Source organism: Ruminiclostridium cellobioparum DSM 1351 = ATCC 15832, from assembly GCF_000621505.1.
GTDB classification, from domain to species: domain Bacteria; phylum Bacillota; class Clostridia; order Acetivibrionales; family DSM-1351; genus Ruminiclostridium; species Ruminiclostridium cellobioparum.
In genome coordinates this window covers 1-47,926 of sequence record NZ_KK211291.1, presented here as the reverse complement: position 1 = coordinate 47,926, position 47,926 = coordinate 1, and the positions used below count along the sequence as shown (strand labels likewise).

General features: G+C 42.9%; 49 protein-coding genes and 1 pseudogene. 19 read left to right on the top strand and 31 right to left on the bottom strand.

The window, feature by feature from the left end:
* The first annotated feature begins 462 nt into the window (after nt 1-462).
* The 10 genes and pseudogenes from T344_RS0122100 to T344_RS0122060 all read left to right on the top strand — a co-directional run bounded on the left by T344_RS0122100 (nt 463) and on the right by T344_RS0122060 (nt 9,061).
* Nucleotides 463-768 (top strand): PadR family transcriptional regulator, encoded by a 306-nt coding sequence (locus T344_RS0122100; protein ID WP_084331317.1) that lies wholly within the window; start codon nt 463-465, stop codon nt 766-768.
* Nucleotides 768-1,115, top strand: coding sequence for a DUF1048 domain-containing protein (locus T344_RS0122095; RefSeq protein ID WP_027630506.1), 348 nt, complete (start codon nt 768-770; stop codon nt 1,113-1,115). Before T344_RS0122100 ends, T344_RS0122095 begins: the two co-directional genes overlap by 1 nt.
* A gap of 9 nt (nt 1,116-1,124) precedes the next feature.
* A complete protein-coding gene (locus T344_RS0122090; RefSeq protein WP_027630505.1) occupies nt 1,125-1,475 on the top strand; it encodes a DUF1048 domain-containing protein in 351 nt (116 codons plus the stop codon).
* 15 nt (nt 1,476-1,490) lie between these two features.
* Nucleotides 1,491-2,249 carry an ABC transporter ATP-binding protein gene (locus T344_RS0122085; RefSeq protein ID WP_027630504.1) on the top strand — a complete coding sequence of 253 codons (759 nt, stop codon included), beginning with the start codon at nt 1,491-1,493 and terminating at the stop codon, nt 2,247-2,249.
* The gene (locus T344_RS0122080) at nt 2,250-3,020 is read left to right on the top strand and encodes an ABC transporter permease (RefSeq protein ID WP_027630503.1); all 771 of its coding nucleotides are present in this window, start codon (nt 2,250-2,252) and stop codon (nt 3,018-3,020) included.
* Nucleotides 3,021-3,079: 59 nt separating this feature from the next.
* Nucleotides 3,080-3,268, top strand: a complete 189-nt coding sequence (locus T344_RS30590) for a cysteine-rich KTR domain-containing protein (protein WP_084331316.1) — start codon at nt 3,080-3,082, stop codon at nt 3,266-3,268.
* Between the two features lie 269 nt (nt 3,269-3,537).
* Nucleotides 3,538-4,155, top strand: coding sequence for a TetR/AcrR family transcriptional regulator (locus T344_RS0122075; RefSeq protein ID WP_027630502.1), 618 nt, complete (start codon nt 3,538-3,540; stop codon nt 4,153-4,155).
* Between the two features lie 52 nt (nt 4,156-4,207).
* Nucleotides 4,208-6,831, top strand: a pseudogene (ppsA, locus tag T344_RS29040) (phosphoenolpyruvate synthase).
* 213 nt (nt 6,832-7,044) lie between these two features.
* Nucleotides 7,045-7,308, top strand: a complete 264-nt coding sequence (locus T344_RS0122065; protein WP_034862790.1) for a DUF6870 family protein — start codon at nt 7,045-7,047, stop codon at nt 7,306-7,308.
* 73 nt (nt 7,309-7,381) lie between these two features.
* On the top strand, nt 7,382-9,061 hold the full coding sequence (locus T344_RS0122060; protein WP_027630500.1) for a recombinase family protein: 1,680 nt from the start codon (nt 7,382-7,384) through the stop codon (nt 9,059-9,061).
* Here T344_RS0122060 and T344_RS30840 read toward each other — a convergent pair.
* The 11 genes from T344_RS30840 to T344_RS0122005 form a co-directional block, all read right to left on the bottom strand.
* Nucleotides 9,036-9,668 (bottom strand): NTTRR-F1 domain, encoded by a 633-nt coding sequence (locus tag T344_RS30840; protein ID WP_117407536.1) that lies wholly within the window; start codon nt 9,666-9,668, stop codon nt 9,036-9,038. The genes T344_RS0122060 and T344_RS30840 overlap by 26 nt on opposite strands.
* A 288-nt stretch (nt 9,669-9,956) precedes the next feature.
* Nucleotides 9,957-10,328: an iron chaperone gene (locus T344_RS0122050; protein WP_027630499.1), complete on the bottom strand. Its 372-nt coding sequence runs from the start codon at nt 10,326-10,328 to the stop codon at nt 9,957-9,959.
* Nucleotides 10,329-10,394: 66 nt separating this feature from the next.
* On the bottom strand, nt 10,395-10,805 hold the full coding sequence (locus tag T344_RS0122045; RefSeq protein ID WP_027630498.1) for a DUF1801 domain-containing protein: 411 nt from the start codon (nt 10,803-10,805) through the stop codon (nt 10,395-10,397).
* A 164-nt stretch (nt 10,806-10,969) separates the two neighbouring features.
* Nucleotides 10,970-12,289: a hypothetical protein gene (locus T344_RS0122040; protein WP_027630497.1), complete on the bottom strand. Its 1,320-nt coding sequence runs from the start codon at nt 12,287-12,289 to the stop codon at nt 10,970-10,972.
* Between the two features lie 32 nt (nt 12,290-12,321).
* Nucleotides 12,322-12,729, bottom strand: a complete 408-nt coding sequence (locus T344_RS0122035) for a VOC family protein (RefSeq protein ID WP_027630496.1) — start codon at nt 12,727-12,729, stop codon at nt 12,322-12,324.
* 13 nt (nt 12,730-12,742) lie between these two features.
* Entirely contained in the window at nt 12,743-13,573 is an 831-nt protein-coding gene (locus T344_RS0122030) for a carbohydrate ABC transporter permease (protein WP_027630495.1), read from the bottom strand.
* A 14-nt stretch (nt 13,574-13,587) separates the two neighbouring features.
* Nucleotides 13,588-14,478 carry a carbohydrate ABC transporter permease gene (locus T344_RS0122025; protein ID WP_242842124.1) on the bottom strand — a complete coding sequence of 297 codons (891 nt, stop codon included), beginning with the start codon at nt 14,476-14,478 and terminating at the stop codon, nt 13,588-13,590.
* Between the two features lie 73 nt (nt 14,479-14,551).
* Nucleotides 14,552-15,922 carry an ABC transporter substrate-binding protein gene (locus T344_RS0122020; RefSeq protein WP_027630493.1) on the bottom strand — a complete coding sequence of 457 codons (1,371 nt, stop codon included), beginning with the start codon at nt 15,920-15,922 and terminating at the stop codon, nt 14,552-14,554.
* 189 nt (nt 15,923-16,111) lie between these two features.
* Nucleotides 16,112-17,725 (bottom strand): response regulator, encoded by a 1,614-nt coding sequence (locus T344_RS0122015; RefSeq protein ID WP_027630492.1) that lies wholly within the window; start codon nt 17,723-17,725, stop codon nt 16,112-16,114.
* A 41-nt stretch (nt 17,726-17,766) separates the two neighbouring features.
* Nucleotides 17,767-19,554 (bottom strand): cache domain-containing sensor histidine kinase, encoded by a 1,788-nt coding sequence (locus tag T344_RS0122010; protein WP_027630491.1) that lies wholly within the window; start codon nt 19,552-19,554, stop codon nt 17,767-17,769.
* A gap of 284 nt (nt 19,555-19,838) precedes the next feature.
* The gene (locus tag T344_RS0122005) at nt 19,839-20,168 is read right to left on the bottom strand and encodes a hypothetical protein (RefSeq protein WP_027630490.1); all 330 of its coding nucleotides are present in this window, start codon (nt 20,166-20,168) and stop codon (nt 19,839-19,841) included.
* Between the two features lie 176 nt (nt 20,169-20,344).
* Between T344_RS0122005 and T344_RS0122000 the strand changes: the two genes are divergently transcribed.
* The gene (locus T344_RS0122000) at nt 20,345-21,232 is read left to right on the top strand and encodes a fructose bisphosphate aldolase (RefSeq protein ID WP_027630489.1); all 888 of its coding nucleotides are present in this window, start codon (nt 20,345-20,347) and stop codon (nt 21,230-21,232) included.
* A 52-nt stretch (nt 21,233-21,284) separates the two neighbouring features.
* Here T344_RS0122000 and T344_RS0121995 read toward each other — a convergent pair whose 3' ends face one another.
* The gene (locus T344_RS0121995) at nt 21,285-22,199 is read right to left on the bottom strand and encodes a metal ABC transporter substrate-binding protein (protein WP_027630488.1); all 915 of its coding nucleotides are present in this window, start codon (nt 22,197-22,199) and stop codon (nt 21,285-21,287) included.
* A gap of 147 nt (nt 22,200-22,346) precedes the next feature.
* On the opposite strand from T344_RS0121995, the gene T344_RS0121990 reads away from it, so the two are divergent.
* The 3 genes from T344_RS0121990 to T344_RS0121980 all read left to right on the top strand — a co-directional run bounded on the left by T344_RS0121990 (nt 22,347) and on the right by T344_RS0121980 (nt 24,427).
* Entirely contained in the window at nt 22,347-23,024 is a 678-nt protein-coding gene (locus T344_RS0121990) for a metal ABC transporter ATP-binding protein (RefSeq protein ID WP_027630487.1), read from the top strand.
* Nucleotides 23,017-23,832, top strand: a complete 816-nt coding sequence (locus T344_RS0121985; protein WP_027630486.1) for a metal ABC transporter permease — start codon at nt 23,017-23,019, stop codon at nt 23,830-23,832. The genes T344_RS0121990 and T344_RS0121985 overlap by 8 nt, the downstream gene beginning before the upstream one ends.
* 178 nt (nt 23,833-24,010) lie before the next feature.
* Nucleotides 24,011-24,427 (top strand): Fur family transcriptional regulator, encoded by a 417-nt coding sequence (locus T344_RS0121980; RefSeq protein ID WP_004625032.1) that lies wholly within the window; start codon nt 24,011-24,013, stop codon nt 24,425-24,427.
* 133 nt (nt 24,428-24,560) lie between these two features.
* On the opposite strand, the gene T344_RS0121975 is transcribed toward T344_RS0121980, so the two are convergent.
* A complete protein-coding gene (locus T344_RS0121975) occupies nt 24,561-24,740 on the bottom strand; it encodes a hypothetical protein (RefSeq protein ID WP_004625039.1) in 180 nt (59 codons plus the stop codon).
* A 194-nt stretch (nt 24,741-24,934) separates the two neighbouring features.
* Here T344_RS0121975 and T344_RS0121970 point away from each other — a divergent pair, with 194 nt between their 5' ends.
* Nucleotides 24,935-25,456: a nitroreductase family protein gene (locus T344_RS0121970; protein WP_027630485.1), complete on the top strand. Its 522-nt coding sequence runs from the start codon at nt 24,935-24,937 to the stop codon at nt 25,454-25,456.
* 3 nt (nt 25,457-25,459) lie between these two features.
* Here T344_RS0121970 and T344_RS0121965 read toward each other — a convergent pair whose 3' ends face one another.
* From T344_RS0121965 to T344_RS0121935, 6 genes are all read right to left on the bottom strand, one after another.
* The gene (locus T344_RS0121965; RefSeq protein ID WP_027630484.1) at nt 25,460-25,714 is read right to left on the bottom strand and encodes a hypothetical protein; all 255 of its coding nucleotides are present in this window, start codon (nt 25,712-25,714) and stop codon (nt 25,460-25,462) included.
* Between the two features lie 15 nt (nt 25,715-25,729).
* Nucleotides 25,730-26,170 (bottom strand): hypothetical protein, encoded by a 441-nt coding sequence (locus tag T344_RS0121960; RefSeq protein WP_207641868.1) that lies wholly within the window; start codon nt 26,168-26,170, stop codon nt 25,730-25,732.
* A 119-nt stretch (nt 26,171-26,289) separates the two neighbouring features.
* Nucleotides 26,290-27,075, bottom strand: a complete 786-nt coding sequence (locus T344_RS0121950) for an ABC transporter ATP-binding protein (RefSeq protein ID WP_027630482.1) — start codon at nt 27,073-27,075, stop codon at nt 26,290-26,292.
* Nucleotides 27,065-28,129, bottom strand: coding sequence for an ABC transporter permease (locus T344_RS0121945; protein WP_034862785.1), 1,065 nt, complete (start codon nt 28,127-28,129; stop codon nt 27,065-27,067). Before T344_RS0121945 ends, T344_RS0121950 begins: the two co-directional genes overlap by 11 nt.
* 12 nt (nt 28,130-28,141) lie before the next feature.
* Nucleotides 28,142-29,215 carry an ABC transporter substrate-binding protein gene (locus T344_RS0121940; protein WP_027630480.1) on the bottom strand — a complete coding sequence of 358 codons (1,074 nt, stop codon included), beginning with the start codon at nt 29,213-29,215 and terminating at the stop codon, nt 28,142-28,144.
* Nucleotides 29,216-29,667: 452 nt separating this feature from the next.
* Nucleotides 29,668-30,936, bottom strand: coding sequence for a phosphoglycerate kinase (locus tag T344_RS0121935; protein ID WP_027630479.1), 1,269 nt, complete (start codon nt 30,934-30,936; stop codon nt 29,668-29,670).
* Between the two features lie 374 nt (nt 30,937-31,310).
* Here T344_RS0121935 and T344_RS0121925 point away from each other — a divergent pair, with 374 nt between their 5' ends.
* The 4 genes from T344_RS0121925 to T344_RS0121910 are packed head-to-tail and all read left to right on the top strand — an operon-like array spanning nt 31,311 to nt 35,204.
* The gene (locus tag T344_RS0121925; RefSeq protein ID WP_027630478.1) at nt 31,311-32,378 is read left to right on the top strand and encodes an ABC transporter substrate-binding protein; all 1,068 of its coding nucleotides are present in this window, start codon (nt 31,311-31,313) and stop codon (nt 32,376-32,378) included.
* On the top strand, nt 32,375-33,373 hold the full coding sequence (locus T344_RS0121920) for a FecCD family ABC transporter permease (RefSeq protein WP_027630477.1): 999 nt from the start codon (nt 32,375-32,377) through the stop codon (nt 33,371-33,373). The genes T344_RS0121925 and T344_RS0121920 overlap by 4 nt, the downstream gene beginning before the upstream one ends.
* Nucleotides 33,370-34,404: a FecCD family ABC transporter permease gene (locus T344_RS0121915; RefSeq protein ID WP_027630476.1), complete on the top strand. Its 1,035-nt coding sequence runs from the start codon at nt 33,370-33,372 to the stop codon at nt 34,402-34,404. The genes T344_RS0121920 and T344_RS0121915 overlap by 4 nt, the downstream gene beginning before the upstream one ends.
* The gene (locus T344_RS0121910) at nt 34,401-35,204 is read left to right on the top strand and encodes an ABC transporter ATP-binding protein (protein WP_027630475.1); all 804 of its coding nucleotides are present in this window, start codon (nt 34,401-34,403) and stop codon (nt 35,202-35,204) included. The genes T344_RS0121915 and T344_RS0121910 overlap by 4 nt, the downstream gene beginning before the upstream one ends.
* 88 nt (nt 35,205-35,292) lie before the next feature.
* Here T344_RS0121910 and T344_RS29030 read toward each other — a convergent pair whose 3' ends face one another.
* From T344_RS29030 to T344_RS0121845, 12 genes are all read right to left on the bottom strand, one after another.
* Nucleotides 35,293-35,766 (bottom strand): pyridoxamine 5'-phosphate oxidase family protein, encoded by a 474-nt coding sequence (locus T344_RS29030; RefSeq protein ID WP_051572169.1) that lies wholly within the window; start codon nt 35,764-35,766, stop codon nt 35,293-35,295.
* Between the two features lie 15 nt (nt 35,767-35,781).
* The gene (locus T344_RS0121900) at nt 35,782-36,216 is read right to left on the bottom strand and encodes a MarR family winged helix-turn-helix transcriptional regulator (RefSeq protein WP_242842123.1); all 435 of its coding nucleotides are present in this window, start codon (nt 36,214-36,216) and stop codon (nt 35,782-35,784) included.
* Between the two features lie 56 nt (nt 36,217-36,272).
* The gene (locus T344_RS0121895) at nt 36,273-37,019 is read right to left on the bottom strand and encodes a hypothetical protein (RefSeq protein WP_027630473.1); all 747 of its coding nucleotides are present in this window, start codon (nt 37,017-37,019) and stop codon (nt 36,273-36,275) included.
* A gap of 5 nt (nt 37,020-37,024) precedes the next feature.
* A complete protein-coding gene (locus T344_RS0121890) occupies nt 37,025-37,372 on the bottom strand; it encodes a hypothetical protein (protein ID WP_154669467.1) in 348 nt (115 codons plus the stop codon).
* Nucleotides 37,351-37,881 (bottom strand): PAS domain-containing protein, encoded by a 531-nt coding sequence (locus T344_RS0121885; RefSeq protein ID WP_027630471.1) that lies wholly within the window; start codon nt 37,879-37,881, stop codon nt 37,351-37,353. Before T344_RS0121885 ends, T344_RS0121890 begins: the two co-directional genes overlap by 22 nt.
* Before the next feature lie 172 nt (nt 37,882-38,053).
* Nucleotides 38,054-39,340 carry an FAD-dependent oxidoreductase gene (locus T344_RS0121880; RefSeq protein ID WP_034862783.1) on the bottom strand — a complete coding sequence of 429 codons (1,287 nt, stop codon included), beginning with the start codon at nt 39,338-39,340 and terminating at the stop codon, nt 38,054-38,056.
* Between the two features lie 75 nt (nt 39,341-39,415).
* Complete coding sequence (locus tag T344_RS29025; RefSeq protein WP_051572167.1) at nt 39,416-40,939, bottom strand: extracellular solute-binding protein; 1,524 nt, start codon at nt 40,937-40,939, stop codon at nt 39,416-39,418.
* Nucleotides 40,940-41,002: 63 nt separating this feature from the next.
* Entirely contained in the window at nt 41,003-41,878 is an 876-nt protein-coding gene (locus tag T344_RS0121865) for a carbohydrate ABC transporter permease (RefSeq protein ID WP_207641867.1), read from the bottom strand.
* A gap of 128 nt (nt 41,879-42,006) precedes the next feature.
* Complete coding sequence (locus T344_RS0121860) at nt 42,007-42,975, bottom strand: ABC transporter permease (protein WP_051572165.1); 969 nt, start codon at nt 42,973-42,975, stop codon at nt 42,007-42,009.
* Between the two features lie 133 nt (nt 42,976-43,108).
* A complete protein-coding gene (locus tag T344_RS30050) occupies nt 43,109-44,935 on the bottom strand; it encodes a sensor histidine kinase (protein WP_051572163.1) in 1,827 nt (608 codons plus the stop codon).
* An 89-nt stretch (nt 44,936-45,024) separates the two neighbouring features.
* Nucleotides 45,025-46,608: a response regulator transcription factor gene (locus tag T344_RS0121850; RefSeq protein WP_027630467.1), complete on the bottom strand. Its 1,584-nt coding sequence runs from the start codon at nt 46,606-46,608 to the stop codon at nt 45,025-45,027.
* Nucleotides 46,609-46,884: 276 nt separating this feature from the next.
* The gene (locus T344_RS0121845) at nt 46,885-47,565 is read right to left on the bottom strand and encodes a DUF6273 domain-containing protein (protein WP_027630466.1); all 681 of its coding nucleotides are present in this window, start codon (nt 47,563-47,565) and stop codon (nt 46,885-46,887) included.
* Nucleotides 47,566-47,926 lie beyond the last annotated feature (361 nt).

Sequence of the window (47,926 nt, the reverse complement as noted above, 5' to 3'; positions counted from 1 at the left end):
CCTGTCGCTCCGGTAACTCCTGCACCCGTTGGACCTGCCGGTCCGGTTGCTCCGGTAGCTCCCGTGGGACCAGTTGGGCCTGTCGCTCCGGTGGAGCCGTTTATATTAGGAAACTACAAAATAGCCCTGGTATAAGGGCGAAAAATAAAATATGAGCTATCCTATTGCACAAATACACCGCCTTAGTGAGACTATGGGCGGTTTATTTGTATTGTAGCGGTCACTTCGATCCAATATATCCCAAAATCATTTTGCTTGGTTTATTGGATAATAGTCAGTGTGTAAATTGGAATTTGTACAGTCTTTAATTTTCTGTCGTTGCGTTTTAGATGAAACTCATTATCAGAAGAACCGCTATTGACAAACCAACTATTGAGTGTTACTATATAGCAGTAATAAGTAATACTGAATACCAGTCATACAGAATAGTGAGGAGTGATTATACTGGAAAACCTAACGGAAATGCTCAAAGGCGTGCTCGAGGGTTGCGTCCTTGAAATTATAAGCCGCAAAGAAACCTACGGCTACGAAATCACGCGGCGACTGAACACCCTCGGCTTCACGGACATTGTCGATGGAACGGTCTACACCATCTTGGTGCGACTTGAGAAAAATAAGCTCGTGGACATAGAAAAAAAACCGTCAGATATGGGGCCGCCGCGTAAGTTTTACACGCTCAACAACGCGGGACGCGAAGAGCTAAGCCGATTCTGGGCAAAATGGGAGTTCGTATCATCAAAAATTAACGAGTTAAAGGAGAAAAAATAATGGATTTTTGGGAGAAAGTTACGGGCAGCGATATGACTAAAAAATTGAGATCTTTTGAAGCGCGGACCAAAAAGCTGCCGGCTGATTATCAAGCAGCATGGGAAAAAATTACTGCCAACCTTTGGCAGTACTCAGATTTTACCGGCCGCAACCTTATGCCAATTCTTGACGGTGTGCTTGGCCTGCTGGAAGAAACAGCGGCGGACGGTCAGAGTGTCCAAGAGGTTTTGGGTGACGATATCAAAGGCTTCTGTTCAGCTCTGGTGGGCGAAGAAGGGGCAAAGTCTTTTCGCGACAAGTGGCGCAAGCAACTCAACAATAATATCGCTAAAAAATTAGGTAAATAGGAGGATAAAATGAGAATACAAAATATCATCGAAGGCAAAAAAGAGTGGCGAGCGCACATGGCGCGTGTCAAAGCGCTCCCGCAAGATTATCGGATTGTTTATAAGGAGATTCAAAAATATTTCTTTAAGGTCGGCCCTGTTGAGCTAACCGAAGGGACGGGTTTGCTCTCGGGGATTATCGATCTTTTTGAAGAGGGCGCAGCCTTGGGGAAAGGCGTGCTCGAAGTCACGGGCAGTGACGTAGCGGCTTTCTGCGACGATCTAATAAAAGATTCAAAAACTTACGCTGACATCTATCAAGAATCTGTTAACCAGGAAGTTAATAAGGCCATAAAAAAGGTTACGGATAAAAAAAAGTAAGAGGAGGATATCTGCATGGAAAAAGCAATTCAAGTGAAAGGGCTGCAAAAGTCCTACAAGAAACTTCATGTTCTAAAGGGCGTGGATTTCGAGGTGGAAAAAGGCAGTATCTTCGCCCTGCTCGGCTCCAACGGCACAGGCAAGACGACAATTGTTAAAATTCTCACTACGTTGCTGAAACAGGACGGCGGAACCGCCGCCGTAAACGGCTTCGACGTTGCAGCAAAGCCCGGCAATGTGCGGCAGTCGATCAGCCTGACAGGGCAGTTTGCCGCTGTGGACGAGATTTTGACCGGACGGGAAAATATCATCATGATCGCCAGGCTGCGGCACCTTGCCAATCCCCATCAAGCGGCTGACGATTTACTGAAACGCTTCAGCTTGACTGAGGCCGCCGACCGCAGGGTTTCCACCTATTCGGGCGGAATGCGCCGAAGGCTCGACATTGCTATGAGCCTTGTGGGAAAGCCACAGCTTATTTTTCTCGACGAACCGACCACCGGGCTTGACCCCGAAGGACGCATCGAGGTTTGGAAGGTTGTTAAAGAACTTGCCGGAGGCGGCACAACGATTTTTCTGACCACGCAGTATTTGGAAGAAGCCGAACAGCTTGCGAATCAAATCGCCATTCTGCATGAAGGGAAAATTATCACGAACGGCACCCTTGATGAACTGAAAAAGCTGTTCCCGCCCGTGAAGGCGGAGTATGTGGAAAAACAGCCGACATTGGAGGAAATATTCCTCACAATCATAGGCAAGAAGGAGGAAAAGTAAATGGAAGCGACAAAAAGACACTTTTTCAGCGATATGGGCGTTATGCTTGGACGTTCCATGCGCCATATTTTCCGCAGCATGGATACCATTATCACGGTCTGCATCACTCCGATTGCGATGATGCTGCTGTTTGTATATGTGTTGGGCGGCGCAATTCAAACCGGCACGGATAACTATGTGAATTACCTGTTACCCGGTATCCTGCTGATTGCCATAGCAAGCGGTATATCTTATACGGCTTACCGTCTGTTTATGGATATGAAAAGCGGAATCTTCGAACGGTTCCACACCATGCCGATTGCGCGTTCAGCCGCGCTGTGGGGGCATGTGCTGACCTCACTGATATCCAATGCGATTTCGGTTGTCATAATCATTCTCGTGGCGCTGATCATGGGCTTCCGTTCGTCGGCAGGAGTATTGTCATGGCTGGCCGTGGCCGGTATACTCGCGCTGTTTACGCTGGCCCTGACATGGATCGCGGCAATTGCCGGACTGTCCGCAAAATCGGTGGACGGCGCAGGCGCCTTTTCCTATCCGCTCATCTTCCTTCCGTTTATCAGCTCGGCGTTTGTGCCGACCGATTCAATGCCGCCGGTCGTCCATGCCTTTGCCGAAAACCAGCCGGTTACTTCGATAGTGGACGCCATCCGTGCACTCCTGTCGGGACAGCCCGTCGGAAATGATATTTGGGTTGCGCTCGCGTGGTGCTCAGGTATACTGATCGTCGCATATCTATTTGCGATGCGCGCGTACAAACGGAAAGCAGCTTAATGTTTGCAGGCATTAAAATTATAGTGGTTAACAAAAATATCAAGTAAAGGGATGGTAGAGTGTGTAAATACGAGTGGATATTATGCCCGGTCTGCAGCAACAAAACACGGGTCAAGATACGTGATGATACGGTGCTTGAAAACTTTCCGCTGTTTTGTCCCAAGTGTAAACAGGAAACGATAATCAATGTAAAACAACTGAATATGTCAGTTATCAAAGAGCCAGACGCTAAGACGCAGAGCCGATAGCCGTGAGTGAAATCACAGTTGTCGGTTCTTTCTTTATGATAACTCCCCAAGCTGCATGATGCCTCTATATTGAGTTCGGGCCACTTGTCCCGAAGGGTGAGGAAAGCTTAACAGCCATCACTTTTGATTATAAAGTGGTGGCTGTTTGTGTTTCTCCTGTATTATTGCGGCCGTAAAAAAAGCTTTAAACAGTAATTGACCGAATCGGTTAATGGTATTATAATATTTGTTGACCGATTCGGTTAATTACATTAAAGAGGTGAGTCTTTATGGAGAAGTTTTCAAGTTTACCCGTAGAGAAGCAAAATATAATAATTGACGCCGCCCTTGTATGCTTTGGCACTAACGGCTACAAAAAAGCATCTGTAAGCGATATTGCCATTGCAGCTGGGGTTTCAAAAGCATTGGTATTTCATTACTTCGGCACAAAAAAATCTTTATATTTATACCTGATCAATTTATGCACCCATATTTTCATGAATGAAATCAATGAAAAGTTTGATAATGCTGTTACTGATTTTTTTGACAGAATTAAGCTTGCAGCCGGCATTGAAATTTCAGTTATGAAAAAACACCCTGCCATCCTTTCCTTTTTGGACAGTGTGTATTTTGAAAATGATGATGAAGTTAAATCGGACATAAAAGCTATTCTTGCAGATAGTGAAGGTGAAAATTTGAGAAACAAAGTTGCTTTTGAAGGCATCGACGCATCAAAATTCAAGGATGATATTGATCCAAAACTGGTCATGAAAATGCTGACTTTGCTTACTGACGGGTATTTATGCAAAATGCCTAAAACAGGGATTGATCTTGACGCTTTATGCGAAGAATTTGATGAATATATAGATCTGTTTAAAAGGAATTTTTACAAGGAGAAAAACCTATAACGTATAGTCTATTTGCTCAAAAGTGTTTTTTATTATAGAAAGGAGAATATGTATGAATTCATATGTACTTGGTTTTCAGGAAATTGATAAAACCAAGCTTTCGATAGCCGGGGGCAAAGGCGCCAACCTGGGGGAATTATCCAGGATTAAGGGAATTCAAGTGCCAGAAGGCTTTTGCGTTACTACCGAAGCATATCAAGAAATTATCGGGAATAACGAGGAATTTAATTCCTTGCTGGATCAGTTGTCCCTTCTAAAAGCAGACAACCGGGAAGGTATTGGTGAAATCAGCGCCAAAATCCGCAAGGTCATCGAAGGAATTGCTATTCCAAAAGACATCGATAATGAGATTACCCGTCAACTTGCACAGCTTGGTGAAAGAAATGCCTATGCCGTGCGTTCCAGCGCCACGGCGGAGGATTTGGCCACGGCCTCCTTTGCAGGCCAGCAGGATACGTATCTGAACATTATAGGAAAGGACGCAATCCTGAGACATATCAGCAGGTGCTGGGCATCGCTTTTTACCGACCGGGCGGTGATTTATAGGCTGCAAAATAGCTTTGACCACAACAATATTTTCCTGTCTGTCGTCATCCAGAAGATGGTTTTTCCGCAGGCGGCAGGAATCATGTTCACAGCTGACCCTATCACGATGAACAGGAAGGTCACGTCCATTGATGCAAGCTTCGGGCTTGGTGAAGCCTTGGTTTCCGGTCTCGTAAACGCAGATAATTACAAGGTGCGTGACGGCAGGATCATTGATAAGAATATCTCCACAAAGAATCTGGCAATCTATGCTTTTTAAAAGAAGGTGGTACGGAGGAGAAAAAAGTCGAAGCCGGCCGTCAGAATATGCAGACGCTGACAGATGAACAAATTATACAGCTTGAACGCTTGGGCAGAACGATTGAGGGCTATTTCAGCCGTCCGCAGGATATCGAATGGTGTCTGTATGAAAATAAATTCTTTATCGTCCAGAGCCGTCCCATCACCACCTTATATCCAATACCGGACGTGCAGGATGGGAAAAACCATGTGTATATGTCGTTCGGGCACCAGCAGATGATGACAGATGCCATGAAGCCGCTGGGGCTTTCCTGCTTCCAGTACAGCGGGGGCGACGGGACGTTGATGATCCAAGCAGGAGGCAGGCTTTTCATGGATCTCTCTCATGATATGGCATCAACTTTCGGGCGGACGCTTGCGGTGGCGGCAATGGGGAAAGTCGACCCGCTGATCAACAGCGCGCTAAAAAACTTAACCAAGCGGAAAGAGTTCATAAAATCGCTTTCGCGAGGCAAGCGGTTTCTTAGCATGGGGTCGGGGTATTTTTCGTGGGCGTTGGTCACGCAGTTCATAAAAATCTATCGGTCGGTTGACGTGGGCGTAGTCCCCGCTTTGATGAGGAAAAATGAGGCGGCCATAAAGGAGCTTGAGAAAAAGTTCGCTGCGCTTTCCGGCGATGAGCTTTTTGCCGCGGCTGATATGGAATTGAAACAGCTTATCAAGGTGATCGGCGACCCTCAGGGTTTGGGTTCTGTCTGGACCGGGGCCCTCGCGGTGAGCTGGGTCAACAAAAACGTGGAGAAATGGCTCGGCGAGAAAGGTGTTGCGGACACGCTGACACAGTCCGCACCGAACAATGTAGCGGGTGAGATGGGACTTGAACTGCTGGATGTTTCAGATGTGGTGAGACAGTATCCGGCGGCGGCGGAATACCTAAAAACAGTGAAACCTGAGGGTGCGGACGTGTTTTTTAATGATCTTGGCAAATTGGAGGGCGGCGAGGCCGTAAGCAAAGCCATGCGGGAATTTTTAGCAAAATACGGTGTGCGCTGCTCCGGTGAGATAGACATCACAAAGCCGCGCTGGATAGAGGAGCCGTCCGCGCTAGCCCCGATGATTCTGAGCAATATCGAAAATTTCACGCCAGGCACACATAAAGAGATATTTGAACGGGGACTGAAAGAAGCCGAGGAAAAACGGCGGGAAATTCTAAGACGCCTTTCCAAGGGTAAGGCGAAAAAAGCGGAAAAAATGATTAGCCGCATACGCAGCTTCATCGGCTACCGGGAGTATCCCAAGTACGTCATGGTTTGGCGCTACTGGATAGTCAAACAGGCCCTACTGCGGGAGGCCGAAAAGTTGGTTCAATGCGGGACTTTCCGCAAGAGGGAGGATATTTATTACCTGTCTTTTGAGGAACTGCGGGAGGCCGCCCGGACGAAAACATTTGATTATAACAAAATACTGAAGCGAGAAGAGGAGTTTGAAGTTTACGAAAAACTGACGCCACCGAGGCTGATGACTTCCGAAGGCGAAATAATCTCAGGCGAATACGACTCGGGAAAGGCACCAAAAGGGGCGCTCCTTGGGATACCTGCGTCGTCGGGGGTTGTGGAAGGCCGCGCTCGTGTTATACTCCGGCTGGAGGATGCAGAGCTATCAAAAGGTGACATTTTAGTGACAAGATTCACAGACCCAAGCTGGACGCCGGTTTTCGTATCCATTAGCGGATTAGTGGCGGAAGTGGGCGGAATTATGACACACGGCTCCGTAGTTGCCAGAGAATACGGCCTGCCTGCGGTCGTGGGCGTTGAAAACGCCACAAGGCTGATTAAAGATGGGCAAAGAATTCGTATAAATGGTTCGGAAGGATATGTAGAAATACTATAAGATGCCGGGACGATATTTTAGAATCCGGAAGAAGTGCACCGGGGGACGCCCTGTTACAGATTTTGGACGGGGCCGCAGAGATCCACTTGTCCTGAAGTGCGAGGAAATACAAACAGCCATCACTTTCGCTTATAAAGTGGTGGCTGTTTGTATTTCTCACATGACAACCGGAAAGCGCATATATTGAATCATGCCATTAAAGGAGCATGATGAATGATTACTTCCGCAATGATTGATAGTTTTATGAACGTAAATATGGAAACGGTTGATATAGGAAAGCTGTTTGATATAAGTACGCTGGAGTTTGATAATTCCCTTCCGAAAGAAAAACGGCCGGCTTATGTTTTGGAAAAGCTGAAAAATCCCTTGTGTTTCAGGTGTGGCGAAGTAGGAGTAAAACTTGAATTTGACGATACTGCCCTACCCCTTCAAGATCTACTCACAAACTTTATGATACGCAAGAAAAGCGGCTTATAATGCGCATTTCAACCTTGTTCACATTACTCCGGGATGACATGGTATGGGTGTAATGTAATAGAAAGGAGGACACATGGCAAGAGCAGCCAACAGGCAAAATATCGTTAAAGTCACAAACAAAAAAAGGGTATGGTATGCAGGGCTTTATATCCGTTTATCGCGTGAAGATAAGCGTGGAAAAGACGAATCGGAAAGCATTACCAACCAAAGACTTATTTTGACAGACTTCCTTGAACAGCAGGACGACGGCGACGAATACATTTTTGTCGGAGAATATGTTGATGATGGCGTGAGCGGTACGACGGACGAAGAACGCGAAAACTTCCAGAGGCTGTTAACAGATATTCAAAAGGGTAAAATCAACTGTGTAGTTGTCAAGAACCTTGCCCGGAGTTTTCGCAACAATGGCGATCAGAGCTACTATCTTGGCGATTGGTTTCCAAGAAATAATGTGCGGTTTATCTCTCTTTACCAGCAGCCCATTGATACTTACAAAGACCCGCAAAACGCTCAAAATATAGCAGTTCCGGTTCAAGGAGTTCTAAACGAGGAACACGCCAGAGGTACTTCGGAAAGCGTCAGGAGAACCTTTGACAAGAAGCGGGAAAAAGGCTTGCATATTGGCTCTTTTGCAGCTTACGGCTATCAGAAAGACCCGGAGGATAAAAATGCTCTTGTCATTGACGGAGAAGCTGCAGAAAATGTCAAAAGCATTTTTGCCTGGTTCTTGGAGGGCATGAGTAAAAATGCCATTGTACACAAGCTGAATGAAAGCGGTATTTTATGCCCGTCGGCTTATAAGAAGAACAAAGGCATGAAATATAAAAATCCGAGCGCCAAGGGCGACAATCCTTTGTGGTGTGCAATGACGGTCAGTAACATACTAAAAAACCGCATTTATGTGGGTGATATGGTTCAGGGCCGTTACCGCATTAAGAGCTATAAAATACATGTGCAGGAAACCGTCCCGGAAGATGAATGGTTTATTGTAGAGAATACCCATGAACCTCTCATCAGCCGTGAAGATTTTGCCCATGTACAGGAGCTCTTGAAAAAAGATACCCGTACCGCACCGAGAGAAAAAACGCTGTACCTATTCAGCGGATTTCTCCGCTGTGCGGATTGCGGCAAAGCTATGACGCGAAGCAGGGTCAGAGGAAATGTATATTACCATTGCCGCACCTACAAAGACCAGTCAAAAACAGCCTGTACCAAACATACGATTAAGCACGGCCATTTAGAACAGGCTGTATTGTATGCAATCCGGCAGCAGGTTTACATTGCGGTATCCTTTTCTGACATTGTTTCACGGATTAATACGGCTCCGCCGCAAAAAAGCCAGTCTATCCGGCTGAATGAATTGATAGCGGCAAAAGAAAAAGAGCTTTCCAGGATTTCACACTACAGGCAAAGCATTTATCAGGACTGGAAAGACGGCGAACTTACTCATAAGGATTATCTCCAGATGAAGGAAGCTTATGAACGTCAAATAGAAACCATTAATGAGGTCATACGCAATCTGCAAGAGGAAAAGGCGGAACTTGAAAATGGGACTGATGCGGAAAACCCATTTTTAGCATCCTTTCGGAAGTATGAAAATATCGACAAACTGACAAGGGATATTTTGATTGAATTTGTTAAAACAATCAAGGTGTTCGAAAATGGCAATATCAGCGTCAAGTTGAAATTTACCAACGAGTACCGCAGAGTTGCGGAATACATTGAAGTCAATAATCATTCAAACGCGATTTAGGTGACCATATTTGAAAATCAGTTTGTTTTCCTAATATAAACGCTCCGGTGGCACCCGTTGGACCCGCCGGTCCGGTTGCTCCGGTGGCACCTGTGGGGCCGGTTGGACCCGTAGGACCTGTAACTCCTGTCGGCCCCGTCGGAACCACACCTCCGGACATTAAGGATACATCATCCACAACCACATTAGCTGTGCCGGGATCACCCTGTTTGCTAATTGATACTATTGCCATTGTTGTCCCTGGAGGAGCCGGAACAGCAGTTCCGGTAAAAAGCTGCCAATTACCCAGGGATGCATCGGGAAGAGTGTTTGGAGGGATACTTATTACCAATCCCAGTCCAAGAAAGCTAAAAGATGCATTAAAATATGAAATAGTGATTGTTGTAAGCGGGTTGGGCAAAGCCCCTATTTTCCCGAGATATGCGGAAAAGCTGCTACTGCTGCTGAAATCTCCTTGTACAATTTGATATATTACTGAAATACCACTTTGAAGCAGTGCGGAAAAGTTTCCGGAGTGCTTATACAGGGAAGTAATACTTGCATTGTCCACAAGCCAGGGAGGAAATGAGCCTGTCTCAAAGCCGCCGTTTACGATCAATTCAGCCATTTTTGAATTTTCACCTCCTGAAAGTTATGGGTATAGCATGCTGTAATGTATACATGCTCTTTAACATTATATGACCGCTGGCTGTGTTTGGTACTTAGCTCAGTTAAAGACCCTGGGGCGAACGGGAATTTGTACCGGTTGAACCTGCGGTATGCCGGGTGCTCGAAACAGCAGAACATTTGATATCCTTAGGAAATCCTGTCATCTGTAAAAATGAAAAATCCAGGCCAAATCAGTGCTTTTGGTCTGGATTTTTGTTTGATAACTTTTAGCTTGACGGCTTCTTCCTTATTTCCGCCAAAAGGTGGAACATCCTGCCTTATCCAAAATATTAAATTCGATTATTTTTTCAAGTAATGCTAAATCAACCGGACCATCCCACGGAATACGTACCAGTTCCTTGCTGTGACTATATCCGGCCTGCACAATTTCATTAGAAAAGCGATTGATGCCCGCCCTTTCAGGAGCAACGGCCAAATGCTGCCTGGCTGTACTAAAACCGATGATAAATGTGCCGTGATCTGTAAACATAGGCTGGTTCCACGCAATTTTAGGAACTAAATCCGGAAATTTTTTGGTTATCCAGTTCAAAACTTCTTCCATCCGGCCGCGGTGCTGCGGGTTATCAATACGTGACAAATATTCTGCAAAAACTTCCATGTTTCAACACCTCCAAAAAGGATTAAGCGTTCAAATATACCGGCAGTCGGCTTATGCAATGAAAGCTCACCCCTTGCGGGATGTCTTGCTGCCTGACTTGTTCAAGGCAATGGCGGCACGGACCAGCTCGGTAAGTGCCTCCTCATCCACCTCGTCTCCCTCGTGGAAGTCGATGGCCCTCCTGGTGTTACCCTCCAGGCTGGAATTAAACATATGTGTGGGATCGTTAAGGGATGCTCCCTTGGCAAAAGTCAGCTTCACAATGCTCTTGTAAGTTTCGCCGGTACATATCATTCCGTCGAGAGACCATACCGGGGTCCCCCTCCACTTCCACTCCTCCATCACCTCCGGATCGGCCTGTCTGATGAGGTTTCTCACCTTTGAGAGCATCTGGCCCCTCCAGTCGCCCAGTTCCTCAATTCTTTCGTCTATGAGTTGGGATGGGGATTTCGTATTTTCGGCAGACTGTTTTTCCATGGCAGCATCCTCCTTAAAAAATTTTCGAATCTCTTATTATTATCTATTATTTTCTCTTGTAGTTTCAAGAATATTCTCAATTTAATATCAGTCACTGCCGACTATCTCCATTGATGGGTAAATATTTATTACATATGTATTATGTAAACTAGTAAAAACTTTCATTATTCATCAACATTGATGTGGAATACCTGCGCAACAGCCTTGATTTGATTGCTTCTTTTTCCTGTAGCAACAATAACATGATGGGAATAAATCCTTTCCATCAGCCTGTAGCCATCCTCTACCCTTATCAGTCCGCCGTTGCGGCAGTCCGAACCGGGATACTGCACATACTCTTCCAATACGGCCTTTTCAAGCATTATACTCCCGAAGGTGGAATGAAGCTTGCATAAGGTTAAAGGACCCTTCTCCACTTCCGCATCAACAGCAGTAGAATTCTCACCAACCAGCCAGGAAAGCACCGGCGGTCTCAGAACCCATTTTGACGTACCTTTTTGAGGCAGACAGCCAAAATATCCGCAATGTACCAGCAGAGCATGGTCGTCGGGATCGCTTACCCGGGGAAATTCCTGTATTTTTTCATGGGACAGGGCCGGCATTCCCGACAGGAACGGATAAATGTTTGTAGTAAGAATTGCAGAATCAATTGTTGAACCTATAAGGTATTGAGTCATAAGAGAGGAGGTGTCCCCTTCGCACACCCACATTACACCGCGGTCCTGATAAAGAAGATTCCATGCAAGACACGGTGTGGTATCACTGTCATAAGCTTCATTCAGGCAATTGACACCGCATCCCGCAACATTCCCCTCCTTATCCACCTCATCCCGCAACGCCATGAACAATTTTACAGAGGCCAGCAAAGGACGCTCATAGGGCACCTGATTATGGAAATTCCAACGCTTCACTTCAATCCGCGCAGCCTCATCTGAAATGGCCTTTGCCTTGTTGCATAGATCAATATATGGCTTTCTCACTATGGTAATGCCGAATTTCTCTTTTATATCCCGCGTACATTCATCATTCCACCAGTAGAATATTTTGAACTGTTCCGGAATCAGTCCATCTCCCGGAGTATCCTGAAAAATCAGGAATTTCTGTTTTTTCATTTCCCTTTTCAGGGCAAAGGCTTTAAATATAGTCTTTGCCAGCTCCATACTATGGGGATTATAAACCTCAAGTCCTTTTGACTTCAAGTAGGCTACCGATTCCCAGTCAAACATGAGTGAGACTCCAAATACCGTTGTAATGACAATAATGGGAATGTTGACCGCCTGCCTGATCCGATCTATTTTTGTATAAACATCCACAGCCATGACAGGCAGCAGTATGGCGTCGGCCTCGGGTAAAGGGTTCCCCATCAGCACGGGGTCCAGGAACTCGGCTTCATTCTTATAAAGCTCCCTCAGCACATCGTATACCCTGTCAAACTCCTTGATATCGGTACTTTCAAATCTCACGGCTACTATTTTTGCTTTCATAATGGAAATCCCTCCGTCCATCTCGTAATTTCTTAAAGCACTTTGCAATATTCCACTTTCTCTCCGCCCGGTGAACGCACCAGGAAGTACTGAAAACCGGCTTCCCAGAACCCCGGAATTTCCACAATACCTTCAATGATGTCCAGCTTTTCAGCTTTAGCGGTTTCAAATTCCTTTTCCATATCTTCAACTTCATAGGCAATATGGTCTATCCATCCCCCTGTGAGCTGTGCCCTTTGAGCATCATCACTGCCCTTGGGACGCTGGATCAGCTCACAGAGAATACCGGTATCTGCGGAATAAACAAATTTCACCCGGCTGCCCTCATGATGGAATTCCGCTTTTTCTTTAAATCCCGAGTGCTCTGTATACCATTTTGCGCACAGCCCGGCATCCGGAACGATAATACCTATGTGCTGCATTTTTTTTAAAGTAATCATAATTTTCGGCTCCTTATCCTTTTACTGCTCCCGCAGCTATTCCGCCTTCTATCCTCTCCTGGAAAATCAGGTATATAACCATAATGGGCACAATTGAAAGTACGATTGATGCAAACATCGGGCCCCAGCTTGTAAATCTTTCTCCTTTTAACCCCAGCAGTGTTACTGATATGGTCTGCATTGATTTCTGCTGCAGCAGCGTATTGGCAAATATAAGTTCATTATATACAGCGAGGAAGGTTATAATTGCCCCTGTAAATATTCCCGGCCTGGCAATTGGGAATATGACCCGGAATACAATCCCTGTGGTGCTGCAGCCATCAATATAGGCAGCCTCGTCAATTTCGCGGCTCAGTCCGTTTATATGTCCCACAATCAAATAAAAACTCATTGGAAAGTTTATTCCGGCATATAAGATGATCATGGGCAGATAATGATCCTGGAGGCCAAACGCAGTAAACATCTTTACAATGGGAATAAGCATTCCATATGCGGGAATCATAAGTCCCAGCAAATAGTACAGCCGCAGAAAACCGCATGCTTTAAGCAATTTTCTCGAAATCACATAGGAACCCATTGTAACTGTAATTACCACGATGATGGTTGCTCCAAAGGAAAAAATAAAAGAGTTCAAAACCGACCTGAGAATTCCGATATCATTTATTGCCGACCTGTAATTGTCCAAATTGATTTCCTTAGGCAGTGCAAACATGGTATTCCAGATCTCATTGTTGTTTTTTAACGATGAAATCACCGTAAAGTAAACCGGGTATAAAAAAATTAAAGAAAATAACATTGCAAAAAATACATATATAATATTGTTTGGTTTCAATTTCCTCTGCATATGTGCCACCCCTTTCAATCCCTGTCCCTCTTTGAGAAAATAAAATTCAATATAAGTGTAGCGCCGAACGATGCAATGATCAGGAAGGAGCCGATTGCATTGGAATAACCGTAATTATTATAAGTAAAAGCATTTTTGTACAGCAAGGTTCCAAACACTTCGGATGCGCTGCCGGGACCGCCCCCTGTCGTAGCATAAACCATTTCAAAGGTGGTGATTGAACCTATAACACAGTTAATAACAAAAAGCTGAAAACTGCTTTTCATCATTGGCACTGTTATATAAACCAGTTTTTGTAACGGATTCACACCGTCCACAACGGCGGCCTCATAAATTTCTTCCGGAATTGAAGTCAGCCCTGCCGAAAAGATCAGCATGTTAAAGCCTGCATAGGTCCATGCATTAATTACAGTGATGGCATAAATTGCCCAGATCTTGCTTCCAAGAAAATTTACATCAACAGTGTTCAGTCCAATCATATGAAACAGCGATGCAACAGGCCCTCCCTCAGGATAGAGAAGGAAGTACCACATAAGAGCGATGGCAGTACGGCTTATGACCTGAGGGAAAAAATAACTTGTCCGCAAAAACCGTTTACCCCTCAGCTTGCTCTGTATAACAGTGGCAAGAAAAAACGCCACCGGCAGTATCAAAAGAAAGCCTGATAAAATAAATATGCCGATATTTCTCAACGCAGTATAAAACCTGTTATCCATAAAAAAGGCGATGTAGTTTCTCAATCCCGTAAATTCCATACTGGAACTGGGAATTCCGTTCCACTTGAAAAAAGACATGTAAAAAACGCTGACCATCGGATATATGATAATAAATGAATAAATCAGAAAAGCCGGTAAGCTGAGCAAAACACTTTCCATTTTACTTCGAAAATTTTTATTTCCTACCAAACCTGCGACCACCTCCGGACGGATATTCAGACGGCCTCTAGAAAAGGACTTCTAAAGGCCGTTTATTTTACAGTTATTTGTTGCCTGCCAAATAATTGTCCACTTCTCCCTGTATTACGTCACCGATCTCCTGTGCCTTGCTGCCTGAGAAGATAGTCTGCATATTCGTCCTTACCACATCCATCAGAGCTGCCATTTTGTCATATTGTTCAATTTCTCCGATCACGTTGGCTGCAGAATTGTAGTATTCATTAAAACCGTTGGTAAGAGTATCTGCCGGTATGACTTCACCGAAGGATACAGGATAAGTTCCGGAGCCTTTCTGCACTTCATAGAGTCCCTGCCAGTAATCCTGGGAAGAAAAATACTTCAGCACTTTTACAGTAGCATCATAATCCGCATCTCCGGGTTTTGAAGATATTGCAAGAAAATCGTCCGGTCCGCCCATCCACATATCCTTGTTTTCCTGATGAGCCTCAAAATAAGGGAATCCTTTACATACAATATCCTTTGCATTGGAAAATCCGTTTATAGTTGCTATATTCCAGGAGCCGCTGAAGCAGATGGCAGCCTCACCGCTTTCCAGTTTGGCCAATTCTCCGTCTGCCGTATAGGCCAGGTTGTTTTTACCGAACACACCTTCATCATAGAGCTTCTTCATATAAGAAATCAGACTCACCGTATTTTTTCCGTTCCACTTCTCTTCCCCGCTGATCAGCTTGTCTTTCAGGTCGTCCCCGTATACTTTCATTGACAATGCTGTTAAAAAGTGTCCTCCGCGGTAATTATCCTTTGCTCCAAACGCCATGGGAGTGATACCCTTCTCAATCAGTTTCGGAGCTGCTGCTTCAATCTGCTCCCAGGTCTCCGGGATCTGAATTCCCAGCTTATCAAAAATAGCTTTATTATAAAAAGTGCAGACACCGTACGGAGTTGTGGGAATTCCATAGATTCCTTCTATGCCGTAAGCACTGTAGTCAACAGGGCTAAACAGAGATTTCTTATAATTTTCTGTCCATTCGGGATCCTCTTTAAACAGCGGGTCCAGGTCTGCAACAACTCCATTTTTCACATAGTCAATATTTGCTGCATATCCTAAAAAATTAAAGACTTCAATTGGATTTCCCGATGCTACCGAGGTTTTGAACTTGGTATCCCTTGAATTTTCATCGGAAACCGAAATATCCTGCAAATCAATATCCGGATTTTCCGACTTAAACTTTGCAACCCGGTCAATAAAATACTTTTCACGGACATTATCCGGGTTGCTGTATCTTGTCAGGATACGAACTGCAACCTTCTCATTCCCTGCCTGGTTTTGTCCGCCTGCCGAAGCCTGCGAGCTGCCTCCTGCCCCGCTGTTGTTACCCGAACAGCCTGAAAACAGGCTCAAAACCACAGCCATAGCCATTAAAAACCCAACTGCGTTCCTTTTTTTAACCATATTATCCCCCATTCCTTTCATATACGGAATATTTCTCCCCGGTTACCGCCTTATATTACTCTGCTTAAAGTGTCTCGGCCAACCGGGTGTTTTCTTTATTTTATTCGAAAGGAATTAGAACCACCATGGAATTCTTTACGCTGTTTTTGTAAAAAATTAATGATAAAATCCATAAAACCCATGTGATTTTTAGTCAAAATTATTAATTCTTATGACAGAAGAAGGTGATACCCCGAAATATTTTTTAAAGCACCTGCTGAAATAATATTCATCACTGTATCCCACCTGCTCCGCTGTGGATCTCACGTCCATACCTCTTGAACACAGTATTTCCTTTGCTTTTTCAAGCCTTATCATGGAAACATACTGTGTTACCGACATACCCACAGCTTTTTTAAAGCTGCCGCTGAGATACGGAGGTGTAACATGCAGGTACTCGGATATATCAGTCAGGGTCAGCTCCTGATTCCGGTAGTTATCCGTAATATATTGCTTAACCTTGTGCACAAGCTCGATATTCTGCCCGCGTTTCCGGAAAAACTCCCTGCTTGCAATGATTTTTTCGGCAATACCGTAAAGCCAGGCATACATCCCATCAATACTTTTTATCCCTGAAAGAGCTGTCTCCAGGTTACTGTACCCATCCATACAGCCTTTAATGTCAAGGTTGGATTCAAAGGCTATTTCGGACAGTAAATAAAATATTTGCTTTACTGTTTGAGAGAACTCTGAATATCCAATCCTTTCCTCTCCGATATCACTGAATATCTTCTTCAGCTTCCTTGCCGTTTCTTCAAGCCCACCGCTCTCCACCTCCCGTCTCAACTCGCCCTTCTGCGCTGAGGAAATCCGGAATTTCTTTTCTAAAAATGGCAGCAGCATGCCGTACTCCAATACTTTCTCTTCATGCATCATTGTGTTCCTTAGTGCTGTAAGTGCTTCCTCGTAGCCGTCTGAAACTATTTCCGTGCTTTTCACTTCCCTGCTTATTCCGGCTCTGACACAGGCATACTCCGTCCCTTCCATATGGGAACAGACCGGCTTAAAGAGTCCGATGCACCTTTGGGGCTGCATCAGGGAAGGGTTTTCTGAAATATCTATAAATAAAATGATACAATCGTCCAGCACATCATAAAGGGTTATAATATTCTGCAGCCCGGGCATCTTTCCGGTCAAAAATTGCAGCATTCTGTCCAATTCCTGTTTTATATTCAATTCACTATCCTGATCTTTTTCTATTTTTATCACAACAACACGATACCCGTTATGTAACCGGACTCCCTGCTCCTCAAGCTTTTCTTTCAATTCGTCTTCCTCAAGGCTGATTCTGGCATGGAACAGATCACTGAAGAACTTACATTTCAAAAACAGGTTGATATGGTCCCTGCTTTCTTTCAGATTGAGCATGGTTCTTTCCCTTTCCTGCTCCTTATCCATTTTATTGGCCAGTTTCCCGAGTGTAGCGGAAAACTCCGCCTCATCCAATGGTTTCAGTATGTAGTAATATACTCCCTCCGCCATTGCTTCCTTTGCATATTCAAAATTACTATGACCGGTCAGAAAAATGACTTCAACCGGATAATTCCGTCTGCGTATTTCCCGTACAAGCTCAATACCATTCATATCAGGCATTGCGATGTCCACAATGGCAACATCTATCGCTTCCCTTTCCAGAATTTTCAGGGCATCAGGACCGTTAGCGGCTTCACTCACCACCTGGTATCCCCATGACTCCCAGTCAAAACCAAAGATAATCCGTTTTCTTATCAACGTTTCATCATCAACAACCAGCACTTTATACATTTCAGTTCCTCCGCTCCCGTATCCGGGTATAGTTAAAACTTCTACTGCATAGGGAGCAGTATCTCAACTTCCGTCCCCATACTTTCTTCACTTTGAATAGAAAGACCATAATCTTCTCCGAAATGCAGCCTGATTCTTTCCTGTGTATTTTTAAGGCCGAAGCTGTCCATGTGATATTCTTCTTCCCTGCCTTCATGGATACTTTCCAGAGTTTTTGCACTGATTCCGTTTCCATTATCTGAAATACGAATTCTTATTTTGTTTTCAGCTTCCGATACCAAAATTCTGATTTCTCCGTTCCGCCCGCTCCCTATGATCCCGTGGTGGACCGCATTTTCCAGAATAGGCTGCAGTGTCAGCTTGTTAATATGGTATTTTTTAAGCTCTTCAGCACAATGAATCTTATAGGTGAAGGTATTTGAATGACAGATTTGCATGATATCAAGATAGTTTTTTGCAATATTCAATTCTTCCGAAATCGGTATTATATCTTTGCCTTTATTCAGTACTCCCCTATAAAAGGCGGACAGCAGCTGTACAGTTTTTATTGCAAGTTTTTTTTCATTAATTACAATAAGACCGCAGATACTCTCCAGAATGTTATAGAAAAAATGCGGTGTCATCTGCATCTGAATCAATGACAATTCCGATTCTCTTTTTTTCTGTTCGGTTGTTACAATTTTCTCCATGAGTTCATTGGTCTTATCGATCATCCTGTTAAATTCCACGGCAAGGGTTCCGATTTCCCCTCCATATTGTATTCTTATCCGCTGTTCATAATTTCCCTTTCCAATGTCATGAATCGTTCTGGTAATCAGCCCTAAAGGCTTTATTATGGACAGGATCAGAATACGGGAAAGAAATGATGCAATAACCAGCAATATTATGCCGATTACTATATCTACGACAGAAAATATATGTAAATCCTTCAAATATACATCCATTGGGATTGTACAAACTATTGACCAATCCAGCATGGAATATCCTTTTGTCATATACAACAATTTGTTCTGCTGGTCTATATGCTTTTTTTTATCATTAAAGTTTTTATACCAATTTTCACCGGAAAAATTTTTATATCGAAGGTCCGGGTTTTCGCTTGAAATTACCATACCGCTGCTGTCCAGAATAAAAATATCCATCCCGTTCTGGGCAAGTGTTTTATACAGTTTGAAAATACTGTCTGTGCTCAGTTCCATTTCCATTGCCCCTATGAGTTTTCCGCTGCTGCCGTCATAAACCTTGTGCAGATAACTGATGCAGTCTTCCTCTGCACCTTTAGTCCCGAAAAGCCACGGACTTTTATGCAGTGTAACCCACTCGGCATCTTCTTTGGATGAGGAAAGAAAATCAAGCATTATTTTCTTTTGTATTTGGAAATTTTTATCCTGAATTGACATATTGACCGGGGCATATGCATTTGCATTCAAGTCGTAAAAAATAATCGTACGGTATATATCATCCGAAACAAAAATACTTTTCATTGTTTCCTGAATAAGCCTGTATATCCGATACTGTTCGGAAGAATCGGCATGCAGGGTTTTGTTGGCTCCTTTTAACAAGTCCTGGCAGGGACCGCTGGCAAGTACAAGAATAGAATCACTTTTTACCCTCTGAAAAAACAGATCCATTTTTTCGGAAACCGTGGTAAGATCCTTTTGAGTATTTAATTCCGTTTTAATTGAAAGTTGATATCTCATGATGTTATAAGTACTTATCATGAAAATTATGACCGTAACGATAATTATGATTACCATCACTGTAGAAATTCTCTGACCGATAGAGCTGAAATACAGTTTTCGTTTTATAATCTCCGTAAGCTTTTTCATAGATATCATTCCTTTCGCTGTGTTTAAATCACAAAAAAAGACAAACATACCCAATCTATGGTCTGACCATGTATTTTTACTCTGCGGCAATTACGCTATTAAATACTCCAAATAAATAGTATACATAATAACTATTATACATGCAGATGAAATATTATCAATGCTCAAACTTCCCTGCTCCAATCAGTATCCTTATTCCGAGAATGACAAACCAGGCCGGAGAAAATAACTGGGAAACAAAAGCCATAGCTGTTCCGAGCAGCCAGGGATAAGCTCCGATTAAATCAAATATTCCTGCCAGAAATCCAAAATTTGCTGCAGGCTTTCCAAGCACACTTTTTCTTACTGCGAAACTCAATATGATGATGGCAGCACTCAGTATGATAGCTGTACAGTGCCGCTATGGAAGGAATCATCAACAATGTGGCAAAGAAAAACACTTCGTCGGCCATTGCGATGTTGAACCGCCAATCCGCCAGCCATGCCATCAGCTCCGCATCCACCGGCGGTGGAGCAGGTAAGGGTAAAATAAACAGGTATTGGACAAAAAAGAGAATTCCGGAAATAATCAATGAAATTCCACCAACTTTAATAATACCGTTATTTTGTTTCATAGGCTCCTCCTCAATACAAATTAATCACTTTTCTATTTTAACGCGATCCATGTATGTAGTATACACTTTTGTCCATACCCGGTATATTGTTAAGCGGGAAACTGTATACAGGTGTGCAAACGTGCTATAATTAGCTTAAGAGTCATTTATTTTTTTCGTAGAAAGGAGATTTTTTAATGAATAAGGTGCAAATGGATCGAATCCGTACAGGAAAAGGCTTTATCGCCGCCCTGGATCAGAGCGGCGGAAGTACTCCAAAAGCACTTCTTCAATATGGAATCAAGGAAGACAACTATTCCAATGAGGAAGAAATGTTTAATTTAGTGCATGATATGAGAAAACGGATTATAACAAGTCCCGAATTTACTTCAGAGTATATTTTGGGCGCCATTTTATTTGAGAACACAATGGACCGCACCATTAACAATCAATTTACTGCTGATTACCTTTGGGAGAAGAAGGGCATCGTTCCTTTTTTAAAGGTTGACAAAGGACTGGCCGCGATTGAGAACGGTGTTCAACTTATGAAGCCAATCCCGGATTTGGACAATCTTTTAAAGCGGGCTGTTGAAAAGAACATTTTCGGAACCAAAATGCGCTCTGTTATTAAAGAGGCCAACTGCGAAGGAATAAAAAAGGTGGTCGGGCAACAGTTCGATATTGGTAAACGAATCATTGAGGCCGGGCTGGTTCCAATTATTGAACCCGAAGTGGATATTCACAGTCCGGATAAGGAAGAATCGGAAAAAATATTAATATACGAGATTTTCAATCAATTATCCAGCCTTGGACAGGATGAAAAAGTCATGCTTAAGCTATCCATACCAACAAAAGATAATTTCTTCAGCGATTTGGTGAATGATTCCCATATTGCGCGGGTTGTGGCTTTGTCCGGGGGATATACCCAAAGTGAAGCAAACGAAAGGTTAGCACGTAATCAAGGGCTGATCGCCAGCTTCTCGCGTGCTCTGTCCCAAGGTCTGACAGTTCAGCAAACGGATGAAGAATTTAATACCATGTTGTCAAACTCCATTAAAGCCATTTACGTGGCATCAATTACATAGTGGTTCCACCGGCGCTCCCCTTCTATTCAAATAGAAGGGGAGCGCCGGCATTTTACTTCAAACTATCATAAATCTTGGATAAATTGTCTGTCATCCGCTCCAAATATGTCATATCATCTTCGCTGCTCTCAATAGTATGGATAGTTTCTACTTTTGCGCCAACTTCATTGGCCAGCGTTTTGGAAACGTCCGGGCTTGCCATTTCTTCGGCAAAAATGGTGGTTACCTTGTTTTCCCTGCAATATTCCACAAGCTCGGTCAATTGCTGTGCACTGGGCTCGCCCTCTGCAAAAGTGTCTTCCACACTGTTCTGCTCCAGGCCAAAATCCCGGCAGAGATAACCAAAGGCGGCATGTCCGGTTACAAAGCTCTTTTTATCTGCAGACTGAAATTTTTCATTATATTCGTTGTAAAGCTTCTCCAGTTTTGAGATAAAATCATTACAGTTCTTTTCATAATAATCTTTATTGGACGGGTCTGCATTGACCAGGGCGTCCTTGATATTTTTGACCTGGAGTTCGGCGCCCTTCAAGCTAAGCCAGATATGAGGGTCATATTGCCCGTGTTCTTCGATTTCCTCAGGATCGGTGTTCTTAATCGCATCAGCCCCTTTGGACGCTTCCACTGCAATCAGCTTCGCATTATCAGCGGCTTTGATCGCTTCCTCCGTCCAGGCTTCCATTCCCAAGCCGCTGTACACAAAAACCCTGGCTGTGTTAAGTCCGGCAAGGTCCTGGGCTTTCGGCTCAAAATCATGTGGTTCTGTACCGGCAGGTATGATCGTTGAAATTTCTACCTTGTCCTTTCCAACTGCTGCAACAAACTCCTTCATTGCATCAAAGGTAACAGAAACCTTGATCTTGCTTTCTCCGTTATTCTCTGCTTTATTATCGTTATTGCTGCCGCACGCCGAAAAGCTCACAACGGTAATCAGGCATAGCAGCATCGCAGCCCATCTTTTTAACATTTTATCAACCTCCAAATTCAATACTTGCAAATGCATCTCATTTGCATCTATAATATATGATAGTGTTCAAGGATATTTTTGTCAAGTGCGAATAATATGCATTTGCAATAAACATATTTTTCAGGTTACATCAGAAAGGGTGCTAATATGATTAAAGCAGAAAATTTATATTTTTCCTATACGGGTTCACCGCCATATGTGCTGGACAGTATCAATCTGGAAATACGTGACGGTGAGTATGTGTCGGTTGTGGGTGAAAATGGCAGCGGAAAAAGTACGCTGATGCGGTTGATACTAAAATTCATAAAGCCCACAAGCGGAAGCATTGTGTCCCGGGCAAAGAGAATCGGATATGTTCCGCAAAAAAATGATTTCTCAAACTCCAATTTCCCTATTACAGTTTATGAAACACTGAATTCTTACCGGAGGCTTTTGAAAATCAAAAACAAAAGCGTGATTGCTGAAAATCTTGAACAGGTTGGGATGTCCGGCTCTGCGGGCGCGCTGATGGGCACTCTCTCGGGAGGTCAGAGCCAAAAAATACTGATTGCCAGAGCATTGATGGGAAACCCTGACCTGCTGATACTGGATGAGCCCTCCACCGGAGTGGATATTAACAGTCAGCAAGAGGTCTATGGCTTCTTGAAAAAGATAAACCAGGAAAACGGTATTACCATTGTTTCGGTTGAACACAATCTGGACGCCGCAATTTCAAACTCAACACTGATTTACCATCTGAAGAATGGACAAGGGCATCTCTGCACTCCCGGGCAATATGCGGAAGAATTCTTAAAAAACAAGGGAAAGGGCGATGATAATGCTTAATTACAGCTTTATGCAAAATGCAATTTTTGTTTCGGTATTTATTTCCATTTTATGTCCCTGCATTGGCATCTTTTTGGTACTCCGCCGCTACTCAATGATAGGGGATACCTTGTCCCATGCTTCGCTAGCCGGTATAACACTCGGGCTGATATCCAATCAAAATCCCATACTTGGGGCATTTATCTTCACATCCCTCTGCGGAGCCTTGATTGAATTTCTGCGCAGCTATTTCAAAAAGTACACCGATCTGATTCTCACCATCGTACTCTCTCTGAGCGTGGGTACCGCCATTACCATCATCAGCTCCGGGAAGCTGCATGCAAATGCCGATTCCTTCATGTTTGGAAGTATCCTGACCGTAACCCGGTTTGATATGATCATGGTGTTGATTCTCAGTGCTGTCTCGGTCCTGACGCTTATACTTCTATATCATCAGATGGTCTATATCGCATACGACGAGGAGGCCGCCAAAGTTGCAGGCGTGAAAGTCAGGTTGATCAACTATGTTTTTTCCATTCTTGTGGCCTCGGCAATATCCGTCTCCATCAGAATCGTAGGCGTACTTGTACTCAGTTCCATGATAGCTCTTCCTGTGGCCACTGCACTTCAGCTTGGAAAAGGATTTAAACACACCTTGATATTTTCAATTATTTTCAGCATAACAGACATAATGCTGGGGCTGTTTATTTCATATTATCTCAATGTAGCCCCCGGAGGCTTTACCGCGCTAATTTCTGTTTTCGTACTTGTTCTGATTTTGATAATAAAAAAGATACAATCAAGCATCAGCGCCGTACGCGGTAAATGACGCACATGTGCTGATAGCCGCTAGAAAGTTGACTTCTGTATATGGTCATTTTATAATAAAGATAAATGTGGATAGTATGCATTTACGCACAACATAAACCATATAAAAAGAAATGCCGATATGCTAAAGAAATTTTGAAGTATATGTTAAATATGAATATTTAAATGAGGTGAATATATTGGAAAAGGCACAGAACAACTGGCCTGCAGGAATAAAAAGAACAAGGCAGCGTGAAAGTGTGCTCTCGGTGCTTGAAAATTCCAAGAGTCCCTTAACTGCAATGGATATATGCTCCCAAATGGAAAACGGCAGGGATGCCGCCTGGTTATCCACCGTCTACCGGATATTGGAGCTTTTCATTAAAAAAGGCGTGGTGATCAAAACCAACGTTATGAATAATGAAATGGCAGTATATGAACTTAATCGTTTTAAGCATAAGCATTATGCTGTCTGTATGAACTGCCATAAAATCATAGAAATGGATAATTGCCCGATGGAAAAATTCATACCAAAACTCGAAGATAAGGATTTCCATGTAATGGGTCATAATCTGGAGGTATTTGGATTCTGCAAGGATTGTAATCCGAACGGGTAATTATAATAATAAGGTGATTTCCTCCTTTTTGAGTAAAATCACCCTATTTTTTTACATATTCCTTGAAATTCATTATCGTTTCAACATGCCTTGAACGGTCAAAAATATACCGCTTGAATATTATTTACAGCCTTTATTCTGCCGGCTCCCATTTGCAACGGACCGGAGATACAATGGCATTTTCCTTTTTTAATTCTTTAAATGCATTATCAATCTCTTTGCGGTCCAATCCGGACAATTTCTCCACTTCACCGGCACTTACGGGGTGTCCCGCCGACTTCATTACTTCCAATACTTTTTCTTTAACACTCATTTTACCGTCTCCTTGTACTTAATTTAAAGTGTTGCGTCAGTTAATCCATATCTCTTAATACTTTATTTTACCCTATTTGTAATATTGTAAATCAAAAAGTTGGTTTATTTTATATATTTTTATATAATCATATTAGAATATTATCTATCTTGAAAGAATAATAAAATTTATAAAATTAGGGAGGATTATTAAGCATGCTGTATGACCTTTTACAATCCAGAAGAAGCATTAGAAAGTTTCAAAACAGGGAAGTGGAAAAGGAGAAAATTGATGTAATTCTGAAAAGTGCCCTTTTAGCCCCCTCCTCACGGTCCATTAGACCCTGGCAGTTTATTGCCGTCACCGACGGAGAACTGCTCCGGCAGCTTTCTCAATGCCGTGAACCTGCCCCGCATTTTCTGGCAGGCGCTCCTTTGGCTATTGCAGTGATAGCCGACAGGGATTCAAGTGACGTATGGATTGAGGATACCTCCATCGCATCAACTATCATTCAACTGACTGTACAGGATTTAGGCCTGGGTTCATGCTGGATTCAGGTAAGGGAAAGATTCCATAACAAGCAGGAAAGCGCCGGAGAGTATATCGGAAAAGTGCTGGAGATACCCGAACAATACAGTGTTGAATGTATCATTGCCATCGGTTATCCTGCCGAGGAAAAAAAGCCTTATGAAGAAGACAGCCTGCAATATCACAAGCTCCATTACAATAAATTTTAAATTTCACATACAGGACGGCATATGCCCATATTTGCCTTTCTGTATGACTTCAAGATGCGCGCGGCTGATAACATGGCCGTCTATGAGAGGAAGTAGTTCTTCAAAACCGGAGTAATCCAGGTCTGCGGGCACTACTTCGTCCAGCGCGTACAAATGAAACCAGTACCGGTGTATCCCATGCCCCGGCATGGGTTTTGGACCATGGTAGCCCCGCAGCAGCCAGCCCAAAGGTGTTACCAGCACTTCAATCAATCCCATTTTTTCAATCCCTTTCTACAGATTATCAGTTCCTATTTTTCTCAGCGCCCTGTCAAAGACTACAAGAACCACCAGACCCACAGAGATCACCACCTGAAATACAGCCATATAATGCAGTTCTTCGGTATGGGCTCCATTGTGCAGAAAGGCACCGTTTGCTGCAGATGCAAGCATGACCCCATGATACCGGAAGGTCCTCATAAGTCCTGTGGAGGAGGCCAATTGCTCAGGCAGGGACTGATGATACAGCGCGTTCTGATTTGCCAGGTTATTGAGGCCCTGTGGAATTCCGATGGCACCCGTTACTATTAAAAGAATAATAATTGCCGAATCATCCCGCAAAAATAGAACCGGCACGAAAGCTATAACACAAACCGCGGAGCCAAGCAGCAGTTTCATGAATATCTTCGGATTTTTTCCTGTAATTCCGGTTACCAGCAGCGCGGAAGCAAACATGGGAATTGAGATTATCAGCTGCTGTACCGGCTGAAAGGTGATTATTGCAGTATCTCCGGCGATGCTGTATATTCCGCCGCATAATACGACATTACATAATGCTGCCTTTTAAAAGTTTTCTATATGGTATAATCCAGTTGGGGCTGTGCACTGGCAAAATGCAATTTCTCCAGTATATTGCTTCTGATGGACAGGAACTCCGAGCCTCCGCGGTTGCGCGGATGCGACATTTTTATGTCTAAGATCTCACTGATTTTGCCGGGACGCGGTGTCATGATAACAACACGGTCACTAAGATAAATTGCTTCGTCAATATCATGCGTTACAAGTATCATTGTTGTATCGTTTTCCTTGCGGAGTTCAAGCAGCTTATCCTGAATATCGGCGCGGGTGAAGGAGTCAAGGGCTCCCATGGGTTCGTCAAGAAGAAGCGCCTTCGGTTTGTTTATCAGGGAACGTGCAATTGCCACACGCTGGGCCATACCGCCGCTTATCTGGTGCGGAAAGGATTTCTCAAAACCCTGCAACCCGATTAGATCTATATAGTGGCCCACCTGTGCCTTATTCTGACCATAGACATGCCTTGCTTTCAAGCCTGTGGCAATATTCTGTTCCACTGTCAGCCAGGGGAACAGCCCTCCCTGTTGAAAAACATAGCCCCTTTGCGGATCAGGGGCGGTGATTTCCTCACCTTCGAGCAGGAGTGTACCCGTCTCCGGCACATCCAGCCCGGCAATAAGGCGGAGCAGCGTGGTTTTGCCGCAGCCTGACGAACCTATGACGGATACAAATTCCCCCCTGTAAACGGTGAGGTTAATGTCGTTCAACGCTTCCACAGTGTTGTCCTTGTCATCAATATATGTGCGGTTGACATTTTTAATTTCTATTATTGCTTCACTGCCCATCACTTTTCACCAGACCTTTCTGCCACCTTAGAACGCGTCTTTGAATCAAGCCCATACCCTTCATAATCAGGCTGAACAGCACGGCCATTACGATAATGGCCGCAAAAACCTTATAATAAGCGCTCCACACCTTTGACGCGTTGATGTAATAGCCCAGCCCACCCGGCTGTCCCATCATTTCGGCCATAACCAGCGTTGTAAAGGCAAAGCCGTTTGCATTTGATATACCGGTAAAAATCTGCGGCATAGCGTGAGGTATGGCTACATGGAAAACAAGAAACGGCGTTTTCGCCCCCAGCGTCCGCGCAACCTCAAACTGGGGCCTTTGAGTACTTTGTATGCCCTGTGCCGTAAGTGATGCAATTGAAAACCATGCGCAGATCACAATCAGAAATGCCGCTGCCGAAAATGGTGTGGGAAATAACGTGAGAGCAAACGGCATCCATGCCACCGCCGGAATAACACCTGTTATTTTTAATACGGGATAAACCCAATAATACACTTTCGGAAACCAGCCGATAAGAATACCGGTTCCCACCCCAAACACCACGCCGAGCGTGAATCCAACAGCAAACAAGCGGAGCGAATACAGCGTATTCTGCCATATATAATCCCCCTCAATCAGAAACGCCTCGATGATTCGCGCCGGGCCGGGAAAGAAGGGCTGCGGCAGTAATAATAGTTTTGTGCCCAGAATATCCCAGAGTGCCAGGGCAATACCCACTGCAAACCGGAACGGCGCACGCTTTGAAAACTTTACCCGCCTGTCGGCATGGAAAAAAGAATAGCCGGCGATACAAAGATATAAAAGAATAAGCACCGCAAGTACGATCCGGTACGCTTCATTGATATTGATAACCAGTGAACCGTAGGCATATGCGGTTATTTTTACGTCGGCAAGCTGTCTGAACAATAAATTGGCAAGTGCCGCCAATATAAATCCTGAGACTGTAAATACAGTCAGCAGGATAAATTTCAAATCCGATATATGTTTTTTGCCGTTCCGCCCTTGCTTTAACAAGGGCGGAACGGTTGATTCTTTAATTATACTCAAGGCAGGCGCCTCCTATTTACCCAGTGTCAGGTCCACTTTTTGATATGCTTTTTTTACGAATTCATCGGGATTGGTTTTCAGGTATCCGATATTGTAGAGCTCAGTCGCAAAATAGAGTACATCTTTTCCTACGTCCTGCTTGTTAACCTCATGGTCATGCTTTGAAGGATACTGATAATGCTTCACAAGCTCCACGGCAAGTTCTTTGTCCTCAATTGCGGAGTATTTCCTGTCAATGACAATCTGAACAGCTTCTTCCGGATTTTCAGCAATCCAGTTCTGTGCCTTGTTATAGGCTCTGAGCAATGCAGATATTTTTTCGGGCTCTTCGGCAAGGACTTTTTCAGAAGCGTAAAGGAAGCAGCAGTATTTACCGGCGAAGGTGGGGTCGGTGGAAAGGTCAAAGATGACCTTATAATTCCCGGTCTTCTCCTGAACCGAACCGAACGGATCCCAGAGAGCCGCTACATCGATATCGCCCTTTTTAAGAGCTTCCACTTCAAGGTTACCGTCGTCAAACGGAAGAAAGGTCACTTCACCGTCCTCGGGCTTTGCTGATATCCCGTTCTTCTCAAGCCAGACTGATGCAACCTGGTGCGGCGTGCCGCCCACTTCATCAATGCCGATTTTCAGACCCTTCAGATCTTTAACACCGCTGATGGGCGAATCCTTTTTTACAAGAAACTTGATACAACCATTGTGCAGGCCGTCCACAACTTTCACCTTAACGTCATTTTCAATTGAAGGGAAGAACTGGAAGTCACCGTTTACAATGGGAATTGTGCCGTTGTTCAGACCGATTTTGCGGGTCTCTGCACTGGCCGAGATAAGGGTTACATCAAAACCTTCCTCGGCAAAAAAGCCTTTATCATATGCAATATAAATGGGAACTCCGCAGAGTGCACCGTCCTTGCCGGGTATGTCGATCTTTCCGTATTTGAATTCGACACCGGCAGCTGTTGACGTATTTGCGGGAGTGGTGCTGTTATTGCTCTCTTCAACCGGTTTGCCCGCGCAGGCAGTCAGCAATATGCCGAGAGTTATGGCCAGCACCGTAAGGCTTGCAATTTTTCTTGATCTTTTCATGATTTGTTTGCCCCCTAATATTTTTATTATGTACCGCTTTTCAGCGGGTAAATTTTTCAAAATTGCAAAAATAAAAACTGGAGGTTTAAAAAACATAAATTATGTTTTTTAAACCTCCAGTTAATCCAGTCAGTTATAATCTATTAAGTTTTTAGCTTTAATGCCGTTTAATGCTTTTTATAGAATTTAAGTAATGTACCTTCCGATAATATATATTAGTATACATATCTGATTACTATTCTTTAAGGAGTATTATATACCCTTTAAACATTGGTGTCAACATATAAAACAATATATACAGGATAAATTCGCTCCCTGTTACATTCTCCGCATGCCTTAAGCATATAAAAATGCTGCCATTAAACCTGTTGAGGCCCTGGCAGCATTTTTTACCACATTATATTTTTATTTTTTTCAGGTCCAAGGAGTACAGCTTCTCAGCGGCAATCATGCTATTTGTCCTGGAGTGCCGCAACGCCAGGCAGTGTTTTGCCCTCTACAAGCTCAAGCGAGGCCCCTCCGCCCGTGGAGATATGCGACATCTTATCAGCAAGCCCTGCCTTATTAACAGCGGAAACACTGTCTCCCCCGCCAATAACGGTACATGCATCTTTTAATCCGGCAATAGTCTGTGCCAAAGCAAAAGTACCCTTTGCAAAATTAGGCATTTCAAAAACTCCTACGGGACCGTTCCAAAAAACTGTTCTGGCTGTGGAGAGTACTTTATTAAATAATTCTATTGACCTAGGTCCTATATCAAAACCCTTCCAGTCACCTGAAATATTGTCATCGGAGGTTATTTCCGCAACGGCAGCAGGGCTCATCTCTTTGGCAACAACATGGTCTACCGGCAGGTATATGCCAGCCCCCTTGGATGCCGCCTTAGCGATGATAGCCCTGGCTGTATCAAGCATGTCGTCCTCTACCAGGGAAGCTCCGGTTGAGATACCTTTGGCTTTTAAAAAGGTATATGCCATGGAGCCGCCGATAATCAATGCATCAGCCTTGTTTAAAAGGCTTTCAAGGACTGCGAGCTTGGATGAGACTTTAGCCCCGCCAATGATGGCAACAAAGGGTTTGGCTGCATTGTTGACAACTTTCTCCTGAAGATAAACCAGTTCTTTTTCCATCAGAAATCCCGCAACTGCCGGAAGATATTGTGAGATAGTCTCTGTTGAAGCATGGGCTCTGTGAGCAGTTCCGAAGGCATCATTGACATAAATATCAGCATAGGAAGCCAGCTCCTTTGCCATTTTTTCACGGTCAGAAGCGTCCTTGCTGGTCTCTTCCTTGTGGAAACGGGTATTTTCAAGCATGAGAACTTCGCCGTTCTTGAGTGCATCCGCTTTGGCTTTGGCCTCTTCTCCCAGACAATCAGACGCAAACTGAACAGGTTTGCCCAGCAGCCTGGAAAAATAATCCGATACAGGAGCTAATTTGTGTTTACCAGCCATATATGCCGCCTCATCAAAGGTCTTGCCCTCGGCTGCAGCTTTGTCCCTGGCTTTCTGTCCATCCTTTTTGGGATCGCCAAGATGACTCATGAGTATGAGTCCGGTGACATTTTGGTCTAAAATATACTTAATTGTGGGCAGAGCCGCTTTGATCCGGGTATCGTCCTGAACAACTCCATCCTTCATGGGGACGTTGAAGTCGACTCGCATTATAATCTTTTTGCCCGTCATGCTTATATCCCTGACCGTTTTTTTCGATATGCTCATATATAACCTCCTAGATTTTTATTAATCCACTCGAAAGTGCAAACTGCTTTGATGTCAATTTTTGAATTTAAAGCAATAATTAAATGATATTTACTTAGGAATCTGCTGAAAGCGTACCTGGTACATTATACCAGAATACAAGGCATCCAGCAAGGCTATCAGCACCACGCACTCCCTACACTTTTGAGCATACAGAATATCTGCCATTCTGGAGCTTGCAAGAATATTTCCCATAAAGGAAAAAAAAGCCATCATTAAATTTTATAGAAATCACTTGACATTAATTGATAATAATTGTAATATTCACTTAGCTAGTTAGCATACGCTAACCAGTGCATAAATATTTTATATACCTACATAAGAAAGGAAACATTATGAAGTTTAAAAGCATTCAATTCATTCTTACAACTGTAGTTTCACTCTCGCTTGTCTTATCAGGCTGTACGAAATCACCATCCTCCGATGTTACTGATACCTCCGCTTCTCAAATATCCACGGCAGGAGAAAGCACTGCCGCCGTTTCTGAAGCTGCATATCCAATTACAATCAAACATGCTTTTGGAGAAACTGTCATAAAAAGCAAACCGGAACGCGTTGCTACCATCGCCTGGGGTAACCAGGACCTGCCCCTGGCTTTAGGCGTCATCCCTGTGGGTGTTTCCAAAGCCAATTATGGTGTTACGGATAACAGCGGACTTTTACCCTGGACCCTGGCAAAATTCAAGGAATTGGGTGTAGATAATCCTGTTATTTTTGACGATGTGGCAGGTTTGAATTACGAGGCCATCAGCGATGTCCGGCCCGATGTCATTCTGGCAGCATATTCGGGTATTACACAGGAAGAATATAATTTATTAAGTGAAATCGCACCTGTTGTGGCTTATCCGACACAGCCCTATCAAACCTTCTGGCGTGATCAGATAGTTATGGACGCAGCAGGTATGGGTATGAAAGCCGAAGGTGAGGCTCTGGTCAGCGAATTGGAGGCTTTCATTGGAGAAAAGACCGGCAATTATCCGCAAATCTCCGGAAAATCAGCTGCTTTCTTCTATTTCACCCCAACAGATTTAAGTAAGTTTTATGTGTATCTGCCCAGTGATCCGCGTGCTGCATATCTGACAGACCTGGGCATGAAATTACCTGAAAGTGTTGCTAAACTGGCAGCTGAGAGCGATAGTTTTGCCCTGGAGGTAAGTGCGGAAAATGTAGATATTCTTCAGGACATTGACATTATTATCACCTATGGCAACGACAAATTGCTTGGTGCACTGCAGGCGGATGCTCTCGTCGGAACCATTCCGGCAGTCAAGAGAGGTTCTGTGGCGGTAATTGCAGACGGTACGCCTCTTGCGGCCTCCGGAACGCCAAGTGCACTTTCCATCCCGGCAGCCACCGATGATTATCTTCGCGTTATTGGAGAGGCAGCTGATAAAGTAAAATGAAATCCACTAAAATAATTGCCTTGCTGGTTTGCAGTATGTTTATCCTTTTGGTGTGTATTTTGGCTTCCCTGGCCTTTGGGGCACGCTTTGTCAATTTTCCCGACGTGATAGACATTCTAATTCATTCTAAAAAAACAAGTTTAATAGATATTGTAGTTCATGAACGGATCCCGAGAACTGTTTTTGGTATTATAGCCGGAGCGGCGCTCGGAGTATCCGGCACCCTTATGCAGGCAATCACACGCAATCCAATTGCAGACCCCAGCATTCTGGGCGTCAATACCGGCGCTTCCTTGTTTGTGGTCAGCGGCATGGCCTTCTTGCATATCGGTTCATTCAGCCAGTACATATGGCTTGCTTTAATGGGAGCAGCGGTTACGTCCCTGTTTGTCTATGGAATCGGATCTCTGGGTTATGGCGGCGCAACCCCAATCAAGCTTGCTTTAGCCGGTGCGGCAACCAGTGCTGCCCTATCCTCTGTGGTCAGTGCGGTAATCCTTCCCCGTACCGAAGTGATGAACGCCTTTCGCTTCTGGCAGGTGGGAAGCATCAGCGGCGCCACCTGGGAAGGCATATATACGATACTTCCTTTTCTTATCGTCGGAATGCTCATGGGCCTGCTGGTCAGTCCCGCCCTGGATGCCCTTGCCCTGGGGGACGATGTTGCAACAGGTCTTGGTGTCCGTACCGGAACCATCCGGCTTATCGGGGCACTGTCCGGTGTCCTGTTATGCGGTGCAACAACCGCTCTGGCCGGACCTATCGGCTTTGTCGGCTTAATGGTCCCACATACCATGCGGCTGATCTGCGGCCCAAATCTCCGGCTTGTTATTCCCATGTCGGCAGTGGGCGGAGCTATCCTTCTGACCATATCCGATGTTCTGGGAAGACTCATAGGCAGCCCTGGCGAACTTGAGTCAGGAATTGTTACTTCGTTCCTGGGTGCTCCAATACTTATTATCATTGCCATGAGAGCGAAGGTGCGTACATTATGACAGTAAACAATTCAGATATGATCAAATACGGGTACCGCCGCAGACAGTTCCGCTGGACTCTTGTGACCATTCTTCTGGGTATGCTGGCTTTTGCACTTTGTGTTGCAGCCCTTTTACTCGGAAATACCATATATCCCCTTGATACCGCAGTAAGAGTTCTCCTTGGTGAACAGATACAGGGGGCTACTTTTGCAATCGGCACTTTAAGATTGCCCCGGATGCTTTCAGGGCTTCTTGTTGGAATGGCCTTCGGAATAGCCGGCAGTACTTTTCAGACAATGCTGCGGAACCCTCTGGCCAGTCCGGATATCATAGGCATATCATCAGGTTCCAGTGCTGCGGCTGTCTTTTGCATACTTGTGCTCAAAGTAAGCGGCACCCTTGTTTCAATTGCCGCCGTCATCGCAGGGATCATGGTGGCAGCGTTGATTTATGTGCTCTCCAGGGGAGGCAGTTTCTCAGGCGGTAAGCTTATTCTCATCGGCATCGGTGTACAGGCCATGCTGAATGCAATTATCTCTTACCTGCTGCTGAGGGCTTCCCAGTATGATGTTCCGGGTGCGCTCATATGGCTTAGCGGCAGTCTGAACGGCATCCGGATGACCAGGATACCCGTGCTGTTCCTGGTTATTGTCATCTTTGGCATGGTCATTCTATTGCTTGGAAGACATCTCAAAATTCTGGAGTTAGGCGAGCAGTCCGCTGTCACCCTTGGAGTCAGAACTGATTTAACGCGGCTTTTACTGATTTTGAGTGCAGTGCTGCTGATTGCCTTTGCTACTTCAGTAACAGGTCCTGTCTCCTTTGTAGCTTTTCTTGCCGGACCCATAGCAGCCAGGCTTGTCGGCATAGGTGCACCAAATGAATTGCCTTCAGGCCTGGTAGGCTCCATACTGGTACTGGGAGCTGATTTGATCGGACAGTTTGCTTTCGATACCCGATTCCCTGTCGGCATCATCACCGGTATTCTGGGAGCACCATATTTACTCTATCTACTTATCCGCATGAATCGAACAGGAGGATCGGCATGAAGACTGCGCATTTATTAAAAGCCAATAATATTGTTGCCGGATATGATAAAAAAATCATTATTGACGGTATCAATATCACAATTCCAAGCAATAGAATCAGTGTGATCATCGGTGCTAATGCTTGCGGCAAGTCCACCCTGCTTAAGACACTTTCCCGGCTAATCCAACCTGTCTCCGGGGAAATTGTCCTCGGTGAAAAGAAGCTTACCGACATACCTCCAAAGCAATTGGCAAGAGTTCTCGGGCTCCTTCCCCAATCACCGGTTGCTCCGGAAGGCATTACCGTTGCGGATTTAGTCGGGCGCGGCAGATTTCCCTATCAATCCTTTTTTAAAGGACTGGGCAAAAAGGATTATGAAGCAGTTGAAGAGGCATTGGAAATCATGGGTATCACAAGCCTGGCAAACCATAGTGTCGATCAACTCTCGGGGGGTCAGCGCCAGCGTGTATGGATTGCCATGGCCCTTGCCCAGCAGACCGATATACTGCTCCTGGATGAACCCACGACTTTCCTGGATATAAGCTATCAGGTTGAAATACTTGATTTACTGACCGATCTGAACAGAAACAGGGGTACCACCATCGTCATGGTCCTGCATGACATCAACCTGTCGGCGAGATATGCGGACTATTTGTTCGCCCTCCGCAAAGGAAAACTCATAGCCGAGGGTACGCCTTCCGATATCATTACCGAGGAATTGATCAAGCAGGTCTTTGATCTCGACTGCCAGGTTATCCGTGATCCTGTATCCGCCTCCCCTTTTATCGTGCCAAAGGGAAGGCATCACGTGAGCTGCTGAATGAACAGTATCTATAAATTTTTAAGAGCCTATCCCAATTAAACTTTGGTATAGGCTCCTAAAAATTCAGTCAGTCTCGTTCCCTCAGTCACTCGATTACTCTCCACCCCTCCGAGTAGTCATAATTCACCTCATTCATATCTTCTTTGACACTAAACAGATGCTTTTGCGGACCGGAGTAATAATTACCCCTATCAGAGATGAAGCATAACATGCAATAATCCGGGTCTGTGGGACCGAGAGGATAATATTTTTCGTCGCCTTGTTCCCAAAAGGCTTGTTTGGTTTCATTATCAATACAGACCCGAATATTTCCTGTTAGCATTAAACCGGTAAAATTTTGAGGATCCATAAAGTAAACGCATGCATTGGGATTCTTAAGCCACTGTTGTGTACGGATTGCAGACGCATTAGATGAGAACCAGAATATTTGAAGACCATCGTTCTTTCGCCTGAACATGGTTTTAGCGTTTGGAAATCCGTTTTCGTCTATGGAGCAGACAATTGCGTCCCTGCTGGCCTCTACCAGTTTGATTATATCCTGTTTGTCTTGACGGTTCATGTACATACCCTCCTTTTAATTTTCGAGATTGGCAATAATTCTGCGTAGTGCGTTCTCGAAATCTTTAACTTCCTTCTCTGTGAAACCTTGATAAAATAAATGGTTCATCTGCTCGGAGACGCGGTCATAGTCATCTCGATAGTTCATAGCTTTTTCAGTAATAGAAACAAAAATTTGTCTGCGGTTTTGCTTGTCCGGCGTCCGCTCTATCAATCCGCTTTCTTCCATTCTATCAAGCATACTGGTAAGAGAAGTTTTTGCAAGCGAAGTCAACCGGCTAATTTCTGTGATTGTAAGCCGTTTGTGTTCCCATAGGATATACAGTATTCTGCCCTGTGCTCCATTAAAAGCATCCACACCACTTTCCTTAAGCATTTTTTCAAATACACGGCCCTGTAACTGCCGGATTTGAGAAATGAGAAAGCCACCAAAAGTTTTAATAACAAGCACCTCCCTATATGGTATAGTACCATATAGTACTATTTTGTCAAGGGAAATTTCTTCAGCTAAAAAAAGAAGATGTTAAAAGAGCGGAAAAAGAGGCTCCTTAAAAGGGCATAAGCTTTAGCATCAGCTAAAAAATCAGCTATAAGGAGAAAAAATGCTGCCGCTGCACCCCTGATAAAGCCCTGGCGGCAGATACATTTCCCAAAAGACAGCAATCTTTTAATATTTAAAAATTTGAGATATGTGTTGATATCCTCCCTGTCTTCATAAAATATATGTTCTCTTTGGGTGATGAAACCGCTGTTGGCTCCCATATAAGAGCGGATTGCCCTTACCGGCCCTGAGATATTTGCTGTGAAACATCCTTCGGCGGGGAAACCTGTAGCTGCACCTTCACAAAAAGTATCCTCGGTTCTTGTGGGTACGCCCGGCTTGAAGAGTTCCTTATGTCTGTCCGGAATATCAACTCCGCTGGAATTCCCTTTCATAACATGGATTTCGTCTCTGATCCACCGGTCGGAAAAGTGGCAGGAGTAGTAAGGAGTAGTGACTGTAGAATCCTCCTCATTAGGCCCTCCTCCTGTTTTATAGGTTGTTTTGTAATCTCCGGACAGCAGCTTGAAATCATATTTCACATATTGTTTTCCTGCACTCTGATCAAGTGTTCCGTCCTGCCTGAACAGGTATACACAACCGCAGCCTTTCTTACCCAGTGGATCTGAAATCATTATCCTCACTGCCGGTCCCGTTGTTACACCCGCAGGCTCGGAAAAGTCAGCCGGCATTCCCCCCGCATCTTTTGACATGAATACTATTTCATCATCACTGTCGAGGGTTTTGTCCGGGTCTCCCGAAGTAAACGTGTTTCTGTCCGTATAAGTGAGTATTGATACATCGTTTCACCCGCCAGTTCAAAAAGTATCATAATTTTTTCACTGGCATTGTACATCTTTGCTACGCTTACTACAGCCCGTTCATCAACCTGTACGGGAATTTGCTTCCATCCTCCGTCATATTTGAAAGCAACCAATTCATCAGGATTAATACCATTTAAGGCGGATATGTCTTGTCCCTTTATTACAATTGGATCGTTGGGCCTGTTGAGCGAATTCTCTTTCACAAATTCCTGTTCCGGCGTTACTTCATTAACCTGCGGCAAAAAATGTCTGCCTCAAAGTATTTTTTCCTCGAGACCTCCAGTTCGAAAGTTCTGACAAATGAATCATTGTAGTAGGTAATTTTCCCAAACATGTCGATAAAAAACACGGCATCTTCCAGACTGTCGACAATTTTTTTGAAAGCTGCAGCAATATTTAAAAACCTGTATTTTAAAGTCAATACACTGAAAATTACTGATGAAATGGCTATATTTAAAAATGCGGCAACGTTTCCTATGTGGATCAGGCCCAGTCTATTCCTGAAAATCAGGCAGAAAATATTGAACCAGATACCTGCACTAATTAGAAGGCTGATAAAAAGAACCAGAGTTTCCATATACTGCAGAAGCTGTGTAGCGCACAATAATGCAAACATCGACTGGAAAATTACAAAACTTGTCAATAACAATGTCCTTTTCCCTCTTAATGAGGAAAATATTATAATGGCCAGTGAAAGAATTAACGATATAACCAAAACTATTTTCATCAGAATATCAAAAAAATCATACAAATCTGTATCCTCCTGTAGATATAGCTATTCTTATCGAAAAATGTTTATTAAATTATACCATAAAATATTCTCTCTTGGAAATTTATCTATATTTTTACTTTATTTTACATCAATAAGCATCAATAAGCAAAAGAGGCTTTCCAAATAGAAGGAAAACCCCTTTTGCTTTTATTTAATCGTACAGCTTCACGCCCAGTGAAGTTAATTCCTCCTGAATGAGTTTGTAATTAAGTCTTCTGGGTGTTGCACCTGTTTCAGCTGCAAGTGCCGCACCTATTCCTACCGCCTGGCCCATTGCCATACATATATTCATAACCCTGTAGGAGGCGTGGGCTCTGTGCGTACCGGATATACACCTTCCTGCCGTATAAAGATTATCTATTCCTTCAGGAACAAAACATCCGTATGGAATATCGTACGGCTTTATCTGCACTGCAAGACCTTCGGCCTGGCCTCCCCCGTCAGGATTGTGTATATCAATAACAAACTGAGCGTTGTGAACCATAACATCTTCAAATTTCCTGCCATTTATAAGATCCAAATCCTGCAGCACATACTCTCCCTTGATTCTTCTGCTTTCCCGTATTCCGAGTACATCCGCGCTCCCCTTTATATGGCATTCTTCACAGCCGGGAACATATTTTTTTATAAATTCATAAACCTTCACTATCTGATTCCTGAGAGCAATTTCGGCTCTGGCAATATCTTTTATATCAAGGCCATTTATATGATTTTCCTGGGTTGCATTGATCATCCGCTCTCCTTTTCTGTTGGTTCTATACAATCTTACAATGGTAACATTAGGAGGCAATTCGCCTTCTTTTGCCTTTTGCTCACATAGCAAAATAAATTTGCCTTCGGTTGTTTCCTTCGGATATCCTTCATGTTCACACAAAAGTGTTTTTTCATCATCTACATTTGCTATGGTGAACATCAGTGTTACAGGCTGTACAAGTCCGTCACCCTCCCGTCCCAGCATTACCTGTGCACCTGCCATATATGAAACTATACCGTCACCGGTTGCATCTATGATTATTTTTCCTTTTACAGCTGCAAGGCCGTTTTTAGTCGCCACAACAAGACCTGTGACAGCATTTTCTTCCATTATTACATCTATTACCGGAGTCTGCAGGAACATCTCGCTTCCGGACTCATTAACCATATTTGTCAATATGATTTTTGCATCCTCTGCATTATGAAACTCCTTATTCAGTGTCACTTTAAGTTTTGACAGTATTTCACAACCAATAGCTCCGCTGCTGGCCTCCCCCATAATAGGCCCGACATATCCCGAAGTAAGATTACCTCCTACAATACCAAGTCTTTCAATAAGTACTGTCCTGGCCCCCTTTCTTGCACTGCTTACAGCAGCTGCCAATCCAGCCGGCCCCGATCCTGCAACAATTACATCATATTCACCTATTACCGGTATACTTTTAGAATAGCTTATATTTATCATCTTTTGCCTCCCGTTCAAAAAGTATGGGGTCAAGCCTCAGACTCAACCCCGAAATCAGAATTATACATTTTATAATTATTTTATCCTGCTCTGATACCACTCGTTAATTTCCTTTTCCATATCTGAGCCGCCTTCATTTCTCCATCTGGCTATAAAGTTATCCCAATCCTCCACTTTTTCAGATCCGAGTATGGTTTTAATAAAATTGTCTTCAAATAGCTTGTTCAGGTTCTGCTGATTCTTTGTAATTGAAGGAAGAGCCGGCATATCCCATACCGGACTGGTTTTGCCATACTTGTCGACATCCTTGTTGAATTCGTCAAATGCCTCTCCCAGCGCCGGATCTCTTCTTGTCCTGGCAAGCCACATATCAGCATACTTTTTGTCATCCTTTGATGTAAGATAACAGTATGCATTTCCCCTTTGTTCGGTCAAAGCGGGCATAATAGGAATATATTTGTTGCCATCCTCTACCTTGAAAGTTACACCTTCCGTTCCAAGGCTAAGGAATACAAAATTATCAGGCTGCTGCTTTATATTCATCCACTTCACCGCATGTTCCTTGTTCCTGGATGTTTTGGATATGGTAATAACGGTGTTCAGCGATTGAGCCATATATACCCCGGCTTCTCCCTTCTTGTCTTTGAAAGGATTGATAACAGATATTTTTGCTGCAGGCACATTTTTCAGAAGTGCAGGTTTCAACTTGGTGGCATCATACCAGCTGTATGTAGTTACAGCAGCTTTTCCTGCTGTAAATTTCTCATCTCTGTTGGCCACTTTATTAATAGCCCAGTCGGGATCTAAAAGCCCCTCCTTGTATAGTTTAGTCATATAACTTAAATAATCCTTATATTGAGGAACTGTAAATGTCCACTCCAGTTTGCCGTTAATGTCCTGTGCAAATCCTCCGCCGCCGTCGGCAATTCCAAAGCCGCTAAGCAAGGTCGGAACATTTGTCGTCGCCGCAGCTGTAAATGGTATCATATTCTTTTTTTCTTTTATGGTTTTCAGTACATTATAGAATTCTTCAGTTGTCTCAGGCATTCCCAGTCCAAGTTCGTCAAGTATATCCTGTCTTATGGCAAGCCCGCCGTCAATATTTGGTCTTTCGGTAACATAAGGTATGCCATAGGTTTTCCCATTATATTGAGTCAGATTCCAATAATCCGGATTTGTTGCTTCTTTAATATTGCTGCCGTATTCTTCAAGCAATCCGTCAAGTTCGATGAAAGCTCCCTGTCCAACCAGCTTTCTGTATAGGTCCGGTGGAATTTTTATAATGTCATATTCCACTCCTGCTGCTATTTCCATATTCAGCTTTTCATCAGGCTTATCCTGCGGAAGCATGGAGTATTCCACCTTGTAGCCTGTTGTTGCTTCAATGTCCTTCGCACATATGTCGGAATTGAGATCAACATTTGCCACATTCGCCATAAGCATCTTCAATATTGGCTTTTCTTCATCAACTACACCTGAAGCTGAAGCAGACTCTTCCGGTTTCGGGGCCGTACCGCCTCCTCCGCTGCCGCATCCGGCAATTAGTGTCAAAACAAGTACAAAGGTGATCCCCAATACAGCTAATTTCTTTAATACCATGTTTAATTCCTCCTCAAAACATGTAATCTATACTTAAGCAGTTACCTGCCTTAAGTCATAAGGCTAACCCTTTACGGATCCCAGCGTCATACCTTGCACAAAATACTTTTGAAGAAACGGGTATACAATGATGATGGGCAGGGTTGTGGCTATTATGGCTGCCGCCTGTACTCCCCCCGGAGATATTTTAAGCATTTCCTCCACTGACATATTATTGTTTATATTGTTTGCGGAATTTATCATCTCGTAAATATATTGCTGAAGCGGTTTTAGGTCAGGTTTGCTTATATACATGGTGGCATGGAAGAATCCATTCCAATAGGTTACTGCATAAAACAATCCGATCGTTGCTATTACCGGCATTGACATGGGAAGTATTATACTTACCAGAATTCTTATATCTCCAGCTCCGTCAATCTTTGCCGATTCCTCCACACTTTCAGGCAATCCCTCCATAAAAGTTTTCACCACCAGCATATTAAACGGAACTACCATAAACGGAAATATTACCGACCATAAAGTGTCCAGTAAATTGAGAGACTTCATAAGCATATATCCTGGAATAATTCCTCCATAAAACAACATTGCAAATATATAAAGCAATACAAAAAACTTACGGCCCTTGAGCCATACCTTTGATAAAGGATACGCGGTTGTAACCGTACAGAACAGGCTGAGCAGAGTGCCGATTATTGTAATAAACAATGAATTTCTGAAGCAGGTCAAAAACATTGATTTTGTCAGTATAAATTCATAATTTCCAAGCTGCAGTCCCACAGGCAGAAAGGTTACTTTTCCTGAAATAACAGCCGAATTATCACTTAGAGCTTTGGCAAATACATGTATAAAAGGAAGTATCGCCATAAGTCCTATAAAAGTGAGAATGACAGCATTGCATATTTTGAATATCTTTTCACCGGTTGTAATGCGGTAATTCATATTATCCATCCATGATGTATCTAAAAAATTATATACATCATGTTCCTCCCTTTTGACTTGATATTTAATTTAACAAATGGATTTTAAGAGATATTGTTCATATTGGTATTTTGAATAATCGTATTATGTTACCATATTCCTTTACCTGTAGATTTTCTACTGATAAAGTTACAGGATGTGATAAGTACAAATGCAATAACCGAATTAAAAAGACCCAGAGCGGTACCAAGACTGAAGTCCATCTGTCCCAGTCCTTTTCTGTATATATATGTATCAATTATATCTGCCACATCATATACCGCAGGATTATACATTGCAAATATTTGCTCGAACCCTGCATTCAGTATATATCCTACTCTTAAGATGAGCATTAGGATTATGACAGGCAATATACCGGGAATTGTTATGTGCCATATCTGTTTAAATTTGTTCGCCCCATCGACCACAGCCGCTTCATAAAGCTCGGTATTGATTGCAGTTATGGCTGCCATATAAATAATACTGTCCCAGCCCGTATCCTTCCAGCCTGCCGAAATGATTAAAAGAGGCCTGAACAACTCCTTGTCGGTAAAAAAATTCACTTTTTCAAAACCGAATTGAGATAAAAGATTATTTAAAACCCCTTCATTACCCATTAAGGTAAAAAACAATCCAAAGACAACTACCCAGGATAAGAAATATGGTAAATACACCACTGTTTGTACAGTTTTTTTAAATGCTCTATTTTTGACTTCATTCAAAAGAATTGCCAGAATTATTGGAAGGGGAAATAAAAATACAATTTTTAAAACACTGATTATAAGCGTATTCCCCAGAACACTAATAAAGTCCTGAGAACTAAATATCCTTCTGAAAATATCCAGGCCAACCCACGGACTTTTAAATATGGAATCCAGAATATTATTTCCCAGTAGGATCTGGAAATCCTTAAATGCCATGGTTAGCCCTATAAGCGGCAAAAACTTGAATATCACTAAAAATATTAATCCGGGGACCAGCAACAAATACATCTGATAATGATTCTTTAAATATTTTATAAACTTTTTCGATACTGAATCATATGATATTACGTCGGATAAAGCTGTTTCTGATTTCATATAATATTCTCTCCTATATGTAACTGCAAAGCACTTAGCAATTGTTCTGCTTAAATTCTTACATACAGGTAACCATGCTTCAATAATAAAATACTAAGAAAAATAATAAAATCTTAAGGTGGCTTTACCTCTTTCAGGTTTCATCTTTTTGCTCGATACCGGCAGCTTTACCGACATCCTGCAGTTTGACTGCAGGAATTTTTATTTCTACGGTAGTTCCCTGTCCGGGAAAACTTGTAAAGCTCAGTCCATATTCTTCTCCGTAGTACATTCTTATTCGTTTATCAACATTTCCGATACCGTAACCATTCTTTCCGCTTGAGGTTTCCAAACGTTTCAGTTCCCCCAGCTTTTCTTTGGACATTCCTATGCCATCATCCGATATCTGTATGGAAATTATGCTGCCAGCCATATTGGCAGAAATCATTATTGTTCCCTTGATGTTCTTCTTTTCCAATATTCCATGCATAACCGAATTCTCCACCAATGGCTGTAAAACAAGTTTTAATATGGAATAACCCTTCAATTCTTCCTCTATTTCCTTCTCCAGAGTTATTGCATTATTAAACCTCTTGTTCTGAATATTGATATATGTTTCGGCATGCTCAACTTCATCGGCAATACTTACTATAGTCTTTCCCTTGCTGAGTGAGAGTTTATAGAACTTTGAGAGTGAGCTGATCAGGAAAGATATATCATATGCTCCCTTCCTGTGAGCTCTCCAGTTTATCAATTCCAGAGTATTGTACAGAAAGTGAGGATTAATTTGGGCCTGGAGTGCTTTCAATTCCGCATTTTTGAGTTCCTGTCCCATTTCATACTTTTCGTCCATAAGTATTGTAATCCTCTTGAGCATTTCCGAAAAGTTCTCCTGAAGTTCTCCTATTTCATCCTTTCCTTCCACAACTACCTGTGTATACAGCTCTCCTCTTTTTGCTTTTCTCATATATTTAATAAGATTTTTAATCCTTTTAGTCATGGATAACGAAATTAATGATGCAAAGAAATATGATATCAATCCTACCACTGCCATCAGCATGTAAGAATAATTCCTGATATTCCTGCTGGAAGAAAGTATTTCATCCATTGGTATAAGGTATACCAATTTCCAATCGTTTAAACTTATTTCTTTTGAACACAGAAGGTAATTTCCTTTGTCAGTCCTTATTTCACTGCCTTCCCCCGGCCAATCCCCATTTGTAAAATTAAGATTATTCAATGACAATTTATCATTACTGTCCAAAACATTATTGTTGTTTTCATCCAATAGATACAGCAGCCCTCCTGAGAAAACATTATTTTTCAGAAGTATTTCCTCTAACATTTCAACCGGAAGGTCAACACTGATCGTCCCTATATCTCTGCCGTCTTTTTTATAATCCTTTATCAGCCTGAATGCTGATATTATATTTTTTTTCTCCCCCAGGTCCACATATTTGAAATAATGTGAAGACAGCCAAAATATTTTCCCGTCATTTTTTACAACCTTTTTATACCATTCAGTTTGGTCTATATCATTCAATGAAAATAAGTTTATATTTTCACCGGTAAACTCAAATTCACTTTTAGCATATATTTTTACGCGTGTTATATATTTCGTCTCCTGAAGGTTTTCAAGAATACTTCTTATCTTAAATACATCCTCACTTTGCCTGTAACGTGAATAATCTCTGGTATCCCGTGAAAGAATACCCTGAAGATCATCATTAAAGGATACCATATTAGAAATGTTAATAGCCTTTTCCAACTTGTCGGATATTGTATTCGCCGCCTGGGTCATAGATTGTGCAGCAATCTGAACCATCTTTTCCTCAACAATTTGTGAGCTTCTCTGGTAGGAAAAATATGTTATCAGGCCCATGGGAAGTACAATCAATACAAAGTAGGATAAAAACAGCTTTTTGTTAAGTGTAAGATCATGTACTAAAAAAATTATTCCATTTGTAAATTTTTTAAACATAAATATGTCCACCTTTTCACAATGCACTAATTGGAAGCTGAAAGATCCCGTTCCTCATTCCGCCGATACTTTATAATTAACTTCGGCACCTATCTGTGTTTTCTGTATTCAGATGGGCTTATTCCGGTAACCTTCTTGAACACTGAAATAAAATAGGCAGCATTGCTGTAACCTACCATTTGACTTATATTGCTTAATTTAATATCCTCATTTTTTAAAAGCTGTTTCGCCTTTTTAATCCTGTACTCCTCAATGAACTGATTGATGGTTCTTCCAACTTCCTTTTTAAAAATACTGCACAGGTATGTTGGCGCTAAAGTAACCTTTTCAGCTACATCTTCAATAGAAATGTTCCTACTATAATTATCCTTTATAAATTCAATAGCCTTTTTGATTTTTATACTTTTCCCATTTGTATGGTCAAAGTTGTCCGAAGCTTCAACAAGCCTGATTGTGATGAATTCCACTACATCGTCAATTGTTTTTGAATTCAGCATATCCGCCCATGTCAGCTCATTGGTACCTGCCTTTTCAGAGCCGGCTCTTCTGCAGTATGACAAAACGGCAAGTATAAGAGACAAAAACACATTTTTTATTTCACCGATATTGTATTTCCCATTTTCTTTAGATTCTCCTACAATTATGTTTAGCACCATTAAAGCTTTTTCAAAATCATTATCCTCCAGAAGGCTCTTGAAAGTATTTATATATTCCGCATCAATATGATATTTTTTCTCATTACCCCTTTCCGGTAAAATCACACTGCCGTATCCCTCCAAAAAAAGCCTCTGACTGCTTGCTCTTGCACTATGGTATGATACAGGTACATTTTCAACTCCGCGCACCGAATTCCCTACACCAGCCGTAGCAACGCCTTCGCCGCCAAAGAACATGTCAAGTTCCAGAATTATTTTCTTTATATACTGCTTCAAAAGAGTACTATTAGATGCCAGATATCCATAAAAGTGCATAATCATATGCTCAGCATCCAATATGGACATCAGAAATCCTTCATCAAACTCATTAAAGGTCCTGTTCAATATGTTATATATCTTGGATTTACAGGTGATAAAATTGTTTGAGCTATCCCCTAGCCTATGTACATGAAGCCTGATATGAACGGTTGCAAAATTCTCATTAAGAGGCAGATCTACCATCAGCTCCTTAAATTCTTTTTTTAATTCAGCAAGCCTTGTTTTTCTGTGAATAAGCCGAATAGCAAGTTCCTGGCGTATAACAGAAGTTCCGACCTCTGCCATGGATTTAAGTTTGCTTTCTTCTTCATTTTTAGATATATCCTTTTTTAATATCTCGACTGTTTTCTTTATTACACCGGTCAATTCCAATATATCCAGAGGTTTTTCAACATAATCTATTGCCTGCATTTGAATTGCCGATTTTAGATACTCCTTTTCACTGTACCCGCTCATGAATATTATTTTACATTGCGGCAGCATCCCCCTTATTTCTCTTGCACACTGAATGCCATTCATTTTAGGCATTTTCACATCAAGCAGGGCAATATCCGGATCTGTTTCTCCGGCCAATTGAATGCCTTCAATACCATCAACAGCCTGTCCGGCTATTTTCAGTCCCAAATTTGTCCACTTTATTGACTGAATTATACCAGTTCTTGTTTCATCTTCATCATCTACAATAATTATTTTAAACATATATATTCACCTGATTTTATATAATATAATTCCAGATCATTAAAAACTTTTACCGGTGAGCAGTCGACTTACTTGGATATATTTCTGCCAATCATCAGCAGCAACAGATTGCAGCGGCCATAACCGTATGCACATTTGCGGCAGTTTCAATGCGGTTGGTGATTATGATATTTTTTTATGACAATTAAAATATTTACCATACATTTATGGCTTTTACTTTATTTTATAGACTTGTTCAGAATTAATCAAGATTTGAAAATTAAAACAACCGCCTTTTCATATTGCAAGATCAATTTTCAACGCGGGGCGGACACCGTCACGGGCTGCACTGACATTGGCATAGCTGCGTATACTACAGCCCGTACCTACAAAAAACGCACGGGTCGGCTTGTTTCCCTGTGTCCGCAGCCACCACCAGGAACAGCCGGTTTCCTGTCCATTTCTGATAATATAGTTATCTTTGTTGGTTTTATCATATACATATAAGCTGCAGCCATCAGGTTTTTTCATTTTGGCAAAGTCCGTCCCGACTGCACGCAGCAGAGCCTTGCCGTGTTTGTCGGATACTTCTTTTATCTCATTAACGCTCAGCAGAAAAACCCTGTCCTCGGTATCCGGGCTGCCTTCTCCGTTGCCGGTACAATGGGCCGTCTTTATAAATTCCTTTTCTGCGGATGTGAATACAGTGTTATAGAATTCATCGTTCAGCCACTTGCGCAAATCACAGTCACGCCAAGTAATATCCACGCAATCGTACCATGTAATATCCGCCGACTTGCCGTGATACCTCTTACAGTCCAAAATATGCTCGCTCAGAATGAACAGCTCACTCCCTGAATTCTGCAGCACCCGCCACTTTACCGGTGTTGCATCAGTTCCATCCGCAGTATGCGGATACGTACCTAAAGTAATGATTTCACCGGGTTTTACATTCCGGTTGCAATCAACTGTTTGCAAATTGCTGTCCTCCTTCATAATTTAATAATACTCTCGAAAACTCCAATAGCTTTCGAGCTCTATGTTTTAAGATGCAATTTTCTTCTCGCACCTCTAACATTCTCCAGTTTTTTACTTTAAATTTTCCAACAACATTTACCAGTAGTAACCATATATGGTTACTGTACACCTTGACATTAGCTTCCAAAAATTTGAAAACCACAGCGTATGGTATTAATTGCCATAACACTGGTTTTGGAGGCTATATTAATGTTGTGTAATTGGAACTCTCATGTAGACTATCAAAAGAAACTTCTGCTGGATTTGATTCTGTTTTCTGAAATTGAAAAAAGCAGGGTGGTCTCTTTGGAAAAGTCTCTAT

What these genes read in the sequence shown, in the direction of transcription:
- T344_RS0122100 (WP_084331317.1), top strand. Translation starts at nt 463, where the DNA reads ATGCTCAAAGGCGTGCTCGAGGGTTGCGTCCTTGAAATTATAAGCCGC.
- T344_RS0122095 (WP_027630506.1), top strand. Translation starts at nt 768, where the DNA reads ATGGATTTTTGGGAGAAAGTTACGGGCAGCGATATGACTAAAAAATTG.
- T344_RS0122090 (WP_027630505.1), top strand. Translation starts at nt 1,125, where the DNA reads ATGAGAATACAAAATATCATCGAAGGCAAAAAAGAGTGGCGAGCGCAC.
- T344_RS0122085 (WP_027630504.1), top strand. Translation starts at nt 1,491, where the DNA reads ATGGAAAAAGCAATTCAAGTGAAAGGGCTGCAAAAGTCCTACAAGAAA.
- T344_RS0122080 (WP_027630503.1), top strand. Translation starts at nt 2,250, where the DNA reads ATGGAAGCGACAAAAAGACACTTTTTCAGCGATATGGGCGTTATGCTT.
- T344_RS0122075 (WP_027630502.1), top strand. Translation starts at nt 3,538, where the DNA reads ATGGAGAAGTTTTCAAGTTTACCCGTAGAGAAGCAAAATATAATAATT.
- T344_RS0122065 (WP_034862790.1), top strand. Translation starts at nt 7,045, where the DNA reads ATGATTACTTCCGCAATGATTGATAGTTTTATGAACGTAAATATGGAA.
- T344_RS0122060 (WP_027630500.1), top strand. Translation starts at nt 7,382, where the DNA reads ATGGCAAGAGCAGCCAACAGGCAAAATATCGTTAAAGTCACAAACAAA.
- T344_RS30840 (WP_117407536.1), bottom strand. Translation starts at nt 9,668, where the DNA reads ATGGCTGAATTGATCGTAAACGGCGGCTTTGAGACAGGCTCATTTCCT.
- T344_RS0122050 (WP_027630499.1), bottom strand. Translation starts at nt 10,328, where the DNA reads ATGGAAGTTTTTGCAGAATATTTGTCACGTATTGATAACCCGCAGCAC.
- T344_RS0122045 (WP_027630498.1), bottom strand. Translation starts at nt 10,805, where the DNA reads ATGGAAAAACAGTCTGCCGAAAATACGAAATCCCCATCCCAACTCATA.
- T344_RS0122040 (WP_027630497.1), bottom strand. Translation starts at nt 12,289, where the DNA reads ATGAAAGCAAAAATAGTAGCCGTGAGATTTGAAAGTACCGATATCAAG.
- T344_RS0122035 (WP_027630496.1), bottom strand. Translation starts at nt 12,729, where the DNA reads ATGATTACTTTAAAAAAAATGCAGCACATAGGTATTATCGTTCCGGAT.
- T344_RS0122030 (WP_027630495.1), bottom strand. Translation starts at nt 13,573, where the DNA reads ATGCAGAGGAAATTGAAACCAAACAATATTATATATGTATTTTTTGCA.
- T344_RS0122020 (WP_027630493.1), bottom strand. Translation starts at nt 15,922, where the DNA reads ATGGTTAAAAAAAGGAACGCAGTTGGGTTTTTAATGGCTATGGCTGTG.
- T344_RS0122015 (WP_027630492.1), bottom strand. Translation starts at nt 17,725, where the DNA reads ATGTATAAAGTGCTGGTTGTTGATGATGAAACGTTGATAAGAAAACGG.
- T344_RS0122010 (WP_027630491.1), bottom strand. Translation starts at nt 19,554, where the DNA reads ATGAAAAAGCTTACGGAGATTATAAAACGAAAACTGTATTTCAGCTCT.
- T344_RS0122005 (WP_027630490.1), bottom strand. Translation starts at nt 20,168, where the DNA reads ATGAAACAAAATAACGGTATTATTAAAGTTGGTGGAATTTCATTGATT.
- T344_RS0122000 (WP_027630489.1), top strand. Translation starts at nt 20,345, where the DNA reads ATGAATAAGGTGCAAATGGATCGAATCCGTACAGGAAAAGGCTTTATC.
- T344_RS0121995 (WP_027630488.1), bottom strand. Translation starts at nt 22,199, where the DNA reads ATGTTAAAAAGATGGGCTGCGATGCTGCTATGCCTGATTACCGTTGTG.
- T344_RS0121990 (WP_027630487.1), top strand. Translation starts at nt 22,347, where the DNA reads ATGATTAAAGCAGAAAATTTATATTTTTCCTATACGGGTTCACCGCCA.
- T344_RS0121985 (WP_027630486.1), top strand. Translation starts at nt 23,017, where the DNA reads ATGCTTAATTACAGCTTTATGCAAAATGCAATTTTTGTTTCGGTATTT.
- T344_RS0121975 (WP_004625039.1), bottom strand. Translation starts at nt 24,740, where the DNA reads ATGAGTGTTAAAGAAAAAGTATTGGAAGTAATGAAGTCGGCGGGACAC.
- T344_RS0121970 (WP_027630485.1), top strand. Translation starts at nt 24,935, where the DNA reads ATGCTGTATGACCTTTTACAATCCAGAAGAAGCATTAGAAAGTTTCAA.
- T344_RS0121965 (WP_027630484.1), bottom strand. Translation starts at nt 25,714, where the DNA reads ATGGGATTGATTGAAGTGCTGGTAACACCTTTGGGCTGGCTGCTGCGG.
- T344_RS0121960 (WP_207641868.1), bottom strand. Translation starts at nt 26,170, where the DNA reads ATGTTTGCTTCCGCGCTGCTGGTAACCGGAATTACAGGAAAAAATCCG.
- T344_RS0121950 (WP_027630482.1), bottom strand. Translation starts at nt 27,075, where the DNA reads ATGGGCAGTGAAGCAATAATAGAAATTAAAAATGTCAACCGCACATAT.
- T344_RS0121940 (WP_027630480.1), bottom strand. Translation starts at nt 29,215, where the DNA reads ATGAAAAGATCAAGAAAAATTGCAAGCCTTACGGTGCTGGCCATAACT.
- T344_RS0121935 (WP_027630479.1), bottom strand. Translation starts at nt 30,936, where the DNA reads ATGAGCATATCGAAAAAAACGGTCAGGGATATAAGCATGACGGGCAAA.
- T344_RS0121925 (WP_027630478.1), top strand. Translation starts at nt 31,311, where the DNA reads ATGAAGTTTAAAAGCATTCAATTCATTCTTACAACTGTAGTTTCACTC.
- T344_RS0121920 (WP_027630477.1), top strand. Translation starts at nt 32,375, where the DNA reads ATGAAATCCACTAAAATAATTGCCTTGCTGGTTTGCAGTATGTTTATC.
- T344_RS0121915 (WP_027630476.1), top strand. Translation starts at nt 33,370, where the DNA reads ATGACAGTAAACAATTCAGATATGATCAAATACGGGTACCGCCGCAGA.
- T344_RS0121910 (WP_027630475.1), top strand. Translation starts at nt 34,401, where the DNA reads ATGAAGACTGCGCATTTATTAAAAGCCAATAATATTGTTGCCGGATAT.
- T344_RS29030 (WP_051572169.1), bottom strand. Translation starts at nt 35,766, where the DNA reads ATGAACCGTCAAGACAAACAGGATATAATCAAACTGGTAGAGGCCAGC.
- T344_RS0121895 (WP_027630473.1), bottom strand. Translation starts at nt 37,019, where the DNA reads ATGTCAAAAGATGCGGGGGGAATGCCGGCTGACTTTTCCGAGCCTGCG.
- T344_RS0121880 (WP_034862783.1), bottom strand. Translation starts at nt 39,340, where the DNA reads ATGATAAATATAAGCTATTCTAAAAGTATACCGGTAATAGGTGAATAT.
- T344_RS29025 (WP_051572167.1), bottom strand. Translation starts at nt 40,939, where the DNA reads ATGGTATTAAAGAAATTAGCTGTATTGGGGATCACCTTTGTACTTGTT.
- T344_RS0121865 (WP_207641867.1), bottom strand. Translation starts at nt 41,878, where the DNA reads ATGAATTACCGCATTACAACCGGTGAAAAGATATTCAAAATATGCAAT.
- T344_RS0121860 (WP_051572165.1), bottom strand. Translation starts at nt 42,975, where the DNA reads ATGAAATCAGAAACAGCTTTATCCGACGTAATATCATATGATTCAGTA.
- T344_RS30050 (WP_051572163.1), bottom strand. Translation starts at nt 44,935, where the DNA reads ATGTTTAAAAAATTTACAAATGGAATAATTTTTTTAGTACATGATCTT.
- T344_RS0121850 (WP_027630467.1), bottom strand. Translation starts at nt 46,608, where the DNA reads ATGTTTAAAATAATTATTGTAGATGATGAAGATGAAACAAGAACTGGT.